Below are 57,671 nucleotides of genomic sequence, written 5' to 3'. Positions count from 1 at the left end.
AACCAGTCGTCGAACGCGGCGTGCTCGGCGACGAGTGCGCGCGCGGGCTCGGCCTCGCCGCGGGCGGCTCGGCTCAGGTGGCGGAAGAACGAGGTGTAGTCGACGCGATGCTGCTCGAGCAACCCGAGCAGCTCGGTGCCCAGCTCGTCGGCGTCGGCCGATAGGCCGAGCTTGGCGCGCATGCCGGCCGACCAGGCCGCGTCGTATTTGGGGCGAAAACCTTTGAGTGACTCCACCGCGACGGCCACCGCCTGCTCCCGGTCGTCGGCGAGCAGCGGCAGCAGCGCCTCGGCGAACGCGCCCAGGTTCCATTCGGCGATGGCCGGCTGATTTCCGTAGGCGTAGCGACCCCAAAAATCGATCGAGCTGAAGACCGTGGCCGCGTCGTAGGAGTCCATGAAGGCGCAGGGCCCGTAGTCGATGGTCTCGCCCGAGATCGTCATGTTGTCGGTGTTCATCACCCCATGGATGAAGCCGACGAGCATCCACTGCGCCACCAGCGACGCCTGGGCGGCGATCACGGCTTCCAGCAGCGCAAGGTAGGGCTGGTCGCTTTCCACCGCGCCTGGATGATGCCGGGTGATCGCGTAGTCGGCGAGGCGGCGCAGCAGCCCCACGTCTTTGGTCATCGCCGCGTATTGGAACGTCCCGACCCGCAGATGGCTGCTCGCGACCCGGGCGAGCACTGCGCCGGGCAGCAGGGTCTCCCGTTGCACCACGCGCCCGGTCGCGACCACGGCCAGCGATCGGGTCGTCGGGATGCCCAGAGCGTGCATGGATTCGCTGACGACGTACTCGCGCAGCATCGGGCCGACCGCGGCAAGCCCGTCGCCGCCGCGGGCGAACGGCGTGGGCCCGGAACCTTTGAGGTGCAGGTCGCGAGGCTGGCCGTGGGTGTCAACGAGCTCGCCGAGGAGTAGGGCGCGACCGTCGCCTAGCCGCGGAACGTACCCGCCGAACTGGTGCCCGGCGTAGGCCTGGGCCACCGGGTCTGCGTCGGCGGGAAGGCGGTTGCCGACCAAAAAGCGCAGCCCGTCGGGACTTCGCAGCCACGCCGGGTCAAGGTCGAGCTCGGCGGCCAGTGTTTCGTTGAGCACGAGCAATCGCGGCTGCGCAACCTGCTCGGCCTTCCAGCGGATCGCCAACTCCGGCAGCTCACGGGCGAAACGGTCGTCGAGCGTGATGGTCGGTTCGGGTGCAACGCTCACCTCACCGAGAGTACGGAGGAAGCGTCTGAAGCCGCGGCCGACCGAGGCACGGCCCTCTGCAAGACTTCCAGCATGGGTGAAACGGCGCGGCTGCTCGACCAGTACCGACGCACGGGACGAGTCTTCACCGCGGGTGGGATCAGGTCGTTCGTGCTCGACGAGGGCCCACCGGACGCGCCGCCGGTCGTGTGTGTACACGGGGTGCCGGCGTCGGCCTATTTGTACCGAAAGGTCGTTCCGGCGCTCGCCCGACACGGCCTGCGCGGTATCGCGGTCGACCTGCCGGGGCTCGGGCTGGCGGAACGACCGGACGACGCCGACTACCGCTGGAGCGGGCTTGGCCGGTGGCTGCGCTCGGCGATCGATACGCTCGAGCTGGAACGGTTCCATTTGGTGGTGCACGACATCGGCGGGCCAGTGGGTTTCGAGGTGGCGCACGCGGTCCCGGATCGCGTGCTGTCGATGACGGTGCTCAACACGATCATCGCGGTCGAGACCTTCCATCGGCCCTGGCCCATGGAGCCGTTCGCGCATCGCGGGCTTGGCGAAGCTTGGCTGCAATCGATGCGGATTCCCGGTGCGTTCGAGGCGATCATGCGGATGGTCGGGGTCAGCCGGGGGGTGCCGATCGCCGAGATCTCGTGCTGGAAGCCACTATTGTTCGGCGACGACGACGGGCGGGCGTTTCTGAAAATCATGCGCGGCTTCGAGCTCACCGCCGAAAGCCAGCGTCGCTATGTGGCCGCCGTGCACGACACGCCCTATCCGGTTCAGATCGTCTGGGGTGAACGAGACCGGATGCTCAGCTGGCGCCGCCACGGGATGCAGGCTCAGGCGGCCAGTGGCACCGAGCAGGTAACGCTGTTGCCGGCCAAACACTTTGTGCAGGAAGACTGCCCGCACGAGGTCGCCGCCGCGGTCCATCGGTTCATCGAGCAACAACGTCGCTGATGAACATTGCCGCCAAAGCCGCCAAAGCCGTCGACAGGCTTGCCAACCCGGCCGGCGTGGCGGATCTCGACAAGTTGCGCAACGTCGTCGCCGGTAAGACCGTGCTGGTGACCGGGGCGTCGTACGGTGTCGGCGAGGCGACCGCGCGCAAGCTCGCGGCAGCGCGCGCGACGGTGCTGGCGGTTGCCCGCTCGGCGGACCGGCTCGCCGACCTCGCCGCATCAATCAACGCGGGCGGCGGGCGTGCGTTCGCCTATCCGGCCGATCTGACCGACGAAAGCGCGATCAACGCTCTGGTGCAACGGATCAACGACGAGCACGGCGCGCTCGATGTTGTGGTGAGCAACGCCGGCAAGTCGCTGCGGCGTTCACTGCATGAGCAGTACGACCGGCCGCACGATTTTCAACGCACCATCGCCGTCAACTATCTCGGGCCGATCCAGCTGCTATTGGGTGTGCTCCCGGCAATGCGGAGTCACCGCGGCGGGCACATCGTCAACATCTCCAGCGTCGGCGTGCGGGTCCCGCCCGGTCCGCAGTGGGGGGTCTATCAAGCGTCCAAGGGAGCGTTCGACCGCTGGTTGCGAAGCGTCGCACCGGAATTGCATTCTGATGGTGTCGACGTCACCTCGATCTACTTCGCCCTGGTTCGCACCCGGATGATCGAGCCCACACCGTTGCTGCGAAAACTGCCGGGCCTTTATCCGGACCAGGCCGCCGACGTCGTCGCCAAAGCGATCATCGAACGTCCCCGCGCGATCGCGCCGGTGTGGACCTGGCCCGCTGAAGTCGCTTCGGTGATGCTGGCCGGTCCGGTCGATCGGGCCGCGCGGATTTGGTACCGCAACGTCATCGACTCCGATGGAGAACACCCATGACCGCCTTTGACGTGGTGACCGTGACCGCCCGGGCGCTGCTGAAATCACACCTGCTTCGCCTCCCGGGGCCGATGGCCTTGGTCCGGCTGGTGAGCGAGGTGCGCCGAGGCGGCATGAATCCTTTTACGCTGCTCGCGGTCGTCGCGGCGCGGTGGCCCGACCGAACCGCGGTCGTCGACGACGACGGCGTTATCAGTTATCGGGAGCTGGCGCAACGAACCGAAGCGCTTGCCGCCGAGCTGTATCGCCGTGGTGTCAAACCCGGCCAGGCAGTCGGGGTCATGTGCCGCAACGGCCGGAGTTTCGTCGAAGCACTGTTCGCCGCCGCATTGGTCGGTGGCGACGTCGTTCCCATCAACACCGAATTCCGTGCCGATGGGCTGGCCGCGGCGTTGACCGGTCACGACATCAAAGCCGTGATCTGCGACGGCGAATTCAGCGAGCGGGTGCGGGCCGCCGACGCCTCAGCCATCATCGTCGACCCGGAGACTGTTGAACCCGCGCAACATGATTCGCGGCCCAAGGTGGCGCGGGCGGGTCGGATCGTACTGCTCACATCCGGCACGACGGGAAAACCCAAGGGTGTGCCTCGCGCACCTCGAATCAATCCGGGGGTGCTCGGTGTCGGCGTCACGATACTCGATCGCACCGGACTGCGCGTCGGATCTCGAATTGCTGTGGCGGTACCCATGTTTCATGGGCTGGGCTTGGGCATGACGATACTGACCGTGGGTCTGGGCGGGACGATACTGACCCGGCGACGGTTCGATGCCGAGGCCGTGCTGGCCCAGGCATCCTTGTATCGCGCCGATGCGCTGACCGTAGTTCCGGTGATGTTGGCGCGCATCCTTGAGCTGCCTGAAGCTGTTCGTGCGCGAAACCCGGTGCCGGCGCTGCGCGTCGTGTTGTCCAGTGGTGCCCGGCTCGAGCCCGGTTTGGTGCAACGGTTCATGGACGCCTACGGCGACGTCCTTTACAACGGCTACGGTTCCACCGAGGTCGGGATTGGCGCTTTGGCTACCCCGGCCGAGCTGCGTGCGAATCCCGAGACGGTCGGCAGGCCGTCGATTGGCTGCTCGGTGGGTATCTTCGACGACGACGACCGGCCGGTGGGCCCGCATGTGATCGGCCGGGTCTTTGTCGGCGGCGAGTTGACGTTCGAAGGCTATACCGGTGGGGAGGGCAAGGACGTCATCGACAACATGACCGGGACCGGGGACATGGGCTATTTCGATGAGTCCGGCCAGTTGTTCATCGTGGGCCGTAGCGACGACATGATCATCTCGGGCGGAGAGAACGTCTATCCCCGCGCTGTGGAAAACGCGCTCGCCGAGCACCCCGACATCGTCGACATCGCCGTCGTCGGGGTGCCCGACGAGCAATTCGGTCAACGGTTGGCCGCGTTCGTCGTGCCCAGGCCGGGCGCCGCCATCGACAAAGAGGCAATCCGAGAGTATTTGAAAGACAAAGTTTCCCGATTCGAGCAACCCCGCGATATCAGCGTTGTCGACGCCATCCCGCGTAACCCGGCCGGCAAGGTGCTACGACACGAATTGCCGACCTGAGTGGCGATCGAACTACTTGACCACCCGCAGCCGAGGCTGCTGTGGCTGCGCCTCGTCACCGATGGTCGGTGTTTGGGCTTCGGTTACTTTGATCAGCCAATTGGGCGCCAGTATTGAGACGGCGGTGGCCGCGGCGGTGGAGCCCAGCACCCCGGTCCACGCCACCGGACCCAGCGGCGTGCAGCCGAAGAATTGGCTGACACCAGGTGTTTGGACGATGCCCACCAGTACCGCCGCACTGCCCAGCGCGGTGGCCACCACCAACGGACTGTGTCGGCGGGTCAGCATCGTCTGTGCCAGCTGGGTTGCCACGAGGGCTGTCAAACCCATTGTGGCCGTTCGTCTTTCCGTGCCCGGGGTCCAGCGTCCGATGGCCCATGCCGCGGTGGCGCCGGCGGCGGTCACAGCACCGCGGCTGACGATCTGCCGCAGCAGCGGCACGTCGAGGGACGGCGTCGACTCGAGCAATATCGCCCGCTGGTGCCTCCGCTCGGCTTCTTCGGCTTCCCGATCGAGTCCCGCCTCGGTCTCCTCGGGTTGTGGATACTGCGGGGTGACCGCCACCGCGAGCGCCGGGAACATGTCGGTGAGCAGGTTCACCAGCAGCAGCTGACGTGTTCCCACGGGCGCCCGCCCGGCGCCGAATGCTGTTCCGATGATGGTGAAGAGCACTTCACCCACGTTCCCGCCGACCAAGATAGTCACCGCGTCGCGCACCCCGGCCCACATCCCGCGGCCCTCGACCAGCGCGTCGATCAGCACCCCCAGATCGTCGTCGGTCAACACGATGTCGGCGGCGCCGCGGGCAGCCGAAGAGCCGCGACCGCTCACCCCGATACCGACGTCGGCCATCCGGATGGCGGCGGCGTCGTTGGCGCCGTCGCCGACCATCGCCGTGACTTGCCCGCAACGCTGCAGCGCGGCGACGATCTGCACCTTCTGTTCGGGGCTGACGCGGGCGAACACCTGAACGTCGGCGGCGAGTTGGGCGCAGGCTTCCTCGTCGAGGCCGACAAGCTCGGCGCCGGTGACCACCCGGGCGTCGGGCGGTAGACCCAACTGGCGGGCAATAGCCCGCGCGGTGACCGGGTGATCGCCGGTGATCAGCACCACCTTGCGCTCGGCATCCAGCAGCGCCTCGATCAGCGGGCGCGCCGACGGCCGTGCGGTATCCGCCAATCCGACATACCCGATCAGCTCCAGGTCGTGCGCGGCAGCATCGACGGCGTCGGCGTCGGTGTCGTCGTCATCGGCCGTGTCACCGTCCCACTGGCGTCGCGCCACGGCCAATACCCGCAAACCCTGTTCGGCGAGGCTGTGCACCAACGACTCCGCGTCGTCTCGGTCGCCGTCGGAACCATCGAACCGGCAGCGCGGCAAGACGACCTCCGGCGCGCCTTTGATCATCAACAACGGCGTCTGTCCGTCTGCCCGTGCTGTTCCTATCGCGGCGGCATAGCCGCGACTGGACTCGAATGGCACCTCCGCGAGCACAGTCCAATCGCCTTGGCTGCTGAAAGAACTCGCCGCGGCGAGGATGGCCTCGTCGGTGGCATGGGCGTGGCCCTGTCCATCGTGCGGCCGGGTGGACGCGCGCGCCGCGGCGCGCAACACCTCGGCGGCCTGCGGATCGGCGGCTTCGGGGAAGGGCCCGTGCGGGCTGGTCCCGGCGGGCACCGAGCGCACCACTCGTAGCCGGTTCTCGGTGAGCGTGCCGGTCTTGTCGAAACACACGGTGTCGACCCGCCCCAGCGCTTCGATGGTGCGGGGTGCGCGGACCAGCACACCGCTCGCCGACAGCCGGCGCGCGGCAGCCAGCTGAGCGAGGGTGGCCACCAGCGGCAGACCCTCGGGCACCGCGGCCACCGCGATCGCAACGCCGTCGGCCACCGCTTGACGCAGGGATGCCTGGCGAAGCAGGGCCAATCCGCTGACCACCGCTCCGCCGGCCAGCGTGAGAGGAAGGACCTTGCCGGTGAGATCCCGCAGCCGGGCCTGCACACCGGCCGACGACTCGACATCGGCGACAGCCGAGATCGCGCGCTGCGCCGCGGTCGCGCTGCCGGTTGCGACGACGATCGCCCGGGCCCGCCCGGCGACGATGGTGCTGCCCTCGAACAGCATGCTGGCCCGCTCGGTGTCGGCGGCGGCCACCGGCTCCACCTGTTTGTCCACCGGCAGCGATTCACCGGTGAGCAGCGACTCGTCGACCTCGAGGTCCTCGGCGACCAGCAGTCGCGCGTCCGCGGGCACGACGTCGGGCGCGGCCAAGTCGATCACGTCGCCGGGCCGCAGCGAGCTCGCGGGCACGGTGGCTGTGCGTTCGGCGTGCTGGGCAGCCTCCAATCGACGCCGCGTGGTCGCCACCGCGGGGACGATGACACGACGCGCCAGTTGGTCCTGTTCGGCGAACAGCTCGGCGGCCGCCGCGTCGGCCCGCAACCGCTGCACACCGCCGACGATGGCGTTGGCCGTCATCACCCCGGTGACCAACAAGGCATCGATGTTGCTGCCGACGATCGCGGACGCCGCCGCCCCCACCGCCAGCACCGGGGTCAGGGGGTCGGCCAACTCCGCCCGCGTCGCTGCCGCCAAGCGTGCAAGACGACGTGCCGGCTCCCGCAACGGCGCAAGGAAAGGGTTGTACGACAGATCCGCGAGAAATCGCTGCCACGACGCCGTACCGGGTTCGACGGCCAGCGGGCGCGCGCCGCCGGCCAGCCGCGCGTAGACGATCTCGGGGTCCAGAGCATGCCAGGCGGTCAGCAGTTGCGGGGTGGGGTCGGGCAGCCGCAGCACCTTGGCCGCTGAGATAGCGCCGGAAACCAACGCGGTCGCCGCGGCCGCGTTGACCGGATTGAGCCAGCGCCGCACGGCCAGCGGGTTAGTCGGGCGAGGTTCGCCGGTGACCAGCAACAGGCCGTCCAGCGTGGAGCCACCCTGGGCCAGGCGTACCGACGCTTCACTGGCCCGCCGGGCCGCGGGCAGCGCCGAGAGGATCCGCACTGCGGCAGCCAGGTCGGTGCCGGTGATGATGTCCGCGGTCCACGGCGTTGCGGCTTGCGGATCGTCGAGGGCCACCCCGACATCGGCGATGGCCAGCGCCGCCAACGTGTCGGTCGATGCGAAGTCGCGATGCAGTGCGGTGATCAGCATCACCGGGCCGCGATCCGACCGCAGTTCGCGAACCAACTGCAGCAGCGGCGTTCCGGCGGGATGACTCGCGGCGACGCTGGCGGCCAGATCCTGGGTGCCCGCCACATGGCGCAGCACGACCCGGGCGCCGGTCCGGTGTGCGGTCTGCATCAGCGCGACCGCGAACGGATCGACTTCCCAACCCACCTCGACGCTGCCCACCTGTTCACCGTCGACGATGAGTTGGGCGCGTTCGAGCCCCTGGGCGGGCGTCGCCGAGGGACCCTGCGCCGGAACCCACCTCAGGCGCGCCCCGGTGGCCGGCAACTCGTCGGGGTCGGGCTCGGGTGGTTGTTCGGCATGCAGCAGCGCATCGGCGACCTCGTAGACGCGGTCTTCATCCCAGCCGGGTGCCTCCCCCCGCGCGTGCAGCACCGCCCGGGCGTCGCCGCGCAGTGCGGCGCCGTCGATGACGATCACCTTCACCCGATCCAGCCGGCGCAGAGCCCCGGGGTCGAGCACGAGTTGACCGGCCTCGGCCAGGCCGCGGCCCAGGACCGCGGCGAAGGCCTGCCGGCCCATGTGCGCCGCTTTCGGCACACCGGCCAATATCGCGCCGGCCGCGTCCTCGGTGCCGCCTCCCGCGAGCAGAGCACCCGCCGCCGCCACCAACGAGCCGTTGGCGGCCTGTGCGGCGTATTCCTCCACCGGTCCGGCCATGGAGCCCTTTGCGGTGTCGATCGCCGAGTCGATCGCGCCGTCGACCACGACGTGCGACGCCTCACCTGCCTCCGCGGCGGCCCAGTTGTGGCGCGGCGCTTGTGCCCCATCGCCGGCCGATGAGATCACCGGGACAACCGGCGCCTGTGGTCGCTTCGGCGAGGCAAGCTCGGGCTCGCGGCCTCGCCACCGATCGCGGTGGGCTACTGCTTCGGAGATTTGCAGGGCTCGCTGGGCCAGGTCGAGCAGGGGTGTGCCGACCGCCTGGGTCAGCCCGTTGGCGGACGCCGTCGTCGCGCTGAGCGCGATGTCGGTGCCCACCCGCCCCAGCCGCGACTCCAGAAATGACACCACCCGAGGCTGGTTGCTGATGAGCGCGGCCGCGGCCCGGGTGGTTCGCGGTGCCGCGGGCAGTCGGACCACCCAGCCGGTAACGGCGGCACCGATTGCGACGATGTCCAACGCTGCGGCGGTCAACGGGACCAGGATCGCCAACGGATTGCCCGGGTCGGCAAACGGCGCGGTTCGCGGGGCCGACTTCCCGGCCGTCGAGGCCAACTCGGCTGCCACCGCCGCGACCGCTTCACCGACGGCGTCCACGATGGCGTCGGCGTCGGCGCCCTCGGTGAGTTCGACCACCAGCCGACCCAACGCGCCTTCGATATGCGCCGAGGCGACACCCGGAATCTTGCGAACCGGTTCTTCCACCGCCGCCGCATGCTCGTGCCAGCGCGGGAACGGCAACAACGGGTCCAGGTCGAGATGCACGCGTCGTCCGCTTCGCCAACGCACCGGCGGCTCGGTGTGGTCGGTGGATGCGCGGTCGGGAGTGGTTGTCCCGAGCAATCGGTTGGTCGATTGTGCCACCGACTGCACCACCGGCTTGGCAAGCAGCTGCACCGCGCCCACGGCGTCTGCGGCGCCCTGAGCACCGGCTTGCAGCAGTTGTATTGCCCCACCCGTCATGCCACCGATTACGGTGCCCACACCGGGAATCCTCATCGTCTCAACCCTTGTCTGACCTTCGATCGCGCTTTGCGAGGCAATACCCCGCCCTGTCCACAATTAGTCGAAAACCGGTGTGCGTGGGTGGCGCCACGGCGTTGCTGCCCGACGTGCCCATCGAGTCGGCGACCGCAGCGGTCATCGGGTAGCGCAGGCGGCCGCTTCCGGCTGCTTCGCCCGGTTCACGGCTTCGTCCCGACGGTGACCAAATCGGAGATCAACTTAGTCCACACCGGTCGGGGCAGCCGGTGCTGCTCGGTGACGGTGAAACCAGCGCTTTCGAACAGTGACCGCACTTCCGGCGGCGACGCGTGGTGCGCGGGTTTCCATCTGCTGCTGGCAGGGCCCTGCAGCCGCGGTGACCGCGCGCTCAACGCCACCACCATCGCCAGCCCGCCGGAGGCCAGCACGCGGTGGAACTCCCGGACGGCCGCGGGCTGGTCGAAGAAGTGAAACGCCGAGGTGCTCACGACGGCGTCGAGCGTGCCGTCGCCGAACGGAAGATGCTCGGCGGGAGCCTTCAGCCATTGCACCCGCGCTGAGCGGGTCCGGGCCTGCGCGAGCATCCCATCGGACATGTCGACCCCGTAGATCTCGTCGGGCTTCAACTCGCGCTCGATGCGATCGGCCAGCAGCCCTGTGCCGCAGGCGATGTCAGCGATCCGACGAGAGCTGTGGGCCGCCAGGTGCTCGATCACTTCGTCGTGCGCCGCACGGTAGACCCACCGCTGAAGGACCGGAAGGTTGTAGGCAGGTGCCGCGAAGCTCCAGAGCCGGGTGACGGTCTCGTTGAAGCCTCGTCGTGCAGCTTGCGGAGCCCGAGGAGCCATGCCTTAGCGTAACTGTGTCAGCCACCGGGACGGAGCCTGCGTATGACCGAGCGCGAGGATCGTCGGGAAATCGCTGATGTGCTGGTGCGGTATGCAACCGGGATAGACCGCCGGGACTGGTCGCTATTTCGCACTGTCTTCACCGAGGACTGCCAGCTCGACTACGGCGAGATTGGTGCTTGGAACGGCGTCGACGCGGTCACCGAATTCATGCAGCAGGCGCACGCGATGGCCGGCCATACCTTGCACCGGCTGACCAATCAGGTCATCGATGCCGACGGGGAACGCGCGGTGGCTCGCACTTACGTCGACGCGCTGATCATGACCGCTGACAACAACTCCGGTGTGAACGGAATCGGTTACTACGACGACGAACTCGTGCACACCGATGGCGGATGGCGGATTGCTCGCCGGCATTTCACCATCGTGCGCGTTGCGCCGGTAGGAGGACCATCATGACATTCGCCGCCAGGTACGGTCCGTGGGCCCTGGTCGCCGGCGCGTCCGAGGGTGTCGGCTCGGCGTTCGCCGAAGCGCTGGCTGAACGCGGCGTCAATGTTGTGCTGGTGGCCCGCAGGCAAGCCGTCCTGGACAGGGTTGCCGACGGCATAACCGCCCACACCGGTGTTGAAACCCGGGTCCTGGCAATGGATCTCGCTGGTGCGGATGCCGCCCGCCGCGTGGCAGATGCGACCGACGGCCTCGACATCGGCTTTTTGGTCTACTGCGCGGGTGCCGATCCCAACTTCGCGCCCTTCCTGGCCGGCCCCATCGGCGTGGCTGAGGGCATGGTGTGGCGCAATTGCATGGTGCCGATGCAGCTGAGCCATCACTTCGCCCCGGCGATGGTGCAGCGGGGCCGGGGTGGGATCGTGCTGTTCAGCTCGGGTGCTGGCCTCGTGGGGGGACCGAACATCGTCGCCTACAGCGCCAGCAAGGCGTTCGACATGGTGTTCGCCGAAGCACTGTGGGCTGAGTTGCATGACAAAGGTGTTGACGTGCTGGGCCTCGTCCTCGGCAAGACTGACACCCCGGCATTGCGTCGGCTCGAGTACAGCAGAGGACGACTCAGCTCCGAAGACGAGACGCCGGCGGATGCTCGCGCCGTCGACGAAGTCATCACAGAGGCGTTCAGCAACCTCAGCAACGGTCCGACGTGGATCGTCGGCAAACAGCTCCGCGGCGCCGCCCAGATGTTGGGCTCGATGACCCGCAACGAGGCCGTGCGGCTGATGACGCAAGCCAGCGCGGCGGCGATGGGCAAGGGTTAGTTGATCGACAGGTCCGCCGTCGACCCGGGAAGGAGGCCAGCCGCGGATGACGGGAAACTGTGACGGCAAGATCGCATTGGTGACCGGTGCGAGCCGCGGGTTGGGCAAGGCGATCGCACTCCGATTGGCCGCCGAAGGCGCCACCGTCGGGTTGACCGCCCGCACCATGGAACCTGACCCCAAATACCAAGGATCACTGCAGCAGACGCTCGCGGAGATCACCGCCGGCGGCGGATCGGCCGTCGCCATTCAAGCCGACCTGTCGAAACCCGAGGACCGTGAGCGGCTGTTCGGTGAGTTGGTCGCGCGCGTCGGCGCACCGGACATTCTGGTCAACAACGCAGCGGTGACGTTCCTGCGGCCGCTCGACGAATTCCCGGAGCGGCGCGTGCGGCTGATGATGGAGATGCACGTGCTGGCCCCGCTGCACCTGTCCCAACTGTCGATACCGGCCATGCGTGAACGTGGCCGAGGCTGGATCTTGAACATCACCTCGGTCGGCGGCGATCTGCCCGAGGGCCCACCGTTTTTCGACTTCGACCGCACCGCCGGATTCGGGATCTACGGCACGGTGAAGGCGGCCCTGAACCGGCTCACGAAAAGCCTTGCGGCCGAACTCTACGACGACGGCATCGCGGTCAACGCCGCGGCACCGACCAATCCGGTAGCTACCCCCGGTGCGGGCGCACTTGATCTCGCCAAAGTGGACACCGAGGACATCGAACTGATCACCCAGACTGCTTTCATATTGTGCACCGGCGACGCCAAGACGCTGACCGGCCGCATCGCGCACACACAGTCCTTCCTCCGCGAGATCGGCTGGTTGCGTTGACTGTTCAACTTCGCGGAATTCCGGCGAGCTTGTCGGCGAACTTGGCCTCGGCCGCTTCCCGCAAACGCAGCAGGTGCTCGGACGGAAACACATCAGGCGAGGGTCTGTAGTCCTTGAGCAGCAGCCGCGCCAGCGTGACCTTGTGTACCTCGGTAGGGCCGTCGGCCAAACCCAGCACGAACGATTCGACCAGGTGCTGGACGAACGGCATCTCATGGGTGGTGCCCAGCGATCCGTGCAGCTGCAGCGCACGAGATGACACGTCGTGCAACACGTTCTGCATCATTGCCTTGACCGCGGAGATGTCGGCCCTAACCGCCTTGTAGTCACCCCGCTGGTCGATCTTCCACGCAGTCTGCAAGGTGAGCAGCCGAAACGCCTCGATCTGCATCCAGGAGTCGGCGATCATCTGTTGGACCAGCTGCTTGTCGCCGAGCATCTGGCCCTGGGTATGCCGGGACACCGCGCGCTCGCAGAGCATGTCGAAGATCCGCCGCACCAGGCCCACAGTGCGCATCGCGTGATGGATGCGCCCGCCACCCAGCCGGGTCTGCGCGACGACGAATGCCCCGCCCCGCGGGCCGAGCATGTGGTCGGCCGGGACCCGGACGTTCTCGTAGCGCACATAACCTTCACGCCCGCTGCCAGGCTGCTGATACCCCAGGCCGACCTCGCGTAGCACGTTGATACCCGGCGTCTCGGCCGGCACCACGAACATCGAATGCCGCTGGTAGGGCGGGGCGTCGGGATCCGTCACCGCCATGACGATGAAGAACGAGGCCAACGACGCGAACGACGAGAACCACTTCTCACCATTGATCACCCAGTAGTCGCCGTCTTGCACGGCGCGAGTGGTGAACACCTTTGGGTCCGATCCACCCTGCGGCTCGGTCATCGAAAAACACGACACGATCCGGTTGTCCAGCAGCGGTTCGAGATAGCGCTTCTTGAGTTCGGGCGTGCCATAGTGGGCCAGGATCTCGCTGTTCCCGGAATCCGGTGCCTGACAGCCGAAAACGATTGGGGCACACTCTGACCGACCAAGAATCTCGTTGAGCAGCGCCAGTTTCACCTGGCCGTATCCCGGTCCGCCGAGATGTGGACCCAGGTGGGTGGCCCACAGCCCGCGGTCCTTGACAATCTCCTGCAGCGGCGGAATCAGGGCTTGCCGGACCGGGTTGTTGAGATCGTGAGACTCCTTGACTATCAGATCGATTGGTTCGCATTCCGAACGCACGAAATCGTCAACCCACGCGAGTTTCTCCGCCCATTCAGGGTCGGTTGAGAAATCCCATGCCATCGCGCATCCTTTCGATCCTAGCTGTCGGCAGCGCCCGTCGCGGACGACCACTTCTTGCGCAGGGCCTCCGCTTCCGCTGTGGCATGGCTGAGCACTTGATTGCGGTTCTCGAGCTCCAGCGCCGACGCCAGCCCTGCGGCGTCGATGTTGACCTGTACTGCTCGCTTGGTCAGCTGCACCCCCAGCGGAGTGAGTTCGGCGATTTGCGTGGCGATTTCAAGCGCACGGTCGCCCAACTGGTCAGGCTCCACCAGTTGGCTCACCAATCCACGACGGTCGGCTTCCTCGGCCGAGACCGTACGCCCGGTCAGCATCCAGTCGGCGGCGACGCCGGCACCGACAATGCGTGGCAGCAAATAACTCATGCCCATCTCCGCGCCGGACAATCCGAGCAGGATCGCGGCGTTGCCGAACGTCGCAGCCGTCGAACAGATCCTGATGTCGGCGGACAGGCACAGTGCCAGCCCGGCGCCGACACAGGGCCCGTTGACGGCGGCGATCACCGGTTGTGGCAGGTCGCGAATCGCCTGCGGAAGCGAGGCCATCGTTTCCTGGAAGCGCAGGCGATCGATTGCTGGGGCCGTCGCCTCGAGCAGCCCCGGCCCGAAGTCGCGCACGTCCATCCCCGAACAGAATCCCCGTCCGGCCCCGGTGACGACGACAGCCCGCACTGACGTGTCCGCGCCCAGCGCGGCCAATGTCCCGGTGAGTTCGCCGACCATGACCTGGTTGATCGCATTGAGTCGCTTCGGCCGATTCAGTTGCAGTACTGCCACCCCGGACCGCGGGGTTTCCACGGTCAACGTTTCACCCATCGTCACCGCCCGAGCATGCAGATGCGGCGCCAGCTTCGCCGCCACCGGGAATGGTATTTCGCTTACCCGTGCCGCTTGAGATCGGGGTCTTGGAGACGGCGTTTTCAGACTCAGGATGATTTCAAATCATCTGCGGCCACCTGGTCATCGAAAGCGCAGCTTGCGCTTTGTAATAGCGTTCGCCGAGCCAGTACCAGGGGTTGAGCGCCAGAAATTTCAGGCCGTATCGACGGCCGAACAGCGCGACAGTTTGTCCATAGAGCGGACAGAGGAGCGCAATGATATTTTCGCAGCATTACCTTGCCTGCCTGTCGCAAGCCTCTTATCTGATCGGAGATGAGACCAGTGGCCGTGCGGTGGTGGTGGATCCGCGGCGCGACGTCGACACCTACCTGAGCGAAGCAGCCGAACACGGCTTGCACATTGAACGGGTCATTGAAACGCACATCCATGCCGACTTCTTGAGCGGCCATCTGGAGTTGGCAGCGGCCACCGGAGCGGTGATCTCCTACGGAGAGAAGGCCGACGTGCAATTCCCGATCGAACCATTGCGCGACGGCCAGAGAATTTGTTTAGGAGAAGTGGCTCTGCAGATTCTGGCGACCCCGGGCCACACCCCCGAATCGATCTGCATCGTGGTCTACGAGCACGCCGACGATGATCTGCCGTACGGAGTCCTCACCGGCGACACCCTGTTCGTCGGTGACGTGGGCCGCCCCGACCTCATGACCTCCGCAGGATTGTCGCCGGACGCACTGGCCCGGGCGCTCTACCAATCGCTGCACAACAAGCTGCTGAAGCTGCCCGATGCCACGCGGGTCTATCCCGCGCACGGTGCCGGGTCGTTATGCGGGCGGCGACTGTCGAGCGAAACCAGTTCAACGATCGGTGACCAGCGCCGCACCAACTACGCGCTAAACATAAGCGACGTCGACCAGTTCGTCGTTGCGGTCACCGAAGCACAGCCGCTCCGGCCGCCGTACTTCGAGTTCACTTCTCGCCGCAATCGCGAGCAGCACCCGCTGCTCGACGAACATGGGTGTCCACGCCTGCTGGATATCGACCAGATCTGCAAATACGCGCAGGCCGGGGCGATCCTGCTGGACAGCCGCGAGCCGGGCGATTACGCGTCCGGACACCTGCGCGGCGCGATAAACGTCGGGCTGCAGGGGCGTTTCGCTGAATGGGCCGGGGTCGTCTTATCGCCGGACCGCGACATCGTGTTGGTCGGTGACCCGACGTTGGCGCGCGAATCCACCACGCGGCTTTCCCGGGTGGGATTCGATCGGGTTATTGGTCAAATACGGGACCTGGAACAGGTTTTCACCCAGCGGCCCGAACTCGTCGAAACTTCGTCGCGGTTGAGCATCGACCAACTTGCCGAGTTGCGCGGGCGGGAACCACGCCTGCAGCTGGTGGACATCCGCAGCCCGGCGGAGCGGGCGCAGGGCGCGATCCCCGGCGCGCGGTCCATCCCGCTGCCCGTGCTGACCGGTGTGATGGCCGACTTGGACCGGGCGGCTCCCGTAGTCATCTACTGCGCGAGTGGCTACCGCTCGATGGTGGCGGCGAGTGTCTTGCGGTCGGCAGGGTTCGACGATGTCTCGGATGTAATCGGGGGCTTTGAGTCATGGCAAAGTTGCGGCCTGCCCTCGTCGTCAGGGGACGACGACGGACCGCCGGTGGCAGCCGACGGCCGCAATGCCGGGCTGATTGTGCACCGAAAAGACCCGCTCAACTGTGAGACATCCCTTCCGTCGCTGATCGGAAGTGTGGTGATGCCAATCTCGCACTTCTATGTCCGCAACCACTTCCCTGCGCCGGCTCTGGATCCCGAGGCGTACGAATTGACGGTGACCGGGCTGGTCGAGCGACCGTTACGGTTCGGAGTCCATGATCTGAAACGCATGCCGTCTCAGTCGCTGGTTTCGACGCTGGAATGCGCGGGCAATGGCCGGATTCAGTTCGACCCGCCCGTTGAGGGCGAGCAGTGGCGTTTCGGAGCGGCAAGCACGGCCGAATGGACGGGCGTCCCGCTGGCGGAGATTCTCGACCGGGCGGGTTTGACGGCCGGCGCTCACGATGTCGTCTTCCGCGGCGCCGACGCCGGACTGGTCGACAACCTAACCACCCCGGTGCGATTCGAGCGGGCTTTGTCGATCGCTGACGCCTACAATTCTGGCGCTCTGGTCGCCTACGCGATGAACGGCGAGCCATTGCCGCTGCAGCATGGCCGCCCTGTGCGGCTTGTCGTCCCGGGCTGGTATTCGGTGGCTTCGGTCAAGTGGCTCACCGAAATTGAGGTGATCGGGCAGTCGTTCGAAGGTTATTTCCACACCGAGCGATACCAGTACGAATGGCCACGCGACAACGGTGTCGTTCGTGAGCCGGTTCGGCTGCAGCGTGTTCGCTCGGTGATCGCCGAACCCGCCGATGGCGTATCGGTGCCCGCCGGTGAGCTGGTGGTCCGAGGTGTTGCATGGTCAGGCGCGGCGGCGATCGATCGCGTCGACGTCTGCATCGGAGAGTCGCCGTGGCAACCGGCTCGGCTGATCGGCGAACGGCGCCGGCACAGCTGGCAGTGGTGGGAGTTGTTGGCGCGATGTGAAACGGCCGGGCCGACCACCTTGCGGGCCAGGGCGACCGACCTCGCCGGCCGCACCCAGCCCGATCGGCCGGAATGGAACCGTCTTGGGTACGGCGGCAACGCTATTCACACGGTCACGGTGAGAATCGAGTGAGTTCGTCGACGGCTGAATGTCGCAGCGCGAATTGGCGGTCTATCCACATTTGTTCTGGTTGATTCCAAACCTTCGACAAGAAACGTCCGACCAATAGATTTCCCGCGTGATCTATGTGTGCAGCCAAGCAGCGGCATCGTGCCACAGCGCGCGTCTTTGACCACACATAGCCAGACCCCCGACACCAGCGAGGAGCACGATGAGCCGTATCCACAACCGGCATGGCGAGCAAACGCCATGAAGGTCGTCGCGGCCGCCGAATCGCCGCCGCTGCTCAGCTCGTCTGTTCTGGTCAAGAGGCAGTCTGGCAGCTTGGTGCAACCGCAAAGTGGTCTCGTGCAGCAAATTAAAGTTGTTGCACGGGCGTTGAGTTGGCGGCGGACCGGGTGATTCGATGTCGGCACTTTCAGCCACGCACGCGGAATCAGGGGCGGTTTGGTCCAAACCCGCTGCCGCAGTCGGCGACTTTGTGGTTCTCGCAGGCGAAACCTTCGCCGCCACATTGCGCCGGCCCTTCGCCTGGCGCGAACTGATCGACCAGATCTGGTTCGTGGCCAGGGTGTCAATCGTCCCGACCCTTGTGCTGTCGATTCCCTACACCGTGCTCATCGTCTTCACGCTCAACATCGTGCTGATCGAGGTCGGCGCCGGCGATTTGTCCGGTGCCGGTGCAGCGCTCGCCTCCGTCACCCAGGTGGGCCCAGTGGTCACGGCGATCGTCGTGTCCGGTGCGGGTTCCACCGCGATGTGCGCGGACCTGGGGGCACGGACCATCCGCGAGGAGATCGACGCAATGAAAGTCATCGGCGTCAACCCAATCCAGGCACTGGTAGTGCCTCGCGTGATCGCGGCGACATTCGTTGCGCTGATGCTCTATTCGGTCGTGGCCGTCGTGGGACTTTCGGGAAGCTATTTCTTCGTCGTGTTTGTCCAGCACGTCACACCGGGGGCATTCGTCGCGGGGATGACGCTGCTCACCGGACTTCCGCAGGTGATCGTTTCGCTGGTCAAGGCGCTGCTCTTCGGCCTGTCTGCAGGCCTGATCGCTTGCTACAAAGGACTTTCCGTCGGCGGCGGACCGACCTCTGTGGGCAACGCGGTCAACGAGACTGTGGTGTTCGCGTTCATGGCCCTGTTCCTGATCAACATCTTGGCCACCGCATTCGGTGTCAAGGTGGCGCCATGACGATGGCCGAGGAGCGGGAAGTCATCGCAGTCAGCGCGCCCGCCCGCAAGGCCACTGATGCGAAAACCAAAGCAGGGCCGGACAGCCGTGCGAGCCGTGTCAACGAAACATTCACCCGGATGGTCGAAGCCACCCGCGCCCTGGGTGAGCAGACCGCCTTCTACGGCAACGCACTCGCAGCCACCGCCGACGCCGTCCGGCGCTACCCCGGTGAGGTGCTGCGGCTTATCGCCGTTCTCGGGATGGGCACCGGGGCACTGGCGGTGATCGGCGGCACGGTGGTCATCGTCGGATTTCTGACCCTTACCACCGGCGCCCTGATCGCCGTGCAGGGCTACAACACCTTGTCCAACGTCGGGATCGAAGCTCTCACCGGCTTTCTGGGCGCATTTCTCAATGTCCGCTTCATCGCCCCGGCGACCGCAGGCGTGGCACTGGCCGCCACCATCGGCGCCGGCGCAACCGCGCAGCTGGGCGCCATGCGCATCAACGAGGAGATCGACGCACTGGAGGCGATGGCCATCCGGCCGATCACCTACCTGGCGTCGACCCGCATTGTGGCGGGGGTTGTCGCGGTCATTCCGATCTACACCGTCGCGGTACTGATGTCGTTCCTGGCCACCAGGTTCGGCACGACGATCATCTACGGACAGTCGCGCGGCGTCTACGACCACTATTTCTCGTCGTTTTTGCACCCGACGGATCTGTTGTGGTCTTTCACCGAGGCGTTGACGATGGCAGCTGCCGTGATGTCGGTGCACACCTACTACGGCTACACCGCGACTGGGGGTCCCGCCGGCGTCGGCGAAGCGGTCGGTCGAGCGGTGCGCACCTCGATCACCGCGGGCGTTTTCATTTTGCTGACCATCACACTGTCGGTGTACGGGCAGTCCGGCAATTTCCACCTGTCGGGGTGAGGACCATGAACAACACACCCCGGCGCGGGGCGATCGACCCGATCTGGTGGGCACCGGTGCTGCTTGTTGTGATCGTGGCCGTCAGCGCGCTGACCGCAATGACGTTCTCCGGAACGCTGCGGACGACTGTTCCGCTGACCGTCATCTCCGACCGCGCCGGTCTGGTCATGGAGGACGGGGCGAAGGTGAAGCTGCGCGGTGTGCAGATCGGCGAGGTCGCATCCGTAGAGGCCTACACCGATTCGGCCGGCACCAATCTCTCGAAGCTGAAGCTGAAGATAGCCCCGAACGATTTTCGCTACCTGCCGAGCAACGTAGAGGCAGAGGTCAAATCGAGCACTGTCTTCGGCGCCAAGTTCGTCGATCTCGTCGTTCCTCCGCAGGCTCACAGCCAGCAACCATTAGCGCCCGGCGCTGTATTGCGCAGCCGCAACGTGACCGTCGAGGTCAACACCGTGTTCGAGAACCTGCAGGCGATCGTCCACGCCATCGACCCGGCGAAACTCAACGCCGTGCTCTCGGCGGTGGCAGAAGCCGTGCGCGGCAAAGGTGATCGCATAGGACAGGCGATCACTGCGGGGAATCGAACGCTGCTCACCGTGAACCCCAGGATGTCCACGGTTGCACAGGACTGGCAGCTATTCGACAAGACCGCGCAAGCGTATTCGGATGCAGCACAAGACATTCTCTCGCTTCTGGATTCGTTCTCCACAACCAGCGCAACGATCACCAGCAACAAGAAGGCGCTCGACGAACTGCTCCTGTCTGCGATCGGGTTCGCCAATTCGGGTATCGACACGATCGGTGCAAATCAGCCGAATCTGGTCGGCGCGATCAACGTCGTGGAGCCGACCTTCTCGCTGCTGAACAAGTATTCGCCGACCTACACCTGCCTCTTCCAGGGCGCGCAATGGTTCCTCGACCATGGCGGTAGAGCCGCCTTGGGAGGCAACGGCAAATCGGTGATCATGGACGCGGCGCTGCTATTCGGCGACGACCCTTACCGCTATCCCGACAACCTGCCGATCGTGCAGGCTAAGGGCGGCCCGGGCGGCAAGCCCAGCTGTGGGTCGCTGCCGGACGTCAGCAAAAACCTGCCGGTCAAGTATCTGGTCACCGACACCGGGTTCGGTACCGGACTTGATATTCGGCCAAACCCCGGGATCGGCTTCCCAGGCATCGCCAACTACTTCCCGGTCACCAAGGGGACGCCTGAACCGCCACGGATTCGTTACCCGGGCGGCCCGGCACCTGGCCCGTTGCCGGCCTATCCGGGCGCGCCGCCGTACGGCGCACCCGACTACGGCCAGGACGTCACCGTGACACCAAGTCAGGAACAGCCATGAGGCGGGACACATTGCGCACCGCGATGCGGGTGGCGCTGTTCACGGTTGTCTGCCTTGCCTTCGTTTTCGTCTTAATCGCGGTGTTCGGGCAGCTCAGGTTCGACACACGTGCCTCCTACAGCGCGGTGTTCACCAACGTGTCCGGCCTCAAGGGCGGCAACTTCGTCCGCATCGCCGGTGTCGAAGTCGGCAAGGTCAAAGGCATGAAGCTGCACAAAGACGGAACCGTGACGGTCGACTTCGCAATCGACAAGAAGTTGACGCTCACCGAAGGCACCAAAGCAGCGGTTCGCTACGAGAACCTCATCGGCGATCGTTATCTGTCGCTGGAAGCAGGGCCGGGCCCGACACGGAAACTGCAGCCGGGCCAGACGATTCCATTGACCAGGACATCTCCTGCGCTTGACGTGGACGCGCTGATCGGCGGTTTCCGGCCGCTCTTTCGTGCATTGGACCCCGATCAAGTCAATGCGCTGTCCGGCCAACTGCTCAGAGTGTTCCAAGGCCAGGGCGGCACCATCTCCTCGGTGCTGGCCCAGACGTCCGCGCTGACCAACACGCTGGCCAACCGGGACAAGCTCATCGGCGAGGTGATCACCAACCTGAACACCGTGCTGCACACCTTCTCCGCTCGGGACAAGCAATTCTCGGACGGCTTGGACAAGCTGTCTCAATTGGTCGAAGCGCTGGCCGAGCGCAAGACCCAGATCACCAACAGCATCGGCTATATCAACGCTGCTGCATCATCGGTTGCCGACCTGTTGACCGTGGCCCGCCAACCGATCAAGGACACCGTTGTGCAAACGGATCGGTTCGCCGGGCAGGTGGAGGCCGATCACGACTATGTCGACGACTTGGTCAAGACGCTTCCCGACGCCTATCAGGTGTTGGCCCGCAACGGGCTTTATGGTGACTACTTCGGCTTCTATCTCTGCGACGCGATTCTGAAGGTCAACGGCAAGAACGGCCAGCCTGTCTTCATCAAGCTGGTGAGCCAGGTAACCGGGCGGTGCGCACCGAAATGAGCGCGATTGCAGCTACTTTGAAGTCGCGGCTGAAGCGGCCCGATATCAAGCCGCTTGCCGAGCGGAACCGGGTCGCGGTCGGCGTGACCGGGATCGCGATCGTAGTGGCCCTGGTGGTCGGCGTGTTCTCCTACAACAAGATCCCGTTCATCAAGGGCACCAGCGACTACTCCGCCTACTTCGCCGAAGCCGGCGGCATCAAAACAGGCAGTGATGTGCGGGTTTCGGGCCTGTCAGTCGGCAGGGTCTTTAGCGTCAAACTCGACGGCCAGAAAGTATTGGTGAAGTTTTCGGTTAACAACGGTGTCGAGCTTGGTGACCGGACCGAGGCGGCGATCAAGACCGAGACGGTACTGGGCACCAAGATGCTTGAACTGACCCCACGAGGAGACGGCAAGCTCACCACCACGATCCCGCTGGAACGAACCAGCTCGCCATACGATCTGCCCACCGCGCTGGGCGACTTGACGACCACCATCAGCGCGCTGGACACCACCAAGCTGTCCTCGGCCCTCACCACGTTGGCGGATACCTTCAAAGACACCCCACCGGACCTGAAGGTCGCGCTGGAGGGGGTGGCCCGGTTCTCCGGCACCCTGGACAACCGCGACGCAGCGCTGCGCAACTTGCTGGCTGACGCCAACAAGGTCACCTCGGTGCTGGCAAAACGGAGCGACCAGATCGCCAATCTTGTCGTCAACGCGAACGCTTTACTCAGAGAACTTCTGACGCAACGCAATTCCGTTGACGCGCTGATGACCAGCCTCACCGACGCGTCGCACCAGATTTCAGGCTTGGTCAACGACAATCGCAGGGAACTCCAGCCCGCTCTCGACAAGCTCAATGGCGTGCTGGGGATCCTGGACAACCGCAAGCAAGAACTACAGCGCACGCTGTATCTGCTCCGGCGTTATGCGATGTCGTTTGGCGAAGTCCTGGGGTCCGGGCCGTTCTTCAAGGCATCACTGGTCAACCTGGCACCGGGCCAATTGGTGCAGCCGTTCACCGACGCCGCGTTCTCCGACCTCGGACTCGATCCCAACGTGCTGCTCCCGTCGGAACTGGTCGCCCCGCCCACCGGCACGCCCGGCCTGCCGCCACTGCCGTTGCCGTATCCACGCACCGGGCAAGGCGGCGAGCCGAAACGCACGCTGCCCGACGCGATCACCGGCAACCCCGGCCAGCAGTCATGCGGGCCCCCCGCAGTGCCGCTACCCGCGCCTGGGTGCTACCCGTACCGGGAACCCCCGCCCGCGGCAGCGCCGGGGGAACCGCCCCCAGGACCGCCGGCAAGCCCGACTCCCGCGCCCGCACCAACGCCGATCTACGTGCCGGCACCCAACGAAGTACCTGCGAGTGGGGGACGATGATGGCGAAATATCCACGCGCCGTGCGGATCGCAACAGCGATCGCCCTGGTCGTGACCATGGTGGTCGGGGTCGGCGTAACCACCGCCTCATGGTGGAAACAGGTGACCAGAAACACCTACGTCGCCTACTTCGCCAATACCAACGGTCTCTACACCGGCGACGAAGTCCGAATCCTCGGCGTCGCCGTGGGCACCATCGAGAAGATCGATCCGCAGCCGAATGCGGCAAAGGTCACGTTCACCGTCGACTCGCAGTACCCGGTGCCCGCCGACGCCAAGGCAGCAATCCTGTCGCCGTCACTGGTCACCGCAAGGGCGATTCAACTCGTTCCCGCCTATTCCGGCGGACCGAAACTTCCGGACGGAGCAACGATTCCCCAAGAGCGCACCGCCGTTCCGGTCGAATGGGACGACCTGCGCAAGCAGTTGGAGAAGCTGACCGACTCGTTGCAGCCGACGACACCCGGTGGTCCCAGCGCCCTGGGCGAATTTGTCGACACGACCGCGGCCAACCTACGAGGCGAGGGGGACACCGCGCGAGACACGGTGATCAAACTGTCGCAGGCGGTTTCGGCGCTCGGCGACCACAGCACGGACATCTTCAGCACGGTCCGCAATCTGCAGCTGCTGGTGACCGCGCTGTCCTCGAGCAGCGAGTTGCTAGCCGCCTTCAACAGGAATCTCGCCGATATCACCACGGTGCTGTCCAATACGCCCGACGAGTGGGCTCAGGCGATGCAGGGGTTGGACGCGGCGGTGAACGACCTGCGTGGCTTGGTCGCCGACAATCGGGAGGCGCTCGGGGCAACGTTCGACCACCTCAACGCGATCACCACCGCGATGAACGACAGCCGCGGAGACATCAAACAGATTCTGCATGTCACGCCCACGGTTTTCCAGAATTTCATGAACATCTATCAGCCCGCACAAAGCGCGGTCACCGGCATTCTGGCGCCTGTGAATTTCGCCGACACGGTCAAATTTCTCTGCGGCTCAATCGAAGCCGCGGCGCGCGTGGGCGCGAAGCAGTCAGCGAGATTGTGCGAGCAATATCTGGCGCCGATCATCAAGAACCGCCAGTACAACTTCCCGCCGATCGGACTCAACCCGTTTGTGGGAGCATCGGCGCGGCCCAACGAAATCACGTACAGCGAAGACCGACTCAATCCGCACCTGCCGCCCGCTGGGCCTGATGCCGCTCGGTCGGCGGACCCCGGCCAGGGACTGCAAGGCTTGATGATGCCGCCCGCCCCGACACCAGCGCCGGCGGAGGGCGTGCCGTGAGGCGCCGTGTGGCCGCCCTGGGCCTGGTCGTTGCCTGCCTGTCGGCGACGACCGGGTGTCAATGGCGCGGCCTCAATTCGCTGAGGTTGCCCGGAACCGAAGGGGCCGGCAAAGACGCGTACACCATCGCTGCCCAGCTGCCCGACGTCGTCGTCATACAGCCCAACACCCGGGTTCGGGTCGCCGACGTCAACGTCGGCAACGTCACCAAAATCGAGGTACAGGACTGGCATGCCCTGGTGACCATGCGCATCAACGGTGACGTTCATCTGCCGGCGAACAGCACCGCCAAGGTGGGGCAGACCAGCCTGCTGGGGTCCATGCATATCGAATTGGCACCGCCCACCGATGAGCCGCCGCAGGGTGAACTCACAAACGGCTCTGTGATTCCGCTGTCCAAAGCCGCTACCTACCCGACCACCGAGCAGACCCTGGCGTCGGTGGCAATTCTGCTGAACGGCGGTGGGCTGGGCCACATCCAGGAAATCACCCAAGCATTCGCAACCGCGTTGGCGGGCCGTGAGAACGATATGCGCAGCCTGCTGACCCAACTGGACACCTTCATCGCCCAGGTGCACTCGCAGACCGATGACATCATCGCGGCCACCGAGAGCCTCAACTCGCTGGCCGGACAAGTCGCGGCGAAGGATCAGGCCGTGGACAAGGCGCTCACCACGATTCCGCAGGCATTGGCCGTGCTGTCGGATTCGCGAAAGAAGCTTCTCGATGCCATCGATGCGGTGGGCAGGTTCAGCGGGGTCGCGGCCTCGACGGTCAACCAGACCAAAGAATCGCTCACCGAGAACTTCCGCAATCTCGCGCCGGTGCTGCGGGAATTGGCAAACGCCGGGCCTGCCCTCACCAAGGGGCTGGATTTCCTGTCGACATATCCGTGGGTGAAAAGCAACGTCGCCAACTGGTTTCGGGGTGACTTCGCCAACATCACCCTCGTTCTCGATCTGACCTTGAGCCGAATCGACAGCGGCTTCTTCACCGGAACCAGATGGGAGGGCAACCTTACCGAACTCGAGTTGCAGTGGGGCCGCACGATTGGCCAGATGCCCAGCCCGTACACCGCGGCCAATCCGTTGATCGCGCCCTACCATTTCGGGGGGTACTGACGTGTCTGGCGTTAGCGCGCTGCGGTTGTCCCGCCGGGTCTGGACGCAGCTGGCGATCCTGGCCACGGTCACCGCCGTCGCCGTCGGTGTAATGGCTTTCGGCTTTGTGAAAGTGCCTGCCCTGCTCGGAATCGGCCGATATACCGTGATTGTCGAGCTTCCCAGCTCCGGTGGGTTGTACCCGACCTCTGTGGTCAACTACCGCGGCAGCGAAGTCGGCACGGTCAAATCGGTCGATGTCACCGATCGTGGCGTGCGTGCCGTCCTATCGCTGAATTCCGACATAGCGATCCCCGCCGATGTAATGGCTGCCGTACACAGCCGCTCGGCAGTCGGTGAGCAATTCCTCGAGCTGACCCCGCAACCGGGGAAGGACACCAGGTTGAAGCTGCGCGACGGCGACGTCATCCCGGTCGGCAGCACCCAGGTTCCCGTCGACATCGGGTCTCTGCTGGATGCCACCAACAGGGCGCTGCAGGCGATCCCGCAAGACAACCTGCGCACAGTCGTCGACGAATCGGCGAAGGCCGTCGCCGGGCTGGGACCGGAATTGTCACGCATCGTCGACGGATCGGCAGCGTTGGCCATCGAAGCAGGCAAATCCAGCGACGCGCTGGCAGAGCTGATCGACCTGTCCCCACCCGTGCTCGAGTCCCAAGTGCAGACCAAGGATTCGATCGCGACGTGGGCACGGCGGATGAACTCGATTACCGGTCAACTCAAGGCGCAGGACGCGGCTTTCGCCGATCTGCTCAATACAGCCGGGCCGGCGCTGGATGAAGGCAGGGCGCTGTTCGACCGGTTGGCACCTGCCCTGCCGGTGCTGCTGGCCAACCTCGTGACCGTGGGCAAGATCGCGGTGGACTACCGCAACGATCTCGAGCAGCTGCTGGTGCTGTTTCCGCAAGGGACAGCGGTCATGTCGGCGATCGCCCAGCCTGACTCAGACAGTGAGCAGGCTTACAAAGGCATTTACCTCGACTTCAACCTCAACCTCAACCTGCCGCCGCCCTGTAACACCGGGTTTCTGCCCGTCCAACAGCAGCGGGCGATGTCACGCCAGGACTATCCCGACCGTCCGGCCGGTGAGCTGTATTGCCGCATTCCGCAAGACTCCGACATGAATGTTCGCGGCGTACGCAACACCCCTTGCGAGACGAAGCCGGGCAAGCGTGCCCCGACCGCCGAAATGTGCGAGAGCGACGAGGAGTATGTCCCGCTCAACGACGGCCTCAACTGGAAGGGCGACCCCAACGCGACGCTGACCGGTCAGAGTGTGCCGCAATATCCACCGGGCGCTACGCCGCCTGCGCCGATCGCGATTCCCTACGACCCGGCCACCGGAAATTACGTCGGACCGGATGGCCGCCGCGTCACCCGGCCCGACCTGGCCGATGACCCGAAAGGCAAGACATGGCAGAGCATGCTGATACCGCCGAACAGTTAGAGCCGCACAGAGATGCGCACCCAGCGGTGTCGAACACCCGCGCGTTGATCACGTTCGGTCTTGCCGCCGTCACGGCACTAGCCGGTTTGACCGGCTGGCTGGGATACCGCGTCCACCAAGACCGCGATGCGCAAGCGCGGCGCGACCTCTACGTGCAGGTCGCTCGTCAGGCCGCGATCAATCTCACCACGATCGACTACACCGAAGTCGACTCCGACATCAAGCGGATCCTGGATTCAGCGACCGGCACGTTTCACGATGATTTCCAGCATCGGTCGCAGCCGTTCGTCGATATGGTCAAACAGGTGAAGTCGAAATCGGAGGGCTCGGTGTCCGAGGCGGCGCTGGTGTCCGACACCAAAGATCAGGCGCAAGTGATCGTCGCGGTGTCGGTGAAGACCACGACGGTTGCTGCCGCACCAGAACAAGAGCCGCGCAGATGGCGATTGCGGATAACCGTTGAAAGGACGGAAGGGTCCGGAAATTCCGAAAATTCCAGTGATAGCGCCAAGGTGTCGAATGTCGAGTTCGTGCCATGACCAACGAGGTACTCCGCCTCCACCGGCCCGGCTTGCTAGCGCGGGGCGTGGTACCGGCATTGGCGCTGATCCTGGCGCTAGGGGCCGGGTATCTGAAATGGCTGGATGTCATGGCACGTGAATCGCATACGGCGGCCGAACAGTCGGTTGCAGCAGCCACCGACGCAACGGTGAAGATGCTGTCCTATCGTCCGGAGACGGTCGATCAGGACCTGACTTCTGCCGCCGATCGCCTCACCGGTGGGTTCCGCCAGCAGTACACCCAGCTCGTCACCGACGTCGTTGCTCCCGGCGCCAAACAGCAGCGAATCTCGGCGGTCGCTACCGTGCCGGCAGCGGCTTCGGTTGCCGCGACCCAAAACCACGCCGTGGTGGTGGTTTTCATCAATCAGACCACCACGATCGGCGACGACGCGCCCACCCAGACCAACTCCAGCGTGCGCATGAGCCTTGACAGGTTCGGTGACCGCTGGCTGGTGTCGCAGTTCGATCCCGTGTGAGCCATGAGTGAGGTCAATGTGAAACACCTGTCGGTACCGATGCGGCTGATATGCGCTGTCGTGCTGGCAGCCGGCTCAGCGATGTTGAGCTCTGCAATGTCAGCGGCCGCCGGCGTCGAGAACCTGATGGTGCCGTCCGCGGCAATGGGACGTGATATCCCGGTGAGCTTTTCGGCAGACGGACCGCATGGAGTGTATTTGCTCGACGCGTTCAACGCCGGACCAGACGTCAGCAACTGGGTGACCGCCGGAAATGCGATGAACACGCTTGCCGGTAAAGGGGTTTCGGTGGTGGCACCCGCCGGCGGTGCCTACAGCATGTACACCGACTGGGAACAAGACGGCAGCAAGCAGTGGGAAACGTTTTTGTCCCGTGAACTGCCGGACTGGTTGAGCGCCAACAAGGGCATGGCCCCCGGCGGTCACGGCGTCGTCGGCGCCGCACAAGGTGGCTACGGCGCAGCGGCGCTGGCGACCTTCCACCCCGACCGATTCCGCTACGCCGCGTCGTTGTCGGGATTTTTGGCTCCGGAACGAACCGGGGTCGACGGGGCGGTCGCCGCAGGCCTCAAGCAAGGTGGCGCTGACAGCGACAAGATGTGGGGTCTGCCCCAGCTGGGTCGCTGGAAGTGGCATTCCCCGAACCAGCACATCCAGCAACTGGTGAACAACAACACCCGGCTGTGGATCTACAGCCCGGGAAGCGGCGCGCCCAGCGACCAGGCCGCGATGATCGGCCAACCGGATATCGCCCAAGGCACCAACGCGACGTTCTACGCGCATTATCGCGACGCCGGCGGGACCAACGGCCACTTCGACCTGGGCCGCCGCGGCGGCAATGATTGGGGGACATGGGCACAGCAACTCAATGCGATGTCCAACGATCTCGCCGCCAATATCCGCTAGGGCCGGTGATGCTGTGAGTGGCAGGAATACGAGCCTTTGTCTCGCAGTGATCTTGTGGGCTGGTTCCGCAGTGTTTTCCACGCCGGTAGCCGGCGCGGACAACTCGCGGCTCAACAACGGCGTCGTCACCAACGTCGACACGATCAAGAAGCAGGCCGGCTGCACGACGTCCCTGCGAATCAACCCGCAGCTGCAGCTGGCCGCTCAGCAGCACACAATCGACGTGCTCAACCATCGCGATCTCGACGGCGACATCGGCTCAGACGGGTCGACGGCGCATGACCGGGCCGAAAACACCGGCTACCGCGGCACGGTCGCCGAGACCACAGCCATCAACCAGTCGCTGGCCATCAACGGCCTTGACGTCATACGCAATTGGTATTACCGGCCCGACTACTACGCGATCATGTCGAACTGCGCCAATACCCAAATCGGGGTGTGGTCGGAGAACAGCATGGACCGCAGCGTCGTCGTCGCAGTGTATGGCCAGCCGGGCTAGCCACCGGCGCTTCCCAAGTCCGGTGCATACGAGGGCGGCGGGTAGACGCCCCTGAGCAGCCACGCGAATGCCGCGAAACCGTATTCCAGCTCGTCACTGGCGTCGTAGTCCGGGTTCGGATCCATGAGGGCAGCCCTTCGTGCGCCGGTCTGCCCAAGCTCTCATGCGGTACCGCGGTTCTACAAGGCTTATGCTTGCGCTGATCCTAATGTTCTCCTGATGTTCGGGGGAGGCCAGCGCCGAGCTCAACCAGGAGCTAAGTTCAGGCTATGCCGCAGGCTGACAAATCTCGCATCGATGTCGACGCGGCCGACGGCGTGACGACAGTCCGATTCGACCACGCCCCAGTAAATGCCCTCGATCTGGACTTGCTAGAGGCCGTGGTGGAAACCATGCGCCGCATAGCAGGTCCGCTCGTCATCACGGGCGCCGGCAGATGCTTCTCGGCCGGTGTCGATCTGCGGGCAATCATCGACGGCGGCCCGGAGTACACCGGCCGTTTTGTCGGCATGCTCAGCGAGGCCTTTCTTGCGGTCTTCGAGCATCCGGCGCCGGTAGTCGCCGCCATCAACGGGCACGCCATTGCGGGCGGCTGCGTGTTCGCCATGTGCGCCGACATCCGGTTCATGTCCACCGGGACAATCGGTCTCACCGAACTTGCGGTCGGTGTCCCGTTTCCGGTGGCGGCCCTCGAGATATGCCGCTACGCGATGGGAGCTTCGGTGACCCGCGCGGCGCTGCAGCCGTCCACCGTTGACGCCGACACCGCGTTGTCGCGGCGATGGATCGACGCGGTTATCGACGACCGCGATCTCCTCGCGGAGGCCCTCACGACAGCGCGCACACTCGGCGAGCATTCTCCGGCTGCCTACGCGGCCACCAAGGCGCAACTGCATCGACCGGTCCGAGCAGCGATCGACGCGGGCGCCGAAACCGACGCGCAGGTGCGGGCCGCGTGGATCGCCGACGATGCCCGCAAGCGCATCAGCGCGTTTCTCGACTCCTTGACCCGCGGCCGCTGAGGCAGCGGCTGTGAGCTGGTTGATCACTCATGCCGAGCGGACACTGTCCGAAGACGTGCCGGCGGCGCCGGATGACGTGCGCGACTTCTACGTCGAGTTGGACAACATCAAAGTCGTTCACCCGCTGGTCGTTTCGGTGCGCAGCTTATCGCGCCTCGAAACCGGCGATGGTTATGAGCAGACCTATCGGGTGGCCGACCGGATCCCGTTGGGGATGGTGAGCCTGCGGATCAGCTACTGGGCGCGGCTGCAGGTGCCCGCACACGGCGACGTGCTCACCGAGGCCCGCCAATTCCCACGAGTCCGGTTGAGTGGTCGAGTGAGTTTTGAGCCGATCCCCGCCGGCACAAGGCTCACCGAGCGGCTGCGCATTGCGGCGCCCCGCCCGCTGGCCGCGATCACCATCCGAGAGGCCGTAGACGCGCATGTCGCGATGCTGGCCGGCATCCGGGACCACTTTCGGATGCGCGGATAGGTGTGGGGCGATCGAGGATCAGCTGAGCGCTGCGTCGGACAGATACTTCGTCGAACTCCACCCGCCGTCCACCACGATGGTTTGACCGTTGATGAAACTACCGCCCGGCGAGCACAAAAACGCAACCGTGCTGGCCACGTCGTCGACCGTGCCGAGTCGCTGGTGCGGCGTCATCTCGGTGTTGAGCCGCCGGAACCGCTCGTCGTGCAGACGCTGTTCGGTCATCGGTGTTTGGATCACCCCGGGCGCCACAGCGTTGCAGCGAATCCCCTGTGCCCCGTACTGGCAGGCGATGTGGGTGGTCAATGCCGTCAGTCCGCCTTTGGCGGCCGAATATGCCCCGCCGCGAAGACCGCCCACCACGGCGAACGTCGAGGTGATGTTGATGATGGCCGATCCGGCCGCCATGTGCGCCAGCACGTCTCGTGCCAACCGGAACGGCGCCCGCAGCATGACATCTAGGAAATAGTCCAGTGCCGCGTCGTCGGTTTCATGGAGTGGCGTGGGATTGCCCACGCCGGCGTTGTTGACCAGGAAATCGATCCGGCCCCAACGGTCGACGGCGGCGTCGATGATCCGCCTCGGCGCATCGGCGGCCATCAGGTCGGCGGGCACTGTCGTGACACGCTCGGAATCGCCGATAGCCGCGGCCAATTCAGCCAACCGCACCTCGTTGCGTCCCGTCGCCAGAATCGCCATGCCCGCGTCGGCGAGCTTGACCGCACAGCCGAACCCGATGCCGCCCGTCGCGCCGGTCACGATTGCTACTTGCATCTCAGCCGCCCATCTCCATCAGCACCGCCTTGATCTGATGCTTCAACACCTTGCCGGCGTCATTGCGCGGCAGCTCCGGCCAGATCGCCACCTGCTCAGGCGCTTTGAACCGCGCCACCCCGCGTTCCTGCAAAAAGCTCAGAAGGTTCGCAACGTCGGGGACCGGCGAGCCGGACGGCACGATGACCGCGCAGGCTCGCTCCCCGGTGCGCGCGTCGGGCAAACCTACAATCGCAACCTCGGCGATGCCCGGGTGTCCGATCAGGATGTCCTCGACCTCTTTCGGGGCGATGTTCTCCCCGTTGCGGATGATGATGTCCTTGGCCCGGCCGGTCACCACCAGGTACTCGTCGTCGACCCAACGCGCCAGATCTCCAGTGCGGTAGTACCCCGCCGGATCGAAAGCATCCGCCTCGTCTTCCGGATGCAGGTAACCGACCAGCATTTGCGGTCCGCGAACACAGATTTCGCCGTTGTCGAGTTTGACGTCCGCGTAGCCGATGCGGCCGTCGGTGTCCGCGGCCCGCTCGTCATCCGACGGCGACCCGACCGTGGTGACCGGCACTTCGGTCGAGCCATACACCCGGGTCACCACGGCCTGCTCGAAATACGCAGCCGCTTCCCGGACCAACGATGGTGACACCGACGCCCCGCCACAAATGAACAACTTCAACTCGGGCAGCCGGGTATCCGCACGTCGCGCGGCTGCCAGTAGCTGCTCGAGAAACGGTGTGGCGCCGGCAATGTGGGTGCAGTGCTCGGACTGGATCAACTGGACTGCGTCATCGGCGTTCCAGCGCTCCATCAGCACGGCGGTCGTGCCCAGCAGCAGGGGGCATTCGAACGCATAGATCGAACCACCGATATGCGCGATCGGTGACGGCACCAGGAAGGTGTCGCCGGGCTCGATCTGCCAGTGATCACGGAGCTGGTGTATCAGTGCGTGCATCGAGTTGTGGCTGTGCAGAACCCCTTTGGGGCGACCCGTGGTTCCCGATGTGTAAAGGATCATCCGCGCCGAGTCGGGGTTCAGAACCGGCAGCTCGACCTGCGGCGGTGATTCTCCCAGCAGCGACTCGCCGCCGCGTATCACCACGACGTCGGGCGGCGAATCGAGCTGTGCCGTCACCCGGCCCAGCATCGCGACATAGTCGTGTCCGCGGAATTCGCTGGGAATGAAAATCATCCGGCTGCCGGCGTCTTGCAGGATAAAGCGCAGCTCGCGGTCGCGCAGCGAGGGCAGTATGGGATTGACCACCATCCCGGCCAGGGTGGCCGCCAGGTAGATGACGGCCGCTTCATGCCAGTTGGGCACCATGAACGACACCACACTGCCCGATGGCATCCGTGCCAGCATCGCCTTGGCCAGGACCGTGGCTTGCTGGTCGAGGGTTTGACAGTCCAGCCGGGTTGGGCCGTCGACCACGACGACCCGCCGCGGCGCGCATTGTGCGGCTGACCGCAACGAATCGGCCAGCGTGGTGTCGACCCACCAGCCGCGGGCGTAGGCATCGGCGGCGCGCGCGTCATCCCAGCGGACTCGGTGTCCGCCGATCAGCTTCGCGTGCACACCTTGCGACATGGGCTCCAGCCAAACCTAACCGCGCACCCGCCGCATCGTCATCGAGTGACGAAATCGCGAGGCAGGGTGGGTGTTGACCGTTACCTGTGCCACCTCGCCGTCCGAAGTGGTATAGGTGCGACGCACTTCGAGCGCCGGTGTGCGCGCTTCCACACTGAGCGCACTGGCCAGCTGCGGTGAGATCAGCACCGCGGCGATCTCTTGGCGAACCTCGACGATGCTCAACCCGAAAAGGTCTTCGATGAGCGGAAAAATCGGGCCGCTGTGGCGTTGCAACAGCCTGCCCACCGCCGCGAACGCACGGTTGATGTAGTACTCGGTGCGGCACACCGGAAACTGTGCGCCGTCAATCTGCCGAAAACCGAGCACCGCCAACCACTCTTCGCCGCTGACCAGCCCAGCGCGCTCGGCCAGTTCGTCGTCGACTACGACCATCTTGGTGGACTCGATCGCGAATTGCGCACCGGTCGCAAAAGCCAGCAAGTCGTTGATCGACACAACATCTTGCACATAGGACTCCGATGACGGTCGCGGAACGACCATGGTGCCGGTGCGCGGCCGCGACGCGACAAGGTTGTCGTCGCGAAGGCGCCTCAGCGCCTCACGAATGGTGTAGCGGCTGACCGAAAACCGTTCGCACAACTGGTGTTCGGTGGGCAGACGCGAGCCCACCGGATACACTCCGTCGACGATCTCCTTCCGCAGGGTCCGCGCCACCTGCAGATAGCGGTGATCGGCGGTACGCGGGTCAGCCACGGCGATCCTCGCGGTGAAACGCCAACACGCTGCCGTCGGCGTCGGCGGAGACATACAGTGTGCCGTTACGCCCGGCGGTGATACCGGCGAAGGGTCCCTGCGGGCCGGAAAACGGGGGCATTCCCTTCAGCGGCTTGGGAACTACGCCCGCGGGTGCGCCGACCGGCAGCCCGGTGGCGATGGCGCGAAGGCTGCGGCGTTCCAGGTCGAATTCGATCAGCGCCTTGGCCTCGGCATCGACGACGTACATTCGGTCGTCTTGCAGCAGGACTCCTTGCGGGCGCCCCAACCCCTCAAGGACCGTTTCGGTGCGTGATCCGGTCGCCTTGACCACGCGCCCGGCCGCGGCCTCGGTGATCAGGCATCCGCCGTCGCCGCTAACGGCCACGCCTACCGGGTCGTGCAGACCCGTGGCGATCACTTCGACCTGCCCGGCCCGGATCGACAACACCCGTCCGGTGCCGAGTTCGGCGACCACCACACCATCGGTGGTCGTGGCCACGCCGTACAGCTGGTCGAATCCGTCAGCCAGCACCTGGCTTTCGCTGTCGGCGGGCCGGTAACGCGAGAGCTGGCCGCCGGAGGTGGTGACGACGAATTCTCCGGGTGCCGTCGGCGCCACGCCCCGCAGAAAGCCCGGGTAGCCCGGTGTGAAAAGCATCCCTACCGTGCGCAGCGTGCGATCTGGACCCAGGACGTAGAAGTAAGTCCCGTCGGCGATGTACAGATCGCCGTCCGCCCCGACGGCCAAGTCCAGCGGCCAGTTCAGCCCGCCCGGTAATACGGTCTTTGTCCGACCATCGGCGAGGATCTCGGTGATCTCACCGGTGAAGTTCGACACGAACAGCCGATCACCGCAGAAGGTCAGGTTGTCCAGGCCGGGGTTCAAGTTTGCGAGCACTGTCTGCTTGCCGGTGCGGGGGTCGATCCGTAATACCTGGCCGCTGTGGACCTGGGTGGAAACGATGTGACCTTCGGCGTCGAACTTCACCGCATCGGGTACGCCCAGTCCGGTGGCAACGCGTTGTGGCTCACCGCCGTCGAGATCGATCCGCCAGATCTCGTTGGCGCCCATCACCGGGAAGTACAACATGCCGTCGGGCCCGACCTCCATCGCGTTGGGCGACGGAGTGTTGTCGAACAGCACCCGCGGCGCGCCTCCGCGAAGGTCGAGTTCGAGAAGCCGCCCGCCCTCGCGGCACTCGCCGATGAACAGCCGGCCCTGATGCACGGTGATGCCGTTGGCGCTCGGGACGTCGTCGCGCAGTACCCGGGTGTGGCCGTCGGGCTCGCGCACGCTGACCCGGCCGTCCATCACCTCGGTGGCGTAGAGGTTTCCGCTCGGGTCGAAAGCCACGTCGTCGGGTGCGACGATGTCACCGCCCTTGGCGCTGATGGTCTCCAGGTGGCCGCTGTCGATGTCCAATGCGCTGATCTGGCTGCCGGTCACTTGCGCGATGTAGATCCGCCCGTCCGGGCCCGTGCGCAGGCCGTTGGCGCCGAAAAGTCGGCTCGGCGGGGTGAGCCGCTCCAGCCGCCAGCCCTCGGCAACGTGCGGCGAGCTGCCCGCGAGATAACGGCCTTCCTGCAGCAACATCCGCGTGTGACCTCCCAGCTGGGCCGGTGCCGGCTCAGTCGGCGACGATAGCAACCCTGGCTGGTCCAGACAATAGGACGAAACGGCTGGACACCCGCCTCTTGACTGGAGCAGAGTTGCGGAGAATCATGTTCTCAATTATGCACATCGTACTATACTTGTCCGGACAAAATGGGCGATAACCCGTTGGGGCTCGACGGCCGGGTGGTGGTGGTCGCCGGCGCCGGGGGCGGCGGCATCGGGACCACCGTGACGCGCATGGTCGCAGCGGCGGGCGCGACGGTGATTGCGGTGAGCCGCAATCGGGACAACCTCGACCAACACATCGGGCCATTGATCGCGCAAGGTCTGTCGGTCGTGCCCGTCGTCGCCGACGTGGCGACCGACGACGGGGTGGCGGCAGCCATGACCGCGGCAACGGGAGTCGGCGGTAACTTGCACGGCCTGGTCAATGTCGCCGGCGGTGCTGCGCCGTCGACGTGGATGCCCGCCACCCGGGTGAGCCGCAGCGATTGGCGGGATTTGTTCACCCACAATCTGGAAACGGCGTTTTTCATGAGCCAGGCGATGGCCGCGGAATTGACCGCGCAGCGTCGTCCCGGTTCGATCGTGTCGATCTCGTCGATCAGTGGAATCAACACCGCGCCTTTCCATATCGCCTATGGCACCGCGAAGGCCGCGGTAGTCGCGGCGACCCGCACCATGGCTGTCGAATTGGCGTTGAGCAACATTCGGGTCAACGCCGTCGCTCCCGGCATCACCGAGACCCCGGCGTCTCGCACCTACGTCGATCAGGACGCCGAACGTGACCGGCGTGCAATCGCGATGGGCCGGCGGGGCCGACCCGAGGAGCTGGCCGGAGTCATCCTGTTCTTGCTGTCCGATTTGTCCAGCTACATCACCGGCCAGACGTTGCTGGTCGACGGCGGCCTCGACCTCAAGTGGACACACTTGGACGCCGACAACATCTCGCTGTTCTTAAAGGACGAGTCATTCAAAGCCGCCCTGAGGAGTATGGGATGACTGACAGCGAAGTCCAAGCGGCCGAAGACCTTTCCGCACCCGTGACGATCGGGGTGGAAGCCTACCTCTCCGAGGACTATGCGCGCGCCGAGCGCGACAAGCTGTGGCGCAAGGTCTGGCAGCAGGTCGGACGGGTCGAGGACCTCCCCAAGGTGGGCAGCTACCTCACCTACGACATCCTCGACGACTCCGTCGTGGTGGTCCGCACCGGTCCCGACACGCTGAAGGCGCATCACAACGTGTGTATGCACCGCGGTCGCCGACTCGTCGATATCCCTGACAACGCGAAAAGCGCGTGCGGGCACAAGAAGTCGTTCGTATGCGGGTTCCACGGCTGGACTTACGACCTGGACGGTCGGTGTGTCCACATTCCCGAGCAGCAGGACTGGCAGGACGCGCTGACACCGGAGAACACGCACTTGGCTCCGGTCAACGTCGACACCTGGGGCGGGTGGATCTGGATCAACATGGACCCCCATTGCGAGCCGCTGCGCGATTATCTGGAGCCGGCCGCCACCATGCTCGATCCGTTCGGCTTGCCGAACATGCGCTGCAAATGGCGTAAATGGCTTCGCTTTGGGTGCAATTGGAAGGTCGCGATGGAAGCCTTCAACGAGACCTACCATGTCGCCACCACCCATCCCCAGTTCAACAAATTCAGTACCTTCCGTGGCTGGGCCAAGGCGCACGGCAAACACAGCAACATCGGTTACGACGCGCCGACAGACCTCGCGGAGACAAAGTCGAAGATCCGGCTCGGTTCCGGAGACCCGCGTATCTCCACAGCGGAGATGCAGATCTACACGCTGGAGGAGACCAACGCCACCACGACCAAGACGCTGGTGGAGGCGGCGCGCCGGCTCGTCGACGAGCTGCCGGAGGACACCCCGGCCGACGAGGTGCTCAGGCATTGGCTCTCGTCGGCGCGGCGCGACGACGCGGCCCGCGGAGTGATCTGGCCGACGATCGATCCCGAGCACTTGGCCAAAAGCGGTACCGCATGGCAGATTTTCCCGAACTTCCAGATCGGCCAAGGCCTGACCACTGCGCTGTGCTACAGCGCCCGCCCCAACGGCTACGACCCGAACAGCTGCATCTTCGAGGCATCTTGCTACGAGCTGTATCCGCCCGGTGAAGAACCAGACACCGAATGGGTGTACATGCCCGAAGACGACCCGGGCTGGCGCACAGTGTTCCCGCAGGACTTTTCCAATATGGCCGCGGTACAACGGGGCATGAAATCGCTGGGCTTCAAAGCCACCAAGCCCAATCCCTATATGGAACGCAGCACGGCCAACCTGCACCGCAACCTGGCCGCCTACATGGGCACCGGTGCGCCACGCGAACTAGCGAAGGAGTCACAACAGTGAAAGTCAATCTCGGGTTCGGGGCGCACAACTCCCACGATTGGGAGCGTGTGCTGGCCGCGGATTTCAGCCGCCCGCCCGCAACCCCCGACTGGCAGTGCGTACAGGGAACCTTGGCGATTGCCGATCTGGCCGAACCGCTCGGGTTCGACGGCATCTGGATGCCCGAGCACTGCGGAACACCGTATGGCATGACGCCCAACCCGATTCAGACACTGAGCTACTTCGCCGGCCGCACCGAGCGGGTGAGCCTGGGTACGTTCGTCGTCGTGGCGCCCTGGTGGCATCCGGTCCGGCTGGCGCACCAGATCGCCTACCTCGACATCATCTCCAACAGCCGCTACACCACGATCGGCATCGGCCGCGGCGTGTCCAAGGGCGAGTTCGACGCGGTCGGGGTCCCGCGAGAGGAAAGCCGGCAGCGGTTCAACGAAACCCTCGACATTCTGCAGCTGGCGTTGAGCGGAAAGCGGTTCTCCTACGAGGGTGAGATCTTCACCGTCCCGGAGATGTCACTGCGCCCGGAGCCGAAGAGCGACGACCTGTTCTCCCGGATCTACAGCTCGTCATCGACCGCGGAGTCCCTGGAGATCTTGGCTCGCCGCGGAATGGTGCCGCTGTTCGTCGGCAACAAGCCGATCGAGGACGCCGGCCGGGAAGTCCAGAAGGTCAACACGTTCCGCAAAGAAGAAGGCCTGCCTCCCTGCCAACCCAAGAACGTGATGTTCATGTACTGCTGCGCCAACGCCGAGGACGCGGCGAAAACCGAAGAGTGGATCTGGACGGCAAACCGCGATGTCACCGTGCATTACGGCTTCGCCGACGCTTCCAACTTCAAAGGTGTCAAGGGGTATGAGGCCTACGCGGCCCGGGAGGCCAGTGCGACCGCGGTGCTGGCATCCCAGGTGCAACAGGGCGAGAAGAGTAAGTCGAAGACACCTGGGTATCACGCCTCCAACCTGTTGATCGGCACCCCGGACGTGATTTTCGACCGCCTGGTGGCCGCCCAAGAGGCGTGCTCGTTCTGTGAGCTGACGATCGTGCCGCAATTCGGCACGATGCCATACGAGGAGGCGATGGCCAGCACCGAACTGTTCGCCAAGGAGGTGCTGCCGCAAGCCCAGAAGATGGCGGCGCCGCTGCATGCGGCGGCCCTTCCGGAGAACGCACTGGCATGACGCGCCGGCGACGATGCAGAGCGCAGCGATGAGGAGGAGCGGCGCCATATGACGCGCCGGCGACGATGCAGAGCGCAGCGATGAGGAGGAGCGGCGCCATATGACGCGCCGGCGACGATGCAGAGCGCAGCGATGAGGAGGAGCGGCGCCATATGACCACAGACTGCGAGCAACCCACGCAGACGCCCGACGACATCGACATCGAGGCGTTGCGGGAGAAATACCGCCAGGAACGGGAAAAGCGACTGCGCCCAGAGGGATCCAAGCAGTACGTCGAACTCACTGACGACTTCGCCGGCTACTACGAAACCGACCCGCACTCGCCGCCCTTGGTTCGCGACCCGATATCAGCGGACATCGACGTCGCTGTCTTGGGTGGCGGGTTCGCTGGCCTGCTCGCGGCGGCCCACTTGAAGAAGGCCGGCGTGGAGGATGTCCACATCATCGAGCTCGGCGGCGACTTCGGTGGTGTCTGGTACTGGAACCGCTACCCCGGCATACAGTGCGACAACGAATCGTATTGCTACATACCGATGCTTGAAGAGCTCGACTTCATGCCCAGCAAGAAGTTCGCCGACGGCGCCGAAATCTACGAGCATTGCCGCCGCATCGGAAAGCACTTCGGGCTCTACGACACCGCGATCTTGTCCACCCAAGTCCGTGCGCTGCGCTGGGACGAGCAGATCAAGCGCTGGCGCATCGACACCGACCGCGCCGACGACATCCGCGCCCGGTTCGTCGTCATGGCCTCCGGCCCCTTCCACCGGCCCAAGCTGCCCGGCATCCCCGGTATCAAGGACTTCAAGGGGCACAGCTTCCATTCATCTCGGTGGGACTATGACTACACCGGCGGAGACACCAGCGGCGGGCTGTACAAGCTGGCCGACAAACGTGTGGCGCTGGTGGGCACTGGCGCTACCGGAGTCCAACTCGTCCCCCATCTCGGCCGATACGCCAAGCACCTGTATGTGTTCCAGCGGACACCGTCGTCGGTCGACGTCCGCAACAACACACCGACCGATCCCGAATGGGTGAAGTCGCTGCGGCCGGGCTGGCAAAAGGAGCGGCAACGCAACTTTCATGCCTGGACCTTCGAGGGCATGGCGTTGGGGCAGCCCGATCTGGTGTGCGACTTCTGGACCGAACTGGGACGCAACACCGCGGCGCGGGTGCAAGCGCTCGACGATCCCGCGTCGATGACGCCCGAACAGTTCATGGCGATCCGTGAAGAGGAAGACTACAAAGTGATGGAGCGGCTGCGCCGCCGCGTCGCCAGCATCGTGAAAGATCCCGAGACCGCCGAAGCACTCAAGCCCTATTACCGGTTTTTGTGCAAACGGCCCTGCTCCAACGACGAATATCTGGCAACCTTCAACCGGCCCAACGTCACGCTGGTGGATGTGTCCGCGTGCAAGGGCGTGCAGCGCGCCACCGAAAAGGGGCTGGTCGCCAACGACGTTGAATACGAGGTTGATTGCATCATCTACGCCAGCGGCTTTGAAATCACCACGGAAATCAGCCGACGCTACTCGATCGACACCATCGAGGGCCGTGACGGCGTGTCGCTGTTCGACCACTGGCGCGACGGCTACAAGACGCTGCACGGGATGACCAGCGTCGGCTTCCCGAACCAGTTCTACACCGGCTTCACCCAGGTGGGTATTTCGGCCAATATCGCCGCGAATTACGAACTGCAGGGCGAGCACATCGCCTACATCATCGCCGAGGCGCTGGCCCGCGGCGCGCTCACCGTGGAGCCGAGCCCGGCCGCACAAAACGAGTGGTGCCGGACCATCCGCGAAACCGCGATCGACAACTCGGCATTCGACGCCCAATGCACGCCGGGCTACTACAACAACGAAGGCGGCGGTGGCGGAGAAGGTCTCCGCTCGCACCTGGGCGAGCCGTATGGGCCGGGCTTCTACGCATTCGCGGACCTGTTGGCGCAGTGGCGCGCCAAGGGTGATCTCGACGGTCTGCTGTTGGGAACGTGAATGACTGAGTTGCGATTCGACCAGCGGGTAGCCGTGATCACAGGCGCCGCACGGGGATTGGGGCGCGCCTACGCGGTCCTGCTGGCCTCGCGGGGGGCCAGGGTCGTCGTCAACGACACCGGAGGCAGTCTGACCGGGGATGGTGTCGACTCCGGGCCCGCGGGCGAGGTGGTCGAGCAGATCCGGTCTGCCGGCGGTGACGCGGTCGCGTGTACCGAGTCGGTGGCGACACCATCCGGGGGCAAGGCGATTATCGAGACTGCGCTGGATCATTTCGGACGCGTCGACATTCTCGTGCACAACGCCGGCACCGTTCGTCGGGCACCGCTGACGCAGATGAGCTATGAGGACTTCGACGCGGTACTCGACGTGCACCTGCGGGGTGCTTTTCATGTCGTGCGTCCGGCGTTTCCGCTCATGCGCGAGGCCCGCTACGGCCGGATCGTGTTGACGTCGTCGATCGGCGGTTTGTACGGCAACCACGGTGTGGCCAACTACGCCGCCGCGAAGGCAGGACTTGTCGGCTTATCCAATGTCGTCGCGCTGGAAGGTGCGTCCGACAACGTGATGTGCAATGTCATTGTGCCCTCGGCAGTGACCAGAATGGCCGAGGGACTGGACACTTCGGCGTATCCGCCGATGGACCCGGATCTGGTTGCACCGGTCGTAGGCCTGCTCGCTCACGAAGCCTGCCCAATCACCGGTGAGATGCTGGTGTCCGTCGCCGGCCGGGTGGCCAGGGCACTCGTCGCCGAGACACCGGGCGTATATCACCCGTGCTGGTCGATCGAGCAGGTGTACGAAGAACTCGACGCCATCCGGGATACCCAGGCGCCGTTGGTCTTTCCGGTGGTGCCGGACGGGCATACCGACCATCTGCGCTACAGCTTCGAGTTGGCGGGCCGCCATGGTTAATGTTGACGGACGCACCGGCCCGCTGGCCGGAGTGCGCGTGGTCGACCTCACCGCAATGGTGATGGGACCGTACTGCACCCAGATCATGGCCGACATGGGCGCCGACGTGATCAAGGTGGAGCCGCCCGAAGGGGACAACACCCGTTACATCTCGGTCGGGCCGGAACCGTCGATGAGCGGTGTGTTCGTCAACGTCAACCGTGGCAAGCGCAGCATCACCCTCGACCTGCAGTCGCAGGCCGGCAAGAGCGCGCTGCGGGCACTCGTCGAAACCGCGGACGTGTTCATCCATTCGATGCGGTCCAAGGCAATCACCCAGCTCGGCTTCGGCTACACCGATGTCGCCGAGATCAATCCGGCGATTGTCTACACCAATTGCTACGGCTACGGCCGGCGAGGGCCGTATCGGGACCGACCGGCCTATGACGACACCATCCAGGCCGAATGCGGGCTTCCGGCCGTCCAGGAGCAGTTGACCGGTGAGGCCAGCTATGTCGGAACCATCATGGCGGACAAGGTCGCCGGGCTGACGGCGCTCTACGCGACGATGATGGCGCTGTTCCATCGCGAACGAACCGGCGAGGGACAAGAGGTCGAGGTCGCGATGTTCGAAACCATGGCGTCGTTCATGTTGGTCGAACACGCCAACGGTGCCATGTTCGATCCGCCGCTCGGTCCGGCCGTTTATCCGCGTACGGTTGCGCCCAACCGCAGGCCGTATCGCACCAGCGATGGTTATATCGCTGCGCTGATCTACAACGACAAGCACTGGGCGGCATTCATCGACGCGGTCCAGCCGGCGTGGGCCACGTCGCAGCACGCCAGGCTGGAGCAGCGGGCGCGCGACATCGACACGATCTACGCGCTGCTTGCCGAAACGCTGCAGGAGCGAACGACCGACGAATGGCTCAAGTTGTTCCGTGAACTGGACATACCCGCAGCGCCGCTGAGCACCCCCGCCGAGTTATTCGACAATCCCCACCTGAATGCCGCCGGATTCTTCGAGACGGTGGATACTCCGCATGGACCCGTGCGGTTTCCCGGTGTGCCGACCTGGTTTTCGCGCAGTCCGGGACGGGTCACCGGTTCGGCCCCGCAGCTGGGTGCCGATACTGCGGAAGTGCTCGCTGAACTGGGGCGAGCGGAAGTGCCCCCGGCTCGCGCCTAGGCGTGTCATCCCGGCAATTCGGATGAGCCGCACCTAAACTGGCCCTGTTCCAGCAGTAAGGGGGCGGCGACGTATCCGCGGCGACAACGACACCGGCCAAGCCAGCGGTCGGGACGCGCTAGGGGCGAGCCCGGCCGGGGTTTACCCTGCGCAGGTTCATGGTGTTCGACGCCCCCGCTGGGTTGCCCCTCCCCGGCGTGCTCGCCTGGCCACATCACGAAGTAGCGACCGGCGTCCCGGCATTGACGCGCTGGACGGCGTGCGCGCGGTGGCGGTGGCGCTGGTGCTCGCCGATCACGGCGGCGTCCCCGGCATGGGCGGTGGATTTCTGGGTGTCGATATCTTCTTCGTGCTCAGCGGCTTTCTGATCACCTCCCTGCTGCTAGACGAACTGGGGCGCACCGGCCGTATCGACCTGACCGGCTTCTGGACTCGCCGTGCACGACGGCTGCTGCCCGCGCTGGTGCCGATGGTGCTACTGGTTGCCGTTGGGCGACAGTTCTTTTCGGCCGAAGCCGTCGCGGGGTTGCGTGACGAGGCTGTCGCCACGTTCTTTTGGGCAGCGAACTGGATGTTCGTCGCGCAGAAGACCGACTATTTCAGCCAGGGCGCACCGCCGTCACCGCTGCAGCATGCGTGGTCGCTTGGCGTCGAGGAGCAGTACTACCTGGTCTGGCCGCTGCTGCTGATTGCGGTGGCGGTCGCGTTGGCCGCGCGGGCACGTCGCCGGGGCAGGCTGGCCACCCTGGGTGGGGTTCGGCTGAGCATTTTTGTGCTGGCCACCCTGGGTGCGTTGGCGTCCGCGGCGGTTGCCGTCCTCGTCGCGTCCGACGCCACCCGTGATCGGGTCTATTTCGGCACCGACACCCGGGCCCAGGCGCTGCTGACGGGTTCGGCGGCGGCTGCGTTGCTGGTCGGGGATTGGCCGGCGCTGAATCGCGGCTGGTCGCTGATCCGGACGCGGTGGGGTAAGTGGACCGCGCGTCTGCTGCCGGTGATTGGCGTGGCCGCGCTCGGCGTTGCCGCGCATTACGCGACCGGTACAGCGGCCGAATTCCGGCACGGTCTGCTGGCGGCCGTTGCGGTGGCGGCTGTCTTGGTGATCGCGCCGGTGGCGCTGGATCAGCGCGGGCCCGTTGCCGTCGCGCTGGCGTGGCGTCCCCTGGTGTGGCTGGGCACCATCTCCTACGGCGTCTACCTCTGGCATTGGCCGATCTTTCTGGTGCTCAACGGAGAACGGACCGGCTGGTCGGGGCTGTCACTGTTCGCCCTGCGGTGCACGGCGACGCTGGCGGTATCGGCCGCATCGTGGTGGCTGATCGAGCAGCCGATCCGCAAGTGGCGGCCGGTGCGGGTGCCGTTGTTGCGGCTGGCCGCAGCCACCGCCGCAACCGCGGCCGCCATGACGCTGCTCATTGTTCCGGTGGGGGCCAAATCGGGCGGGACGGAAACCAGCATGCCGCCGGGCATCTCGTCGGTCGCGGTGGTGTCATCCTCGCCGCCGACCGGGAATCGCCCCGCGCGGGCCGTCGGCCAGCGCGATCCGCATCGGCCGTTCACCGTTTCGGTGTTCGGCGACTCGATCGGCTGGTCGTTGATGCACTACCTCCCGCCGACCCCCGGTTTCGATTTCGTCGACCACACGGTCATCGGGTGCAGCCTGGTCCGCGGCGGCCCGTACCGCTATCTCGGTGAGACCCTGAACCAGAAAAGTGAATGCGAATCATGGCCGAGCAGATGGTCGGCGCAACTCCGCGAGGACCAGCCCGACGCCGTCCTGTTGATCGTGGGCCGCTGGGAAACGGTGGACCGGGTCAATGAGGGACGCTGGACCCACATCGGTGAGCCGGCGTTCGACGCCTACATCGCCGGCGAGCTGAGCCGCGCCCTCGACATCCTCGGTGCCAGTGGGGCGCCGGTGACGGTGGCAAACCTGCCCTACAGCAGGCGCGGTGAGCAGCACGACGGAAGTCTGTACCCGGAGGATCAGCCCGAGCGGGTGGACAAATGGAACGCGTTGCTGCGCCGCACTATTGGGCACCGCCAGAACGTCGGGATACTTGACCTGAAGAAAAAGCTGTGCCCGGAGGGCGTTTACACCGCCAAAGTCGATGGCATTCCGGTGCGCAGCGACGGCGTTCACCTGACCGAGGAGGGCGTGAAATGGCTGACCCCATGGCTCGAGGAATCGCTGCGCTGACTTGCTGCCGGCCGCTTACGTTTGACGATATTGCAGGTTAGTGCCACCATATGGACAACATCTGTGTATGCGATGGCGCCCGCGCGCGCCCCGGCCGTGAGGAGGTGAGGGGAAATGAGTCCGAGTGACTATTGCTATCCGCATTCGGTATCCGTTTCGTCCCGATCCGGTCGCGGCATTCCCGTAGCTGTTTGACGGCTGCTCAGCGCAAAGCCGACCGGTCGGGCTTCCCGGCAGGAGAAGATCATGGCTTTCGTTGTCGCACAGCACATTTCGCCAATGCTGCAAGTCGGCCGACGTCTGACGCGTCGGGTGTGGGCACGCTGCAACCTCACGCCGCAGGAGCGGGCCAACCTGTATGTGTCCCGGATGCCGGTGGCGGTAATCACCGCGTCGCTGGGCGGGCATCCGTCCCCTTCCGGCGGCCAGTACCGCTGAGGGGCCCCGTGACATCATCGGCGGCATCACTGCGCCACCGGCAACGTCGTATTACGCGATGACCTCGATCGGATCGCCGAGGCGCACGGTGTCGAAATACCACGCCGCGTTGTCCGGGCTCAGGTTGATGCAGCCGTGGCTGACGTTGGCATAGCCCTGCGAATCCACCGACCACGGCGCGGAGTGAACGTAGACGCCGCTCCAGGTGACCCGCACCGCGTACGACGCGGTGATCTTGTACCCGTCGGGCGAACTGAGCGGGATGCCGATGGTTCGTGAATCCATCACGACCGTGCGCTCCTTCGACAGCGCGCTGTAGCTGCCGATCGGTGTCGGGCGACTGGGCTTGCCCATCGACGCCGGCATTGTGCGCACCACCTCGCCGTTGATGCTGACCGTGAAGGTGTGCGCGGAGATGCTGGCGACGCCGCGGACCTCGTCGCCGGTTTCGAAACCAGTCGACAAGCCGTGCACCGACAGGTCCACGTGGCTGCGCGGAGGCCAGTAGCTATCCGGGATCCATTGCACGACGGTGTCATTGACCCAATCGAAGTGCCCGGTGGTGTGGGTCGGTGAGCTGACCTTGATCGTGCGCTCGGCGGCGGAGCGGTTCGCGACCGGTCCGGTGAACGTGACGATCACGGGATGAGCGACCCCGACCACCTCCCCGTTGGCCGGCTGGATGGATGCCACGCCCGTGATCGCGCTCGGCGGTGCGAACGCCGCCGTACTGGGGCTCGCGGATGTCGCCACGGCCAACGCGACAACGCCTGCCGCGACAAGCACGTGTCGCACATGTCGAACCGATCTACGCATGGCTTCCACCCCTCTGAGACGGCGCGTCTGCAAACATTCCGTTGCTCTAATATGTACCCCAATTGTCACCCAGCAAACGATCACCGCAGCAAAATCGGCAAGATCGGGCAAACCAATTGATCGCACCTCAGGGCTGGTCGGCGTGGTGAATGAGGCCCGCAGCGGCACGGTTCAAACTCATCGGAACATGCCCTTTGGCAAGCTCGGAATGCGGCACATGGACGCAAACCGGCGTTGTGTTAAACAAACGGAGTGTCTAGCTGAGCGGAGGTCGAAGCAGCCGTGGCCCTCAACAAACTCGTCGGCTCGGCGGCCGAAGCGGTCGCCGATATCCCCGACGGCACCAGCGTGGCCGTCGGCGGCTTCGGACTGGCCGGCATCCCATGGTTTCTCATCGAGGCTTTGCTGCATCAGGGCGCAACTGACTTGACGATCGTGTCCAACAACTGCGGCGTCGACGGCGCCGGCTTGGGATTGTTGTTACAGGAGCACCGGATCAGCCGGGTGGTGGCCTCATACGTGGGTGAGAACAAGGAGTTCGCCCGGCAATATCTGGCGGGTGAGCTGACGGTCGAGTTGACCCCGCAGGGCACCCTGGCGGAGCGGCTACGCGCCGGTGGCAGCGGCATCGGCGCCTTCTTCACCCCCACCGGTGTCGGCACCATGGTCGCCGAGGGCGGGCTGCCGTGGCGCTACCGACCGGACGGCGGCGTAGCGCTCGCCTCGCCGGCGAAGGAAGTGCGCACCTTCGGCCAAACGCAGATGGTGCTCGAAGAGGCCATCGTCACCGACTACGCGCTGGTGCGCGCCGCCGTCGCCGACAAGGCCGGCAACTGCCGCTTCCACGCAGCGGCCCGCAACTTCAATCCGCCGGCCGCCATGTCCGGACGCATCACCGCGGTCGAGGCCGAGCGTGTCGTCGAAGTCGGTGAGCTCGACCCCGACGACGTCCATCTGCCCGGCATCTTCGTCCAGCGTGTCCTCGCGCTGACCCCAGAACAAGCCGCGCGCAAGGACATTGAGAAGCGCACCACCCGGAGAAGGCGATGAGCTGGAGCCGCGACCAGATGGCCGCCCGCGCAGCGCGGGAGTTACGCGACGGCGACTACGTCAACCTCGGCATCGGCCTGCCGACCCTGATTCCCGATCACCTGCCCGAAGGACTCGACGTCACCATCCACGCCGAGAACGGCATCCTCGGGGTGGGCCCGTTTCCCTATGACGACCAGGTCGACCCGGACCTGGTCAACGCCGGCAAGCAGACGGTGTCTGTACTGGCCGGGGCGTCGTTCTTCGACTCGGCGACCAGCTTTGCGATGATCCGCGGCGGCCACGTCGACCTCGCGGTGCTGGGCGCCATGCAGGTCGCGATGAACGGCGACTTGGCGAACTGGATGATCCCCGGTGAGATGGTCAAGGGCATGGGCGGCGCCATGGACCTGGTCAGCGGTGCCCGACGCGTCATCGTCGTGATGGACCACGTCACCAAAACCGGTGCGGCCAAACTCGTTACCGCTTGTCAGCTGCCGCTGACCGGGCGGGGCGTGGTCAGCCGGGTCATCACCGACCTCGCGGTGCTCGACGTGTGCGGCACCGGCTTCACGGTGACCGAGCTGGCGCCGGGCGTCGAGCATGACGAGGTGGTCGCCAAGACCGCGGCGCCGGTGATTTAGCTGGCGGTCTTCACCCGCGCCGCTGCGGATTCCGGCATCGGCTCGTAGCGGGCGAACGACCGGGTGAACGAGGCGGCGCCGTGGCCCAGTGAACGCAGATCGATGGCATAGCGAGTCAACTCCACTTGCGGCACCTCGGCCCTGACCACCGTGCGCTCGTTGCCGGCGGTGTCGGTCCCCAGTACGCGACCGCGGCGCCCGGACAGATCACCCATCACCGCACCGACAAGGTCGTCGGGCACCAGCACCGCGATTTCGTCGATCGGCTCGAGCAGGATCACCTTGGTCGCCGCCGCGGCTTCCTTGAGCGCCAGCCCGCCGGCCATCTGGAACGCGAAGTCCGACGAGTCGACACTGTGCGCCTTGCCGTCGAGCAACGTGACCCGGATATCGACTACCGGATAGCCGAACTGCACGCCTTTTTCCATCTGCGCGCGGACACCCTTCTCCACGCTCGGGATGAACTGGCGCGGTATCGCACCGCCGACCACCTTGTCGACGAACTCGAAGCCCGCCCCCTCCGGAAGCGGCTCGACTTCGATGTCGCAGACGGCGTACTGGCCGTGCCCACCGGACTGCTTGACGTGTCGGCCATGGCCTTTGGCCTTGCGCGCGAACGTTTCTCGCAACGGTACCCGAAGATCTACGGTGTCCACGGTGACGCCGTACCGGTTGGCGAGCGCGTCGAGCAGAACGCTGACGTGCGATTCGCCCATGCACCACAGCACCACTTGGTGGGTTTCCGGATTCTGCTCGATGCGCAGCGTGGGGTCCTCGGCCGCCAACCGTCCCAGCCCGACCGACAGCTTGTCCTCGTCGCTCTTGGCGTGCGCCTCGACAGCGACGGGCAACAGCGGCTCGGGCATCGCCCATGGTTTGAGCACCAGCGGCTTGTCTTTGTCAGAGAGCGTGTCACCGGTTTCGGCCCGGCTGAGCCGCCCGATCGCACAGATGTCACCGGCCACCACGATCGAGGCCGGCCGCTGCTGCTTGCCGAGCGGGAACGACAGGGCGCCGATGCGTTCGTCTTCGTCGTGGTCGGCGTGGCTGCTCGATCCGTTGGACGAACCGAAGAAAGACTCAAAATGGCCCGACACATGAACCGTCGTGTCGGGCTTGATGGTCCCGGAGAACACCCGGACCAGACTGACCCTGCCGACGTAGGGATCCGACGTCGTCTTCACCACTTCGGCGAGCAGCGGCCCACCGGGGTCACAAGCCAGCTGGTCGTGCGGGGCCCCTTGTTGGGTGAAGACCTCGGGCAGCGGATGTTCCAGCGGCGACGGGAACCCGCGGGTCGCGATCTCCAGCAACTCCAGCGTGCCGACGCCGGTGGTGCTGCACACCGGGATCACCGGGAAGAACGAGCCCCGCGCGACCGCTTTCTCCAAGTCCTCGATGAGGACCGACTCGTCGATCGCCTCGCCGCCGAGGTAGCGCTCCATCAGCGATTCGTCCTCGGACTCCTCGATGATCCCTTCGATCAGAGCACCCCGGTGCTCTTCGATCTGATCGGCATACGACGGGTCTGGCGGATGGGTGGTCCGGTTGCCGTCAACGTACTCGTAGTGGGTCTGCGACAACAACCCGATCAGGCCGTCGCCGGCCGGCAGATACAGCGGCAAAACCTTGTCGCCGAATGCCTCCTGGGCCGCCGACAGCGCACTTTGGTAGTTGGCGCGGGCGTGGTCGAGCTTGGTGATCACCACCGCCCGGGGCATGCCGACCTGGCTGCACTCCTGCCACAGCGACTTGGTCGGCTCGTCGACCCCCTCGTTGGCCGCGATCACGAAGAGCGCGCAGTCCGCGGCCCGCAGCCCGGCGCGCAGTTCGCCGACGAAGTCGGCGTAGCCGGGGGTGTCGAGCAGGTTGACCTTCACGCCGTCGTGTGCCAGCGACGCCAGCGCCAGCCCCACCGAGCGCTGCTGCCGGATTTCGGCCTCGTCGTAGTCGCAGACCGTGGTGCCGTCGGCGACTGAGCCGGGCCGAGACAGCACGCCCGAACTGACCAGTAGCGCCTCGACGAGCGTGGTTTTGCCGGAGCCGGAGGGCCCGACCAATACCACGTTGCGGATCGCGGACGGATGGTCCGCGGTGGGAGCGGCTCCTGCGCTTGTCGAAGTGTTCGCCTTATCTGCCATGTGGTGCTCTCCTCGTACCCGGAGTTATCCGCCGGCGGCTCACCTGTTCAGTCACCTGGTAGCCACCTTTCTCCACCACACCCGCGCAGCACAAGGGCTTTGGGAATAGTGAGAGTTACGCGTGCCAGCTGCTCCAGCGGCGCACCGCGACGGCGATCACCGGGCCGTCCAACCGAACCGATTGGTACTGGGGGTATTTCGCTCGCAACCGGTCATAGCCGGCTTGCAGTGCTTCGTCGTCTTGACCGCCCGGGTGGTGGATCTCGGCGATTCCGTCGGCGCGGACCCACCACAGCTGGGTCCAGTCGTCGGCGTAGTGGTCGACGAGCACACTGACCCGGGGCTCGTTGTCGATGTTGGCCAGGCGGCGCAGCCGTCGAGTCGTCTTGGGTTTGGCGTCGACGGCGGTGTAGATGAAATCCTCGCGTGACAAGTCGCCTGACAAGCGAACGGCGAACACCACGGGCACCAAGTGCGGCATCCCGTCGGGAGCAACGGTGGCCAGCCGTGCTACGGAAGCCCTCGCAAAATTGGCTTTCGGGTCGAAGTCGACCACGCGTCCAGCCTAAGCGGGTCGCCACGGAGGAGCCGGGCGCGGCGGGTCGACCACGAGCAGGGCCCACCAGTTTGCCAGGACGAGACGCTGGTTAACCCGTATGCTGCGACAAACCCAGCAATTGCGGGTTGACCCTTGCGGCTTGTCCTCGAGTGGCTTGTCCTTGAGTGGCTTGCCTTTGACTAGGAGGTGACGGGATGAGCGGATCGCACCGCCAGAAACCGTGGTGGTCGTGGTTACTCACTCTGGCGTCAGTAGTGGGATTGGTGGTCTTCGCAGCACCGGCATACGCATCACCGCCGGCGCCGGCTCCAGCCCCCGCGCCGCCAGCCGATCCGCTGGCCACCGTGGCGCAAGTCGGCCCGCAAATCGTCAACATCGACACCGAGCTCGGGTACCAAAGCGCGGTCGGCGCCGGGACCGGGATCGTGATCGACCCCAACGGTGTAGTGCTGACCAACAACCACGTGATCGCGGGCGCCACCCAGATCACCGCCCGATCCATCAGCACCGGCCAGGCCTACCCGGTCCAGGTGATCGGCTACGACCGCACCGAGGACATCGCCGTGGTGCAACTCGGCGGTGCCGCCGGATTGCCGGTGGCAAACATCGGCGACTCGAACACGGTGAGGGTCGGCGATCCGATCGTGTCGCTGGGCAACGCCGGCGGCGCCGGCGGAACCCCCAGCGCGGTGGCGGGCCGTGTGGTGGCGCTCAACCAGACCGTTTCGGCGTCGGACTCGTTGACGGGCAGCACCGAGACACTCGACGGCTTGATCCAGGTCGACGCCGGGATCCGGCCCGGCGACTCCGGTGGGCCGACCGTCAACGCTGCGAACCAGGTGATCGGCGTGAACACGGCGGCGTCGGAGAACTACCACCTGGGCCGGGGCCAGGGCTTTGTGATTCCGATCAACCAAGCGATGGCGATCGCCGGGCAGATCCGCTCCGGGGCCGGGGGGCCGACAGTGCACATCGGCCCGACCGGGTTCCTGGGTGTCGGGGTGACCGACGCCAACGGCGCCGGTGCGGCCATCCAGCGGGTGGTGGTCGACGGCCCCGCCGCTCGCGCCGGGATCAGTCCCGGGGACGTGATCACCTCCATCAACGGCGCGCCAGTCAACTCGGCCACCGCGCTGACCAACCTCATGGATCAGCATTACCCCGGCGACACCATTGCGGTGGGACTGGCAAGCGGTGCCGTCGCCAACGTGACGTTGGCGGAAGGGCCGCCCGGCTGATATCAAGGTTGGTGGCGCTCAAAGGTGGCGCGTCGCATACGATTCCGTGCGTCCGGTGCGGGGTACGCCTGAAACTGTGGATTTGATCAACGACGGCACCGTCGAACACGATCCGACCGAGGGCAGCCGGGTCCAAGCAGGGGTTGTCCAGCATCCCACCGCCGAAGACTTCGCCGACGCCCGCGCTCTTCCGGCCGACCAAACCTGGTTCAAGCGCGCAGTTTTCTACGAGGTCTTAGTCCGGGCGTTCTACGACTCCAACGGTGACGGCTCGGGTGACCTGCGCGGGCTGACCGAGCGCCTCGACTACCTGCAGTGGCTGGGCATCGACTGCATCTGGTTGCCGCCGTTCTACGACTCGCCGCTTCGTGACGGCGGCTACGACATCCGCGACTTCTACAAGGTGCTGCCCGAGTTCGGGACCGTCGACGACTTCGTCGCGCTGGTCGATGCGGCTCACCAGCGGGGCATCCGCGTGATCACCGACCTGGTGATGAACCACACCTCCGACACGCATCCCTGGTTCCAGGAATCCCGGCGCGACCCCGACGGCCCGTACGGCGACTACTACGTCTGGAGCGACACCAGCGACAAGTACGCCGACGCGCGGATCATCTTCGTCGACACCGAGGACTCGAACTGGACCTTCGACCCGGTGCGTCGGCAGTTTTACTGGCACCGGTTCTTCTACCACCAGCCCGATCTGAACTACGACAACCCGGCCGTCCAGGAGGCGATGCTCGACGTCATGCGGTTCTGGCTGGGCCTGGGCATCGACGGGTTCCGGCTGGACGCGGTGCCCTACCTGTTCGAGCGGGAGGGCACCAACTGCGAAAACCTGCCCGAGACCCACGCGTTCCTCAAGCGGGTCCGCAAGATGGTCGACGACGAGTTCCCCGGCCGGGTGCTGCTGGCCGAGGCCAACCAATGGCCCTCCGATGTCGTCGAGTACTTCGGCGACCCGGCCACCGGCGGCGACGAATGCCACATGGCGTTTCACTTCCCGCTGATGCCACGCATCTTCATGGCGGTTCGCCGTGAGTCGCGCTTTCCCATCTCCGAGATCCTGGCGCAGACACCACCGATCCCCGACCTGGCGCAGTGGGGCATCTTCCTGCGCAACCACGACGAGTTGACGCTGGAGATGGTCACCGACGAGGAACGCGACTACATGTACGCCGAGTACGCCAAGGATCCCCGGATGAAGGCCAATGTCGGCATCCGCCGCAGGCTGGCGCCGCTGCTGGACAACGACCGAAACCAGATCGAGTTGTTCACTGCGCTGTTGCTGTCGCTGCCGGGATCACCGGTCATCTACTACGGCGACGAGATCGGTATGGGTGACGTCATCTGGCTCGGTGATCGCGACGGGGTCCGCACGCCGATGCAGTGGACACCGGATCGCAACGCCGGCTTTTCCACCGCCAACCCGGGTCGGCTCTACGTGCCGCCCAGCCAGGATCCGGTTTACGGCTACCAAACCGTCAACGTCGAAGCGCAGCGGGATACCTCGACGTCGCTGCTGAACTGGACGCGAACCATGTTGGCCGTGCGACGACGGCACGACGCCTTTGCGGTCGGAACCTTCACCGAACTCGGCGGGTCGAACCCGTCGGTGCTGGCGTACTCGCGCGAGACCGACGACGACGTGGTGATCTGCGTCAACAATCTGTCCCGGTTTCCGCAGCCCATCGAACTGAACCTGCAGCACTGGAATGGCTACACGCCGGTTGAGCTGACCGGACACGTGGAATTCCCCCGGATCGGACAGCTGCCATATTTGCTGACGCTGCCGGGCCACGGGTTTTACTGGTTCCAGCTGTCCGCGTCTGAGGAGTCGCAATGAATTTGCCGTGGTCAGAATGGTTACCCCAGCAGCGTTGGTACGCCGGACGCAGTCGCGAGCTCTCCGCCGCCGAGCCCGGCCTGGTTGTCGCGCTCGGCGATGACCTCGAGCTGGTGCTCGTCGACGTCGCCTACACCGATGGCTCCACGGAGCGCTACCAGGTGATCGTCAGCTGGGACTCCGTGCCGGTCCCCGAATACAGCAGTGTCGCCATCATCGGCGTCGATGGTGACCGCACCGCCTATGACGCGCTCTACAACCCCGCCGCGGCGCAAGTTTTGCTGTCGCTCATCGACAGCTCCGCGGTGCGCGACGTCGTCACATTCACCAAGGAGCCCGATGTCACGCTGCCGCTGGACGCGCCGGCGCGAATCTCGGACGCTGAGCAAACCAACACCAGCGTGATCTTCGAGCGCGAAGCCATCCTCAAGGTGTTTCGCCGCGTCACCCCCGGAATCAACCCCGACATCGAATTGAACCGGGTGTTGGGCCGCGCCGGAAACCCGCACGTCGCCCGCCTGCTCGGTGTCTACGAAATCGCCGGTGACGGCCCGATTCCGCTCGGCATGGCGACTGCCTACGCGAGCAACTCGGCCGAAGGCTGGGCGATGGCCAACGCCAGCGTGCGTGATCTGTTCGCCGAGGGGGACCTGTATGCCTACGAGGTAGGCGGCGACTTCGCGGGCGAGTCCTACCGGCTCGGAGAGGCCGTCGCCTCGGTGCATGCCACCCTGGCAGAGCAGCTGGGCACCGCGCAGGCGACGTTCCCGGTCGACACCGCGCTGGCACGGCTGGCGTCGACGGCTGCGTCCGTGCCGGAGCTGGCGCAGTACGTCCCGACGATCGAGGAACGGTTCCGCAAGCTTGCCGACGAGACGATCACGGTGCAGCGAGTGCACGGAGACCTGCACCTGGGCCAAGTGCTGCGCACACCGGAGACCTGGCTGTTGATCGACTTCGAAGGTGAGCCCGGACAACCCCTCGACGAGCGACGCGCGCCGGATTCGCCGTTGCGCGACGTCGCCGGCGTGCTGCGCTCCTACGAGTACGCCGCCTACGGGCCACTGATCGATCAGGAGGACGACAAGCAGCTTGCTGCCCGGGCCCGCGAATGGGTGGAGCGAAACCACACCGCGTTCTGCGACGGTTATACGGCGGCGTCCGGGGTCGACCCGCGCGAGTCGCCGTTGCTGCTGGCGGGATACGAACTCGACAAGGCGGTGTATGAAACCGGTTACGAGTCTCGCCACCGGCCCAGCTGGCTACCGATCCCGCTGCGGTCGATTGCCAGGCTGACCGCCGTCTAGCACGCGCCGAAACGAAATCGGCAGCAGCGCCGGGGGAGCGCTGCTGCCGATGTCTCGGTGGTGATGCCGTCAGGCGGGGTTGGGCACCCCGGCCAGCATCCGCTGAATGTCGGGCTTCATGGCCACCAGCTGCTGGTTCCAGTAGCCCCAGTCATGCGTTCCGTTGGCGGGGAAGTTGAACACCCCGTTCCTACCGCCCGCGGCCGTGTAGTTGTCCCGGAAGGTCTCGTTGGTGCGCAGAGTGAAGCTTTCCAGGAACTTGGCCGGCATGCTGTCACCGCCCAGATCGGTGGGAGTGCCGTTACCGCAGTACACCCACACCCGGGTGTTGTTGGCGACCAGTCGCGGGATCTGCAGCATCGGGTCGTTGCGCTTCCAGGCCGGGTCACTGGTCGGGCCCCACATGTTGTTGGCGTTGTAGCCACCCGCGTCGCCCATCGCGAAGCCGATCAGCGTGGGCCACCAGCCCTCCGAGGGGTTCAAGAATCCCGACAGCGATGCCGCGTAGGGGAACTGCTGCGGGTAGTAGGCCGCCAGAATCAGCGCCGAGCCGCCCGACATCGACAGCCCGACGGCCGCGTTACCGGTCGGCGACACACCCTTGTTCGCCTGCAAATACTGCGGCAGCTCCCTGGTCACGAAGGTCTCCCACTTGTACGTGGAGCAGCCGGCCTTACCGCACGCCGGCTGGTACCAGTCGGTGTAGAAGCTGGACTGCCCGCCGACCGGCATGATCACCGACAGACCCGACTGGTAGTACTCCTCGAAAGCCGCAGTGTTGATGTCCCAGCCGTTGTAATCGTCCTGGGCGCGTAGACCGTCCAACAGGTACACCGCGTGCGGCCCGCCGCCCTGGAACTGCACCTTGATGTCGCGGCCCATCGACGGCGACGGCACCTGGAGGTACTCGACCGGCAGACCCGGTTTGGAGAACGCCCCCGCGGTCGCCGAGCCGCCGAGGGCTCCGATCAGGCCGGGCAGCAGGGCCGCGCCCATGGCCGCGATCGTCAGCCGACGCGGCAAACGTGTCGCCGCGCCACGTAACTTCTCAACGAACTTCATAACTCCTACCCATCCTCGATTTTCATCTGCCGCAAAGTGCGGTCGAAAGGCTTTCGGTCGCAGTCAAACACAGCAGAACCCCTACTCCCGGTTGCCGCCTCGGGGTGGGACATCGCGGTTGGCTAACGATTAAATGACAGCGCGGACTCTCGAAGATAACGAGTGTGTTTCGACAGCCTGCTCCAGCTCGAAATAGCCTGTCTAACAAGATATTTAGTGAATCATTTGGCAATGGGATGCAAAACGACGCTGGTCAGCACACCGTTGTCAGCGGTGGCGGTCATGTAGGTGCAGTGCGGTTGGCGACGGCGATCAGTCGGCGAGCCCGGATTAAGCAGTCGTAGACCGGTTTTCGTTGTGGTGTCCCACGGGATATGGCTGTGACCGAAAACCAGCACCTCGGTATCGGGATAGAGCCGAGACATTCGCGCCTCGCGCCCGGTCGCCGGTCCGGTTTCGTGAACCACCGTGAAATGCAGTCCGCCCAGCATCGCATCGGCACGTTCGGGAAGTCGAGCGCGCAGTTCCGGGCCGTCGTTGTTTCCCCAACACGCAACCAGCCTGGCCGCCTTGTCTCGCAGGGAGTCGAGCAGTTCCGGCGCCACCCAGTCACCAGCATGCAGAACGACATCGGCCTTGCTCACCTCATCCCACACCTGCGCCGGCAGATCCCGGGCGCGCAGCGGGACGTGCGTATCGGCCAGGAGCAACAGCCTCACGCGGGGCTAGGTTAGCGGTCGCTGCTGCGGGCCTCGGCGCCGGTTTCGCAGACGTCGAGAGCGTCGTCGGACGCGGTTCGCCCGACGTACTTGCCGTCGTCGTCGCCTTCACCGGCCCGCGAGCGTGCCTCGTGAGACTCGGATTGGACGTCCGACTCGGTTCTTTGACCCTTCGGTTCAGCCATGGTGAGGTGGTTACCCGCGCCCGGAGCTTGATGAAACACCGCTAGGGTTAGCCCATGCGCACATTCGAGTCAGTCGCCGACCTCGCCGGCGCAACTGGACAAACCCTCGGCCACAGCGAGTGGGTCACCATCACTCAGGAAGACGTCAACCTGTTCGCGGACGCCACCGGTGATCACCAGTGGATCCATGTCGACCCAGAAAGAGCGGCGGCCGGTCCGTTCGGCACTACCATCGCGCACGGCTTC

Annotated in this window: 50 protein-coding genes and 2 pseudogenes (2 of these 52 only partly in view); 36 read left to right on the top strand and 16 right to left on the bottom strand. The window is 65.4% G+C overall.

Going from position 1 to position 57,671, the window contains the following annotated elements; all coding sequences use genetic code 11:
• On the bottom strand, positions 1–1,208 hold the 5' portion of the coding sequence (locus tag MSP7336_RS04995) for a protein adenylyltransferase SelO (RefSeq protein ID WP_113963184.1). 241 nt of this gene lie to the left of the window's left edge; 1,208 of the gene's 1,449 nt are visible here — the first part of the coding sequence; it begins with the start codon at positions 1,206–1,208; its stop codon lies beyond the left edge, outside the window.
• A gap of 72 nt (positions 1,209–1,280) precedes the next feature.
• Here MSP7336_RS04995 and MSP7336_RS04990 point away from each other — a divergent pair, with 72 nt between their 5' ends.
• The 3 genes from MSP7336_RS04990 to MSP7336_RS04980 are packed head-to-tail and all read left to right on the top strand — an operon-like array spanning position 1,281 to position 4,602.
• Positions 1,281–2,159: an alpha/beta fold hydrolase gene (locus MSP7336_RS04990; RefSeq protein ID WP_069394144.1), complete on the top strand. Its 879-nt coding sequence runs from the start codon at positions 1,281–1,283 to the stop codon at positions 2,157–2,159.
• A complete protein-coding gene (locus tag MSP7336_RS04985) occupies positions 2,159–3,037 on the top strand; it encodes an SDR family NAD(P)-dependent oxidoreductase (RefSeq protein WP_069394145.1) in 879 nt (292 codons plus the stop codon). Before MSP7336_RS04990 ends, MSP7336_RS04985 begins: the two co-directional genes overlap by 1 nt.
• Positions 3,034–4,602 carry an AMP-binding protein gene (locus MSP7336_RS04980; protein ID WP_113963183.1) on the top strand — a complete coding sequence of 523 codons (1,569 nt, stop codon included), beginning with the start codon at positions 3,034–3,036 and terminating at the stop codon, positions 4,600–4,602. The genes MSP7336_RS04985 and MSP7336_RS04980 overlap by 4 nt, the downstream gene beginning before the upstream one ends.
• Positions 4,603–4,614: 12 nt before the next feature.
• On the opposite strand, the gene MSP7336_RS04975 is transcribed toward MSP7336_RS04980, so the two are convergent.
• Entirely contained in the window at positions 4,615–9,459 is a 4,845-nt protein-coding gene (locus tag MSP7336_RS04975; RefSeq protein ID WP_084226269.1) for a cation-translocating P-type ATPase, read from the bottom strand.
• A gap of 185 nt (positions 9,460–9,644) precedes the next feature.
• Positions 9,645–10,292 carry a class I SAM-dependent methyltransferase gene (locus tag MSP7336_RS04970; protein WP_069394147.1) on the bottom strand — a complete coding sequence of 216 codons (648 nt, stop codon included), beginning with the start codon at positions 10,290–10,292 and terminating at the stop codon, positions 9,645–9,647.
• A gap of 42 nt (positions 10,293–10,334) precedes the next feature.
• Between MSP7336_RS04970 and MSP7336_RS04965 the strand changes: the two genes are divergently transcribed.
• From MSP7336_RS04965 to MSP7336_RS04955, 3 genes are read left to right on the top strand one after another with little or no spacing between them, the layout of a single operon-like run.
• Positions 10,335–10,751: a nuclear transport factor 2 family protein gene (locus MSP7336_RS04965; RefSeq protein ID WP_069394148.1), complete on the top strand. Its 417-nt coding sequence runs from the start codon at positions 10,335–10,337 to the stop codon at positions 10,749–10,751.
• Positions 10,748–11,563: an SDR family NAD(P)-dependent oxidoreductase gene (locus MSP7336_RS04960; protein WP_069394149.1), complete on the top strand. Its 816-nt coding sequence runs from the start codon at positions 10,748–10,750 to the stop codon at positions 11,561–11,563. The genes MSP7336_RS04965 and MSP7336_RS04960 overlap by 4 nt, the downstream gene beginning before the upstream one ends.
• Positions 11,564–11,609: 46 nt before the next feature.
• Positions 11,610–12,395, top strand: a complete 786-nt coding sequence (locus tag MSP7336_RS04955; protein WP_069394150.1) for an SDR family NAD(P)-dependent oxidoreductase — start codon at positions 11,610–11,612, stop codon at positions 12,393–12,395.
• A gap of 4 nt (positions 12,396–12,399) precedes the next feature.
• Here MSP7336_RS04955 and MSP7336_RS04950 read toward each other — a convergent pair whose 3' ends face one another.
• Together MSP7336_RS04950 and MSP7336_RS04945 are read right to left on the bottom strand one after the other, a co-directional pair.
• Complete coding sequence (locus MSP7336_RS04950; RefSeq protein ID WP_113963182.1) at positions 12,400–13,695, bottom strand: acyl-CoA dehydrogenase family protein; 1,296 nt, start codon at positions 13,693–13,695, stop codon at positions 12,400–12,402.
• 17 nt (positions 13,696–13,712) lie between these two features.
• On the bottom strand, positions 13,713–14,510 hold the full coding sequence (locus tag MSP7336_RS04945; protein ID WP_069394317.1) for an enoyl-CoA hydratase/isomerase family protein: 798 nt from the start codon (positions 14,508–14,510) through the stop codon (positions 13,713–13,715).
• 278 nt (positions 14,511–14,788) lie between these two features.
• Between MSP7336_RS04945 and MSP7336_RS24550 the strand changes: the two genes are divergently transcribed.
• The 13 genes and pseudogenes from MSP7336_RS24550 to MSP7336_RS04880 all read left to right on the top strand — a co-directional run.
• Positions 14,789–17,251: a molybdopterin-dependent oxidoreductase gene (locus tag MSP7336_RS24550; RefSeq protein ID WP_069394152.1), complete on the top strand. Its 2,463-nt coding sequence runs from the start codon at positions 14,789–14,791 to the stop codon at positions 17,249–17,251.
• Positions 17,252–17,645: 394 nt separating this feature from the next.
• The gene (locus MSP7336_RS04935; RefSeq protein WP_069394154.1) at positions 17,646–18,437 is read left to right on the top strand and encodes an MlaE family ABC transporter permease; all 792 of its coding nucleotides are present in this window, start codon (positions 17,646–17,648) and stop codon (positions 18,435–18,437) included.
• Positions 18,438–18,556: 119 nt separating this feature from the next.
• Complete coding sequence (locus tag MSP7336_RS04930) at positions 18,557–19,354, top strand: ABC transporter permease (protein ID WP_069394318.1); 798 nt, start codon at positions 18,557–18,559, stop codon at positions 19,352–19,354.
• Between the two features lie 5 nt (positions 19,355–19,359).
• A complete protein-coding gene (locus MSP7336_RS04925; protein WP_113963181.1) occupies positions 19,360–20,700 on the top strand; it encodes an MCE family protein in 1,341 nt (446 codons plus the stop codon).
• A complete protein-coding gene (locus tag MSP7336_RS04920) occupies positions 20,697–21,725 on the top strand; it encodes an MCE family protein (RefSeq protein WP_069394156.1) in 1,029 nt (342 codons plus the stop codon). The genes MSP7336_RS04925 and MSP7336_RS04920 overlap by 4 nt, the downstream gene beginning before the upstream one ends.
• A complete protein-coding gene (locus tag MSP7336_RS04915; protein WP_113963180.1) occupies positions 21,722–23,095 on the top strand; it encodes an MCE family protein in 1,374 nt (457 codons plus the stop codon). Before MSP7336_RS04920 ends, MSP7336_RS04915 begins: the two co-directional genes overlap by 4 nt.
• Positions 23,092–24,378 carry an MCE family protein gene (locus MSP7336_RS04910; RefSeq protein WP_181786558.1) on the top strand — a complete coding sequence of 429 codons (1,287 nt, stop codon included), beginning with the start codon at positions 23,092–23,094 and terminating at the stop codon, positions 24,376–24,378. The genes MSP7336_RS04915 and MSP7336_RS04910 overlap by 4 nt, the downstream gene beginning before the upstream one ends.
• Positions 24,375–25,499 carry an MCE family protein gene (locus tag MSP7336_RS04905; protein WP_232320903.1) on the top strand — a complete coding sequence of 375 codons (1,125 nt, stop codon included), beginning with the start codon at positions 24,375–24,377 and terminating at the stop codon, positions 25,497–25,499. The genes MSP7336_RS04910 and MSP7336_RS04905 overlap by 4 nt, the downstream gene beginning before the upstream one ends.
• 19 nt (positions 25,500–25,518) lie before the next feature.
• Positions 25,519–26,946 (top strand): MCE family protein, encoded by a 1,428-nt coding sequence (locus MSP7336_RS04900; RefSeq protein WP_069394321.1) that lies wholly within the window; start codon positions 25,519–25,521, stop codon positions 26,944–26,946.
• Entirely contained in the window at positions 26,913–27,485 is a 573-nt protein-coding gene (locus MSP7336_RS04895) for a tetratricopeptide repeat protein (protein ID WP_142706731.1), read from the top strand. Before MSP7336_RS04900 ends, MSP7336_RS04895 begins: the two co-directional genes overlap by 34 nt.
• A complete protein-coding gene (locus MSP7336_RS04890) occupies positions 27,482–27,985 on the top strand; it encodes a hypothetical protein (protein WP_113963177.1) in 504 nt (167 codons plus the stop codon). The genes MSP7336_RS04895 and MSP7336_RS04890 overlap by 4 nt, the downstream gene beginning before the upstream one ends.
• Before the next feature lie 3 nt (positions 27,986–27,988).
• Positions 27,989–28,891 (top strand): alpha/beta hydrolase-fold protein, encoded by a 903-nt coding sequence (locus MSP7336_RS04885; RefSeq protein ID WP_113963176.1) that lies wholly within the window; start codon positions 27,989–27,991, stop codon positions 28,889–28,891.
• A gap of 46 nt (positions 28,892–28,937) precedes the next feature.
• A pseudogene (locus tag MSP7336_RS04880) lies at positions 28,938–29,387 on the top strand (CAP domain-containing protein); the annotation flags it as partial.
• Here MSP7336_RS04880 and MSP7336_RS24435 read toward each other — a convergent pair.
• Positions 29,387–29,515, bottom strand: coding sequence for a hypothetical protein (locus MSP7336_RS24435; RefSeq protein WP_113963174.1), 129 nt, complete (start codon positions 29,513–29,515; stop codon positions 29,387–29,389). The pseudogene MSP7336_RS04880 and the gene MSP7336_RS24435 overlap by 1 nt on opposite strands.
• A gap of 144 nt (positions 29,516–29,659) precedes the next feature.
• Here MSP7336_RS24435 and MSP7336_RS04870 point away from each other — a divergent pair, with 144 nt between their 5' ends.
• Both MSP7336_RS04870 and MSP7336_RS04865 read left to right on the top strand, forming a co-directional pair.
• Positions 29,660–30,412, top strand: a complete 753-nt coding sequence (locus MSP7336_RS04870; protein WP_113963173.1) for an enoyl-CoA hydratase/isomerase family protein — start codon at positions 29,660–29,662, stop codon at positions 30,410–30,412.
• 10 nt (positions 30,413–30,422) lie between these two features.
• Positions 30,423–30,887, top strand: a complete 465-nt coding sequence (locus tag MSP7336_RS04865; RefSeq protein ID WP_069394162.1) for an SRPBCC family protein — start codon at positions 30,423–30,425, stop codon at positions 30,885–30,887.
• Between the two features lie 18 nt (positions 30,888–30,905).
• Here the strand turns inward: MSP7336_RS04865 and MSP7336_RS04860 are convergent, their stop codons facing one another.
• Genes MSP7336_RS04860 through MSP7336_RS04845 form a run of 4 tightly spaced genes read right to left on the bottom strand, consistent with a single transcriptional unit; the run spans position 30,906 to position 35,596 of the window.
• A complete protein-coding gene (locus tag MSP7336_RS04860; protein ID WP_113963172.1) occupies positions 30,906–31,661 on the bottom strand; it encodes an SDR family NAD(P)-dependent oxidoreductase in 756 nt (251 codons plus the stop codon).
• A gap of 1 nt (position 31,662) precedes the next feature.
• On the bottom strand, positions 31,663–33,243 hold the full coding sequence (locus MSP7336_RS04855; RefSeq protein WP_069394164.1) for an AMP-binding protein: 1,581 nt from the start codon (positions 33,241–33,243) through the stop codon (positions 31,663–31,665).
• A 15-nt stretch (positions 33,244–33,258) separates the two neighbouring features.
• A complete protein-coding gene (locus MSP7336_RS04850; RefSeq protein WP_069394165.1) occupies positions 33,259–33,999 on the bottom strand; it encodes a GntR family transcriptional regulator in 741 nt (246 codons plus the stop codon).
• The gene (locus tag MSP7336_RS04845; RefSeq protein WP_069394166.1) at positions 33,992–35,596 is read right to left on the bottom strand and encodes an SMP-30/gluconolactonase/LRE family protein; all 1,605 of its coding nucleotides are present in this window, start codon (positions 35,594–35,596) and stop codon (positions 33,992–33,994) included. Before MSP7336_RS04845 ends, MSP7336_RS04850 begins: the two co-directional genes overlap by 8 nt.
• 171 nt (positions 35,597–35,767) lie before the next feature.
• Here MSP7336_RS04845 and MSP7336_RS04840 point away from each other — a divergent pair, with 171 nt between their 5' ends.
• The 9 genes and pseudogenes from MSP7336_RS04840 to MSP7336_RS04805 all read left to right on the top strand — a co-directional run bounded on the left by MSP7336_RS04840 (position 35,768) and on the right by MSP7336_RS04805 (position 45,879).
• Positions 35,768–36,619: an SDR family NAD(P)-dependent oxidoreductase gene (locus tag MSP7336_RS04840; protein ID WP_069394167.1), complete on the top strand. Its 852-nt coding sequence runs from the start codon at positions 35,768–35,770 to the stop codon at positions 36,617–36,619.
• Positions 36,616–37,989 carry an aromatic ring-hydroxylating oxygenase subunit alpha gene (locus MSP7336_RS04835; protein ID WP_069394168.1) on the top strand — a complete coding sequence of 458 codons (1,374 nt, stop codon included), beginning with the start codon at positions 36,616–36,618 and terminating at the stop codon, positions 37,987–37,989. Before MSP7336_RS04840 ends, MSP7336_RS04835 begins: the two co-directional genes overlap by 4 nt.
• Positions 37,986–39,164, top strand: coding sequence for an LLM class flavin-dependent oxidoreductase (locus tag MSP7336_RS04830; protein ID WP_069394169.1), 1,179 nt, complete (start codon positions 37,986–37,988; stop codon positions 39,162–39,164). Before MSP7336_RS04835 ends, MSP7336_RS04830 begins: the two co-directional genes overlap by 4 nt.
• A pseudogene (locus MSP7336_RS24635) lies at positions 39,130–39,250 on the top strand (hypothetical protein); the annotation flags it as partial. The gene MSP7336_RS04830 and the pseudogene MSP7336_RS24635, both read left to right, overlap by 35 nt.
• Before the next feature lie 66 nt (positions 39,251–39,316).
• Positions 39,317–41,158, top strand: a complete 1,842-nt coding sequence (locus tag MSP7336_RS04825) for a flavin-containing monooxygenase (RefSeq protein WP_069394170.1) — start codon at positions 39,317–39,319, stop codon at positions 41,156–41,158.
• A complete protein-coding gene (locus tag MSP7336_RS04820) occupies positions 41,159–42,073 on the top strand; it encodes an SDR family NAD(P)-dependent oxidoreductase (RefSeq protein WP_069394171.1) in 915 nt (304 codons plus the stop codon).
• Complete coding sequence (locus tag MSP7336_RS04815) at positions 42,066–43,241, top strand: CaiB/BaiF CoA transferase family protein (protein ID WP_069394172.1); 1,176 nt, start codon at positions 42,066–42,068, stop codon at positions 43,239–43,241. The genes MSP7336_RS04820 and MSP7336_RS04815 overlap by 8 nt, the downstream gene beginning before the upstream one ends.
• Before the next feature lie 205 nt (positions 43,242–43,446).
• Complete coding sequence (locus tag MSP7336_RS04810; protein ID WP_113963171.1) at positions 43,447–45,441, top strand: acyltransferase family protein; 1,995 nt, start codon at positions 43,447–43,449, stop codon at positions 45,439–45,441.
• Between the two features lie 246 nt (positions 45,442–45,687).
• Positions 45,688–45,879: a hypothetical protein gene (locus MSP7336_RS04805; protein ID WP_113963170.1), complete on the top strand. Its 192-nt coding sequence runs from the start codon at positions 45,688–45,690 to the stop codon at positions 45,877–45,879.
• A 51-nt stretch (positions 45,880–45,930) separates the two neighbouring features.
• Here MSP7336_RS04805 and MSP7336_RS04800 read toward each other — a convergent pair whose 3' ends face one another.
• Positions 45,931–46,695: a L,D-transpeptidase gene (locus MSP7336_RS04800; protein WP_069394323.1), complete on the bottom strand. Its 765-nt coding sequence runs from the start codon at positions 46,693–46,695 to the stop codon at positions 45,931–45,933.
• A gap of 282 nt (positions 46,696–46,977) precedes the next feature.
• Here MSP7336_RS04800 and MSP7336_RS04795 point away from each other — a divergent pair, with 282 nt between their 5' ends.
• Both MSP7336_RS04795 and MSP7336_RS04790 read left to right on the top strand, forming a co-directional pair.
• Positions 46,978–47,745 carry a CoA transferase subunit A gene (locus MSP7336_RS04795; RefSeq protein WP_113963169.1) on the top strand — a complete coding sequence of 256 codons (768 nt, stop codon included), beginning with the start codon at positions 46,978–46,980 and terminating at the stop codon, positions 47,743–47,745.
• A complete protein-coding gene (locus MSP7336_RS04790) occupies positions 47,742–48,368 on the top strand; it encodes a CoA transferase subunit B (RefSeq protein ID WP_069394175.1) in 627 nt (208 codons plus the stop codon). Before MSP7336_RS04795 ends, MSP7336_RS04790 begins: the two co-directional genes overlap by 4 nt.
• Here MSP7336_RS04790 and MSP7336_RS04785 read toward each other — a convergent pair.
• Together MSP7336_RS04785 and MSP7336_RS04780 are read right to left on the bottom strand one after the other, a co-directional pair.
• A complete protein-coding gene (locus MSP7336_RS04785) occupies positions 48,365–50,509 on the bottom strand; it encodes an elongation factor G-like protein EF-G2 (RefSeq protein WP_069394176.1) in 2,145 nt (714 codons plus the stop codon). The genes MSP7336_RS04790 and MSP7336_RS04785 overlap by 4 nt on opposite strands.
• A gap of 115 nt (positions 50,510–50,624) precedes the next feature.
• On the bottom strand, positions 50,625–51,065 hold the full coding sequence (locus tag MSP7336_RS04780) for a TIGR03668 family PPOX class F420-dependent oxidoreductase (RefSeq protein ID WP_069394177.1): 441 nt from the start codon (positions 51,063–51,065) through the stop codon (positions 50,625–50,627).
• A gap of 197 nt (positions 51,066–51,262) precedes the next feature.
• Between MSP7336_RS04780 and MSP7336_RS04775 the strand changes: the two genes are divergently transcribed.
• From MSP7336_RS04775 to MSP7336_RS04765, 3 genes are all read left to right on the top strand, one after another.
• Positions 51,263–52,306, top strand: coding sequence for a S1C family serine protease (locus MSP7336_RS04775; RefSeq protein WP_069394178.1), 1,044 nt, complete (start codon positions 51,263–51,265; stop codon positions 52,304–52,306).
• 82 nt (positions 52,307–52,388) lie between these two features.
• Complete coding sequence (treS, locus tag MSP7336_RS04770) at positions 52,389–54,152, top strand: maltose alpha-D-glucosyltransferase (protein ID WP_276002510.1); 1,764 nt, start codon at positions 52,389–52,391, stop codon at positions 54,150–54,152.
• A complete protein-coding gene (locus MSP7336_RS04765) occupies positions 54,149–55,459 on the top strand; it encodes a maltokinase N-terminal cap-like domain-containing protein (protein WP_069394179.1) in 1,311 nt (436 codons plus the stop codon). The genes treS and MSP7336_RS04765 overlap by 4 nt, the downstream gene beginning before the upstream one ends.
• Positions 55,460–55,528: 69 nt before the next feature.
• Here the strand turns inward: MSP7336_RS04765 and ag85C are convergent, their stop codons facing one another.
• The 3 genes from ag85C to MSP7336_RS23685 all read right to left on the bottom strand — a co-directional run bounded on the left by ag85C (position 55,529) and on the right by MSP7336_RS23685 (position 57,425).
• Positions 55,529–56,521 carry a diacylglycerol acyltransferase/mycolyltransferase Ag85C gene (gene ag85C, locus MSP7336_RS04760; RefSeq protein WP_069394180.1) on the bottom strand — a complete coding sequence of 331 codons (993 nt, stop codon included), beginning with the start codon at positions 56,519–56,521 and terminating at the stop codon, positions 55,529–55,531.
• Positions 56,522–56,742: 221 nt separating this feature from the next.
• The gene (locus tag MSP7336_RS04755; RefSeq protein WP_069394181.1) at positions 56,743–57,240 is read right to left on the bottom strand and encodes a metallophosphoesterase family protein; all 498 of its coding nucleotides are present in this window, start codon (positions 57,238–57,240) and stop codon (positions 56,743–56,745) included.
• An 11-nt stretch (positions 57,241–57,251) separates the two neighbouring features.
• Entirely contained in the window at positions 57,252–57,425 is a 174-nt protein-coding gene (locus MSP7336_RS23685) for a hypothetical protein (protein ID WP_181786556.1), read from the bottom strand.
• A 54-nt stretch (positions 57,426–57,479) separates the two neighbouring features.
• On the opposite strand from MSP7336_RS23685, the gene MSP7336_RS04745 reads away from it, so the two are divergent.
• On the top strand, positions 57,480–57,671 hold the 5' portion of the coding sequence (locus MSP7336_RS04745; protein ID WP_069394183.1) for a MaoC family dehydratase. Its footprint extends 264 nt past the window's final position; the window shows 192 of its 456 coding nt (coding positions 1–192); it begins with the start codon at positions 57,480–57,482; its stop codon lies off the right edge, out of view.

Source organism: Mycobacterium shimoidei, from assembly GCF_900417275.1.
Lineage (GTDB): Bacteria > Actinomycetota > Actinomycetes > Mycobacteriales > Mycobacteriaceae > Mycobacterium > Mycobacterium shimoidei.
This window is presented reverse-complemented; position numbering and strand designations above follow the sequence as displayed.

Excerpts from the sequence above, each read along its gene's own strand:
- MSP7336_RS04990 (WP_069394144.1), top strand. The coding sequence starts at position 1,281 with ATGGGTGAAACGGCGCGGCTGCTCGACCAGTACCGACGCACGGGACGA.
- MSP7336_RS04985 (WP_069394145.1), top strand. The coding sequence starts at position 2,159 with ATGAACATTGCCGCCAAAGCCGCCAAAGCCGTCGACAGGCTTGCCAAC.
- MSP7336_RS04980 (WP_113963183.1), top strand. The coding sequence starts at position 3,034 with ATGACCGCCTTTGACGTGGTGACCGTGACCGCCCGGGCGCTGCTGAAA.
- MSP7336_RS04975 (WP_084226269.1), bottom strand. The coding sequence starts at position 9,459 with ATGAGGATTCCCGGTGTGGGCACCGTAATCGGTGGCATGACGGGTGGG.
- MSP7336_RS04970 (WP_069394147.1), bottom strand. The coding sequence starts at position 10,292 with ATGGCTCCTCGGGCTCCGCAAGCTGCACGACGAGGCTTCAACGAGACC.
- MSP7336_RS04965 (WP_069394148.1), top strand. The coding sequence starts at position 10,335 with ATGACCGAGCGCGAGGATCGTCGGGAAATCGCTGATGTGCTGGTGCGG.
- MSP7336_RS04960 (WP_069394149.1), top strand. The coding sequence starts at position 10,748 with ATGACATTCGCCGCCAGGTACGGTCCGTGGGCCCTGGTCGCCGGCGCG.
- MSP7336_RS04955 (WP_069394150.1), top strand. The coding sequence starts at position 11,610 with ATGACGGGAAACTGTGACGGCAAGATCGCATTGGTGACCGGTGCGAGC.
- MSP7336_RS04950 (WP_113963182.1), bottom strand. The coding sequence starts at position 13,695 with ATGGCATGGGATTTCTCAACCGACCCTGAATGGGCGGAGAAACTCGCG.
- MSP7336_RS04945 (WP_069394317.1), bottom strand. The coding sequence starts at position 14,510 with ATGGGTGAAACGTTGACCGTGGAAACCCCGCGGTCCGGGGTGGCAGTA.
- MSP7336_RS24550 (WP_069394152.1), top strand. The coding sequence starts at position 14,789 with ATGATATTTTCGCAGCATTACCTTGCCTGCCTGTCGCAAGCCTCTTAT.
- MSP7336_RS04935 (WP_069394154.1), top strand. The coding sequence starts at position 17,646 with ATGTCGGCACTTTCAGCCACGCACGCGGAATCAGGGGCGGTTTGGTCC.
- MSP7336_RS04930 (WP_069394318.1), top strand. The coding sequence starts at position 18,557 with ATGGTCGAAGCCACCCGCGCCCTGGGTGAGCAGACCGCCTTCTACGGC.
- MSP7336_RS04925 (WP_113963181.1), top strand. The coding sequence starts at position 19,360 with ATGAACAACACACCCCGGCGCGGGGCGATCGACCCGATCTGGTGGGCA.
- MSP7336_RS04920 (WP_069394156.1), top strand. The coding sequence starts at position 20,697 with ATGAGGCGGGACACATTGCGCACCGCGATGCGGGTGGCGCTGTTCACG.
- MSP7336_RS04915 (WP_113963180.1), top strand. The coding sequence starts at position 21,722 with ATGAGCGCGATTGCAGCTACTTTGAAGTCGCGGCTGAAGCGGCCCGAT.
- MSP7336_RS04910 (WP_181786558.1), top strand. The coding sequence starts at position 23,092 with ATGATGGCGAAATATCCACGCGCCGTGCGGATCGCAACAGCGATCGCC.
- MSP7336_RS04895 (WP_142706731.1), top strand. The coding sequence starts at position 26,913 with ATGGCAGAGCATGCTGATACCGCCGAACAGTTAGAGCCGCACAGAGAT.
- MSP7336_RS04890 (WP_113963177.1), top strand. The coding sequence starts at position 27,482 with ATGACCAACGAGGTACTCCGCCTCCACCGGCCCGGCTTGCTAGCGCGG.
- MSP7336_RS04885 (WP_113963176.1), top strand. The coding sequence starts at position 27,989 with ATGAGTGAGGTCAATGTGAAACACCTGTCGGTACCGATGCGGCTGATA.
- MSP7336_RS24435 (WP_113963174.1), bottom strand. The coding sequence starts at position 29,515 with ATGGATCCGAACCCGGACTACGACGCCAGTGACGAGCTGGAATACGGT.
- MSP7336_RS04870 (WP_113963173.1), top strand. The coding sequence starts at position 29,660 with ATGCCGCAGGCTGACAAATCTCGCATCGATGTCGACGCGGCCGACGGC.
- MSP7336_RS04860 (WP_113963172.1), bottom strand. The coding sequence starts at position 31,661 with ATGCAAGTAGCAATCGTGACCGGCGCGACGGGCGGCATCGGGTTCGGC.
- MSP7336_RS04855 (WP_069394164.1), bottom strand. The coding sequence starts at position 33,243 with ATGTCGCAAGGTGTGCACGCGAAGCTGATCGGCGGACACCGAGTCCGC.
- MSP7336_RS04845 (WP_069394166.1), bottom strand. The coding sequence starts at position 35,596 with ATGTTGCTGCAGGAAGGCCGTTATCTCGCGGGCAGCTCGCCGCACGTT.
- MSP7336_RS04840 (WP_069394167.1), top strand. The coding sequence starts at position 35,768 with ATGGGCGATAACCCGTTGGGGCTCGACGGCCGGGTGGTGGTGGTCGCC.
- MSP7336_RS04835 (WP_069394168.1), top strand. The coding sequence starts at position 36,616 with ATGACTGACAGCGAAGTCCAAGCGGCCGAAGACCTTTCCGCACCCGTG.
- MSP7336_RS04825 (WP_069394170.1), top strand. The coding sequence starts at position 39,317 with ATGACCACAGACTGCGAGCAACCCACGCAGACGCCCGACGACATCGAC.
- MSP7336_RS04820 (WP_069394171.1), top strand. The coding sequence starts at position 41,159 with ATGACTGAGTTGCGATTCGACCAGCGGGTAGCCGTGATCACAGGCGCC.
- MSP7336_RS04815 (WP_069394172.1), top strand. The coding sequence starts at position 42,066 with ATGGTTAATGTTGACGGACGCACCGGCCCGCTGGCCGGAGTGCGCGTG.
- MSP7336_RS04805 (WP_113963170.1), top strand. The coding sequence starts at position 45,688 with ATGGCTTTCGTTGTCGCACAGCACATTTCGCCAATGCTGCAAGTCGGC.
- MSP7336_RS04800 (WP_069394323.1), bottom strand. The coding sequence starts at position 46,695 with ATGCGTAGATCGGTTCGACATGTGCGACACGTGCTTGTCGCGGCAGGC.
- MSP7336_RS04790 (WP_069394175.1), top strand. The coding sequence starts at position 47,742 with ATGAGCTGGAGCCGCGACCAGATGGCCGCCCGCGCAGCGCGGGAGTTA.
- MSP7336_RS04785 (WP_069394176.1), bottom strand. The coding sequence starts at position 50,509 with ATGGCAGATAAGGCGAACACTTCGACAAGCGCAGGAGCCGCTCCCACC.
- MSP7336_RS04775 (WP_069394178.1), top strand. The coding sequence starts at position 51,263 with ATGAGCGGATCGCACCGCCAGAAACCGTGGTGGTCGTGGTTACTCACT.
- MSP7336_RS04765 (WP_069394179.1), top strand. The coding sequence starts at position 54,149 with ATGAATTTGCCGTGGTCAGAATGGTTACCCCAGCAGCGTTGGTACGCC.
- ag85C (WP_069394180.1), bottom strand. The coding sequence starts at position 56,521 with ATGAAGTTCGTTGAGAAGTTACGTGGCGCGGCGACACGTTTGCCGCGT.
- MSP7336_RS23685 (WP_181786556.1), bottom strand. The coding sequence starts at position 57,425 with ATGGCTGAACCGAAGGGTCAAAGAACCGAGTCGGACGTCCAATCCGAG.